Below are 57,198 nucleotides of genomic sequence, written 5' to 3' on the forward strand. Positions count from 1 at the left end.
GCCCCATCCTCGCCAACCCTGAAATCCGCCGCTTCCCCCGCATCCACCCAGCGCACCCGATCCCCGATCGGCTGGCCGCGCCACGCCGGCACCTCGTGCGTCAGCCGCTGGTAGGCCCAGCCGAACCTCGCGTCGCGCAGCAGGCGCAGTTCGCCCTCGTGGGTCGCCAGCGCCTGCGCCAGCGCCGGCTGGAACACGGCCTGCCGCTCGCCCACCGCGCGCACCTGCTGCTGCACCCGCGCGCCATGCCAGGTCACCAGCACCATCAGCGCCACGACCAGGGCGCGGGCCGGACGGCCCAGCCGCGGCCACGCCAGCGCCGTGCACGCCACCCACCACAGCGACAGGCCGTAGCCGTACTGGGTGGCGGCCTGCGGCAGCACCAGCACGGGCGCCACCGACAGCGCGGCGCCCAGCACCATCGCCAGGCCCAGCCGCGGCGACGCGCGCAGCACCGCGCCCACCAGCGCCAGCATCAGGACCGCGGCGGTGGCCAGCTGGCCGGGCGTGCGCAGCCACACGTTCTGCACCTCGAACGCGGGCGTCATCGGCAGATACAGCACATAGGCCGCGAAATTCGCCGGCGCCGCGGCCGGCGCCAGCGTGTAGCCGCTGGCCTCGGCCGGCGCCAGCAGCACGCCGGCGCGCAGCGCCAGGTAGCCCGCAGCGGCCACGCCGGCGCCCAGCGTGGCGGCGCCCAGCACGCGGCCGCCGCCGGCCAGCAGCCAGGCCAGGCCCAGCAGCGCCGGCATCACCAGCGCGGACTCCTTCGACATCAGCGCCACCGCCGCGAGCACGAAGGCCGCGGCGCCGGCGCGCGGCGCCAGCCGCCGGGCCTCGCGCCGTGAGTCGCCGGCGCGCCGGTGCAGCGCGTGCACGATCCCCGCCAGCGCCAGCGATGCGCCGACCCACAGCAGGTCGGCCAGCGTCGCCACCCAGCCGTGCACGTAGGCGGCGTAGGGATTGAGGGCGAACACCAGTCCTGCCAACACCGCGGTGCGCACGCCCAGCCCCAGTCGCAGCAGCAGCCAGGCCAGTCCGGCCGCGATCGCGCTGCCCATCAGCACCCACAGCGAATGCAGGGCCTGCGGCGATGCGAACAGCGCGTTCGACAGCAGCAGCCAGGCGTTGAAGGTCAGCGGCCGCCACTGCAGCATCGAGGCATCGGTCCACGGGAACCAGGGCAGCGCGGCGCCGTCGGCCACGTCGGCCGCGGCGCCCCACTGCAGCTCGTCGTGGCTGAAATAGCCGGGGTTGAGCGCCAGCGCCAGCTGCGCCAGGCCGGCCAGCACCAGTACCGCCCACGGGGCGAAGGACGGGGTCGGCGGGCGGGGGCGGCGGGGCGCGGTCACGCCGGCAGTGTCGCAGCCGGGGCGGCGGACCGACAATCGCCATACGGGCGCGTCGGCAGCGGCCACGGCGGCCCGCTACAATCGACCTCCCCACCAGGCCACGCCCTGGCGCCCGCCCGAGACCGCCCCGACCCATGTCCGAACACGAAGACTTCAAGCAAGCCGCCCTCGACTACCACCGGCAGGCACCGGCGGGAAAGATCAAGGTCTCGCCGACCAAGGCCATGGTCACCCAGCGCGACCTGGCCCTGGCCTATTCGCCGGGCGTGGCGGCGGCCTGCGAAGCCATCGTCGCCGACCCGGGCGAGGCCAGCGCGCTCACCGCGCGCGGCAACCTGGTGGGCGTGATCACCAACGGCACCGCGGTGCTGGGCCTGGGCAACATCGGCCCGCTGGCGGGCAAGCCGGTGATGGAAGGCAAGGGGGTGCTGTTCCAGAAGTTCGCCGGCATCGACGTGTTCGACCTCGAGATCAACGAGAACGACCCGGACCGGCTGGTCGACATCATCGCCAGCCTCGAGCCGACCTTCGGCGGCATCAACCTCGAGGACATCAAGGCGCCCGAGTGCTTCGTGGTCGAGAAGAAGCTGCGCGAGCGGCTCAAGATCCCCGTCTTCCACGACGACCAGCACGGCACGGCGATCATCGTCGGCGCGGCGGTGCTGAACGCGCTGCACGTGGTGGGCAAGGACATCGCCGACGTGAAGCTGGCGGTCAGCGGCGCCGGCGCCGCCGGCATCGCCTGCCTGGACATGCTGGTGGCGCTGGGCATGCAGCCCGGCAACATCCTGGTCACCGACCGCGACGGCGTGCTGCACGCCGGCCGCGCCGACCTGCAGCCCGGCGGCGCCAACCACGGCATCGTCCGCTACGCCCGCGACACCGCCGCGCGCACCCTGGCCGACATCATCGTCGGCGCCGACGTGTTCATCGGCGTCTCGGCCGGCAACGTGCTCACCGAAGCCATGGTGCGGCAGATGGCCGCGCGCCCGGTCATCTTCGCGCTGGCCAACCCCACGCCCGAGATCGATCCGGCGCTGGCCCGCCAGGCCCGCCCCGACGCCATCATCGCCACCGGCCGCAGCGACCACCCGAACCAGGTCAACAACGCGCTCTGCTTCCCCTACATCTTCCGCGGCGCGCTGGACGTCGGCGCCACCACCATCAACGAAGAGATGAAGCTGGCCTGCGTGCGCGCGATCGCCGACCTGGCCCGGCGCGAAGCCACCGACCTGGGCGCCGCCTACGCGGGCGAAACGCCGCGCTTCGGCCCCGAATACCTGATCCCGCGCCCGTTCGACCCGCGCCTGCTGGTGTCGCTGGCGCCGGCGGTGGCGCAGGCGGCGATGGACTCCGGCGTCGCCACCCGCCCGATCACCGACCTCGAGGCCTACCGCGACCGGCTCAGCAGCTGGGTCTTCCGCACCGGCCTGCTGATGAAGCCGGTGTTCGACCGCGCCCGCGCCGACCGCAAGCGCGTGGTCTACGCCGAGGGCGAAGAGGAAACCGTGCTGCGCGCCGTGCAGACCGTGGTCGACGAAGGCCTGGCCCGGCCGATCCTGGTCGGCCGCCCGGCGGTGATCGAGCGCCGCATCCAGCGCCTGGGCCTGCGCCTGCGCATCGGCATCGACGTCGACGTGACCAACATCGACGACGACCCGCGCTTCAACGACTACTGGCAGCTCTACCACGAGATCATGCAGCGCAAGGGCATCACGCCCTCGGCGGCCAAGGCCATCGTGCGCTCGCGCGACGTGGTCATCGCCGCGCTGATGGTGCGCCGGGGCGAGGCCGACGCGCTGCTGTGCGGCCTGGTCGGCCGCTTCGTGCGCAAGCTCAAGTACGTGCGCGAGATCCTGGGCCTGGAAAGCGAGTGCAAGGGGCCGTCGGCGCTGAGCGCGGTGCTCAACGACAAGGGCGTGTTCTTCTTCACCGACACCCACGTCAACGTCGACCCCAGCGCCGCCGAGATCGCCGAGTCGGTCATCCAGTCCGCGTTCCGGCTCAAGCTGTTCGGCATCACGCCCAAGGCCGCGCTGGTCAGCCACAGCAACTTCGGCTCGAGCGAAAGCGCCTCGTCGCAGAAGATGCGCGACGCGCTGGCGATCCTGCGCGAGCGCGCGCCCAAGCTCGAGGTCGAGGGCGAGATGCACGCCGACATCGCCCTGAACGAGGAAGCCCGCAGCCGCATCTTCCCCGAGTCCCGGCTGTCGGGCCGCGCCAACCTGCTGGCCTTCGCCAACCTCGATGCCGCCAACGCCAGCTACAACCTGGTGCGCAGCGTCACCGACGGCGTCGGCATCGGCCCGATCCTGATGGGGCTGGCCAGCGCCGCCCACGTGCTCACCCCTTCGGCGACGGTGCGGCGCGTGGTCAACATGACCGCGATCGCGGCGGTCGACGCCCAGATCCGCGCCGCCCGGGGCTGAGATGGCCACCCGGACCGCCGCCTCGATCCAGCCGTCGCTGTTCGAGGCCGGGGTCGTGGCCGATGCGCCGCCGGTGGCGACGATCCTGCTGGTCTCCTACCGGATGCAGGACACGCTGCTGGAGGCGCTGGACTCGGCGCTGGCGCAGACCGTACCCTGCGAGATCATCGTCAGCGACGACAGCTCCGGCGACCAGTCGCTGCAGCGGATCGCCGCGCGCGTGCGCGACTACCGCGGCCCGCATCGCCTGCGGGTGCGCAGCACCGACCGCAACCTCGGCCTGTGCGCGCACCTGACCGAGCTGGCGCCGCTGGCCGGCACCGACATCCTGGTGTTCCTGGCCGGCGACGACGTCGCCTATCCGCATCGCGTCGAGCGGCTGGTGGCGCACCTGCGCAAGCATCCGCAGGCGATGATCGTCGGCTCCACCGTCAACGACATCAATCCGCGCGGCGAGATCATCAAGCCGCGCAACCGCGGCCAGCAGGCCGTGCTGACCCAGCGCGACCTGCGCCGCGCCGGGCACCTGGTCACGGTGCTGGGCGCGTCGATGGCGGTGCGGCGCGAAGTCTTCACCACGCTGCCGCCGCTGCAGGGCCGGGTCGAGGACAACGCCCTGCAGCTGCGCGCGGTGCTGCTGGGCGAATGCCACTGCCTGCCCGAGCCGCTGCTGGGCTACCGCCGCCACGAGGGCAACCTGGGCAACTGGGTGTTCGACCGCAGCGGCAACGATGCCGACACCTGGACCCGGCGCCAGCAGCGCGTGGCGGCGATGTACCGCGAAGTCGCCGACGACCAGGACCGCTGCATCGACGCCCGCCCCGACCTGCCCGCCGAGCGCCGCGAACAGGGCCGCGGCCTGGCCCGCATGTACCGCCTGGAAGCGCGCATGCGCGAGGCCCTGCTCGAGCCCGATCGCCGCCGCTGGCTGCGGCCGCTCTGGGAGGGGCTGTGCTTCCCGGGCCTGCGCCGGAAGGCGTTCGAGCGCGCGCTCAAGCTGCTGGTCCCGCGCCGGCGCTTCGGTCGCCGGACCTAGCCGGCCGCGGCCCGCTTGCCGCCGCCCCGGTTCCCGGCGATCTTTGGCGCGGGGGAACCGACCATGAAGCTCAAATCAGACCTGACCATCAACGGCAAGGCCTTCCGCAAGGGAGAGTCGGCGCCGATGCTGTTCATCTATCCGTTCTTCCTCGTGCACATGGGCATGTTCGGCCTGTCGGGCTTCCTCATGGCCTATGCGGGGAGCGGCACGCCGCTCCTGTTCCTCTACCTGCACGGCGGCATCGCCATCTTCGTGTACCTCGTCTTCTACCTGGCCATCTTCGGTCGGGACGAGGTGAAGTGGATGCTGATCAACGCCGGGCTGGGCCTGATGGGCATCTGGCTCGAGATCGAGACCATCCTGGGGTGGTTCGGCAAGCAGCTGTCCGACTTCTCGCCCTGGGTGCACGTCACGCCCTTCCTGTACTACATCCTCTACACCTTCCTGCTGCGGCAGATGCTGCTGGACCTGGCCGGCGCGCGCGAGCGGCCCGGGCGCAAGCGGCTGGTGGAAACGCTGTACGTGCTGGGGTCGCTGCTGGTCTACGGGGCGCTGTGGCTGGCGAAATAGCCCGTCAATAGTCGTCGTCGCCGCGCAGCACCTTCTTCTGCATCGCGTCGAGGTAGGCGTCGGCCTCTTCCACCGACGAGAAGATCTCGTCCAGCGGCACCGCCTTCACCACGTCGAAGACCTTCTGGATCTGCGGCTTCGGGTTCACCACCACCACCTTGCCGCCGCGCGCGGCCAGCGCCTTGCGCGCCTTGAAGATCGAACGCACGCCGGCCGAGCTGATGTAGTCCAGCCCCGCCAGGTCCAGCACCAGCGAATGGATCGACGACCCCAGCACCGGCGCCAGCTGCTGGTCCAGGTCGCCGTAGGTGTGGGTGTCGAGGCGGCCGGCGAGCGCCACGCGCTGGTTGCCGTTGCCGGCGGGGGTGATCTCGATGCTCAGGCTCATGCAGTTCGCTCCGGGGCAGGGACGTGAAGGACGATGCGCAGGACGTTGTGGCCGTCGTCGCGCGCGTAGGCGACCTCCTCGGCCAGCTCGCGGATCAGGTGGACGCCCAGGCCGCCGATCGGGCGGTCGGCGATGTCGGCGTACAGGTCGGGCGTGGGCTGCGACAGCGGGTCGAAGGGCCGGCCGTCGTCGCGGAACTCCATCGCCAGCTGGTGGCCGTCGAGGGTGGCCACCAGCTCCAGGGTCGGCTCGCGGCCGTCCTCGGCGCCGTGGTCGATGACGTTGCAGGCCACTTCCTCCACCACCAGGTGCACGTCGTGCATCAGGGTGGCGGGCAGGCGATGGTCGCGCAGGCCGGCGTCGACCTGGGCCAGCAGCTGGCGCACCGCGTCGCCCGGCAGCGGCGGCTGCAGCGAGGCCTTCACCATGGTGCGCTCGCGCACGCGGGCATCGCGCCGGTAGCGGATGGCCAGCACGGTGATGTCGTCCGACTGCGGTGCGCCGTCGGTGAAGGCATGCACGGCTTCGACCAGGTGCTCGCACTGTTCCCGCGCATGCAGCGCGGGATCGAGGGTCGCCAGCAGGCGGTCGGTGCCGAAGGGCTGGTCGTCACGATCGAAGGCCTCGGTGATGCCGTCGGTATAGGTGAACAACGTGTCGCCCGGCATCAGCCGGCCACGCCATGCCGGATATTCCCGCGCCACGTCGACGCCCAGCGGACCTTCGGTGGGCACCGGTACGAACTCGCGGCGGCCGTCGGCGCGCAGGATCACCGGCGGCTCGTGGCCGGCGCTGGCCAGGGCCAGCGCGCCGGTGCGCAGCTCGATCACGCCGCACAGCACGGTGGCGAACATGCAGGTCTCGTTGCCCTCGACCAGGTGCTTGGCGGCTTCGCGCAGCGCCTTGCCGGGCGAACCGCCCAGCTGCGCCGCCACTTCCAGCACCGTCATCGTGCGCGCCATGAACAGCGCCGCCGGCACGCCCTTGTCCGACACGTCGCCGATCACGAACCACAGCGAATCGCCGTCGCGCTCGAACAGGTTGTAGAAGTCGCCGCCCACCGCCTTGGCCGGCTCGAGCAGGCCGTGGAATTCGATGTGCGCCTCGCCGGCGTCGAATTCGCTGCCGGCCGGCAGCATCGCCTGCTGGATGTCGGCGGCGATGTTGAGCTCGCCCTCCAGCCTCGCCCGCGCCGCGCCCATGTCGGCGATCTCGGTCATCTGTCGCTTGATCGAGCCGCGCGCGGTGTCGAACGCCCGCGCCAGCACGCCCACCTCGTCCTCGCGCTGGGTGTGCGCCAGCGGGTAGTCGAACTCGCCGTCGGCGAAGTGCCGCGCGGTGTTGGTGATGTCCTCGATCGGCCGCGCGATCATGCCCGAATAGCGCCGCACCGCCGCCACGCACAGCAGCACGCCCAGCAGGCCGCCCAGTACGCCCCACAGCGTGATGCGCTCGAGCTGCGCCAGCACCACCTTTTCGTCCACCGACAGGCTGAAGGACCAGCCGGTGCCGCCCACCGGCCCGCCGAAGGTGTAGCGCACCCGGCCCTGCGCCGGACCGCTGGCGACGCGGTGGCGGACCTCGAAGTCCTGGCGGCGCCGGATCTGGTCGGCCACCGGCGCGAGGTCGCTGCGGCCGCCGGTGGTGGCAAGGGTGTCGAGGTCGAGCTTCATGGCGATCGCCGGATCCGGGTGCAGCACCAGCCGGTGCTCGGGCGAGTACAGCACCGGGATCAGGTTGCTGCTGCCGGGCAGTTCGCCCAACTGTGCGCGCAGGCGCTGCAGCGGCACGTCCACGCTGACCATGCCGATCACGGCGCCCTGCGGCCCGTCGCCGATCCGACGCAGCGGCAGGTTGAAGGTGACGAAGGGCTCCATGGCGGTGGCGGCATTGGCATAGGGCTCGCCCCACCAGGCCCGGCCCAGGCCGGTGGTGCGGGTGTACCAGGGCATCACCCGGTAGTCGTAGCCCAGGTCTTCGACCGAGCTTTCGAAGAAGCCGCTGCCTTCGCGGCGGATGTACCAGGTGAAGCCCGGGTCGTCGGGCGAGAGCCGGCCGGGCTCGATGATCACCATGGCCCCGGCGATGTCGGGGTCGGACTGGATGGTGGCCATCAGCAGCGAACGCTGCTGGATCGGGTCCCGCACCGCCGAGGTGGCGTTGGCGGCCAAGGCCTGGCCGCTGACCTGCACCGATTCGAGGGTGGCGGCCAGGCCGCGGGCGGTCTGGCTGGCCAGGCCGTGGATCTCGGTCTTGGCGTTCTGGATCAGCACCCCGCGCAGCGCCGCATAGAACACCGCCGCCACGCCCAGCAGCAGCACGATGCTGGTCAGGCTGGACCAGACCATCAGCCGGGTGCGCAGGCTGCGGCGCCAGCCCAGGCGGCCGGCAGCCAGCAGTTCGGAGGCGCGGGGCAGGTTGGCGTCCATCGGTCCCCTCGGGGGCGGGTCACGACAGCATAGCCTCGCCGGGCGCGGTCCGCGTGCAGGCAGGCGAGCGCCGAGGCCGGTCGACGGGCGAGGCGGGTGGTATGCGTCCTTGCGGGCACCGAAGGCGGGGACTAGCCTGCGGCTTGGGAATCGGGGGACGTCATGAATCGCATCCTGCTGTCGTGCTGTCTGCTGGCTCTCTTCGCCCCGGTGCAGGCACAGCCGCCAACGCCACCCCGCCTCGTGCTCGAAACGGCCGTGGTCCCGGCGAGCGCGGCCGAGGTCGCCGCCACCTGCGATCGCCGCCTGGCACAGGCCGCCGCGCTGCGCCAGGCGCTCGAGGCGGACGAAGCCGCGGCCTCGCTCGACACGTTCCGGCAGTTCGACGACCTGTCGATGGTGCTGGGCTCGGCCAGTCGCGACGCCGGCATCGTGGCCGCGACGGCCCCCGACGCCGGGATCCGGACTGCCGCCCGCGCGTGCATGGAAAGGCTCTCCCGGGCCGAGGACGCGGTACAGCTCTCTCGCGCGGTCCATGATCGCCTGCGGTCCATCCCGATGTCCGACGCCGATGCCGACGCCGAGACCCGGCACGTGCTCAAGCGCGTGCTGGCCGGCTTCGACCGCGCCGGGGTGTCGCGCGACGAGGCGACCCGGGCACGACTCGCCGCGCTCAACGACCGGATCACCGTGCTGGTGATCAAGTTCGCCGAGAACTTCGCCAACAGCCGCAAGACCGTCACCGCCGAGCCGGCGGAACTCGATGGCCTGCCGGCCGACTTCATCGCCGCGCATCCCGCCGGCGCCGACGGCCGGGTGGTGATTTCCACCGACCAGCCGGACCTGCTGCCGGTGCTGACCTATGCCCGCAGCGACGCGCTGCGGGAGCGCCTGTACATGGCCAACAGCACCCGCGCCACGCCGGAGAACGACGCGGTGCTGCGCGAGCTGATCGCGCTGCGGCATGAGCTGGCCACGCTGCTGGGGCGCCCGGATTTCGCGACCCTGCAGCTCGAGGACGCGATGGTCGACTCGCCGGCGCGCGTGACCGCCCTGCTCGACGACCTGCTGCGGGCCGGTGACGCCCAGGCGCGCCGCGACAGCGGCCGCATGCTGGCCCGCCTGCGCCAGGACCAGCCCGACGCCACCCTAGTGCCGGCCTGGAGCCAGGCCTATGTCACGCAGCTGGTCAAGAAGGAGCAGTACGACCTGGATGCGCAGGAAGTGCGGCGCTACTTCGCCTACGACCAGGTCCGCGACGGCATCCTGCAGCTGACCCGCGACCTGATGGGCGTGGAGATCCGGCCCTGGCGCACCGCCGTGTGGCATCCGTCGGTGGAGGCCTACGAAATGCTCGACGGCGGCGAGGTGATCGGGCGCTTCTACTTCGACACCCATCCGCGTCCCGGGAAATTCAGCCATGCGGCGGTGTTCCCGATCCGCTTCGGGGTCGAGGGCGGGTCCCTGCCGGTCGCGGCCCTGGTCACCAACTTCCCCGCCGGCGGCCACGACACCGGGTTGATGGAGCATCGCGGCGTCGAGCTGTTCCTGCACGAGTACGGGCACCTGATCCACGCGATGTTGTCCGGGCGCAAGCGCTGGACGCTGTCCGGCATGAACGGCCTGGAGCCCGACTTCATCGAGGTGCCCTCGAAGATGCTGGAGAACTTCCTCTGGGACTACGACACCCTGGCCCGGTTCGCGGTGGACGCGCAGGGCCGCACGATCCCGCGCGAGCTGGTCGAGCGCATGAACCGCGCCCGCGCCTTCGGCGCGGCCCAGCTGGACCGGCGCCAGATCAGCCTTGCCAACGCGTCGCTGTCCTACTACCGCGGTCCGCCCGAAGCCGATCTCAGCGCCCAGTTCCTGCGCGAATACGGCCGCTACGCGCTGGAGCCGCTGCCGGCGGGCGTGAGTCCCCAGAACGCGTTCCCGCACCTGGCGCCGCAGTCGGCGGCCTACTACAAGTACATGTGGGCGCAGGTCCTGTCCCTGGACCTGTTCACGCGCTTCGCGTCCGAAGGGGTGCGCAACCCGGCCGTGGCGCGCGCCTACCGCGACCAGGTGCTGGCGCCCGGCGGGGCCAGGCCAGCGGCGCAGTTGGTGGAAGGTTTCCTGGGTCGGCCACCGTCGCTCGAGGCCTACCGGGCGCGGCTCGCCGAGAGCGAGTGACCGCCGGCCGTTTTCACGCCGCGCCCGCTGCCGGGCCGGCCTGATGTCCCGCGCGACCCCGGCATCCGCGGGTCGCGGGCGGGGTTTCGCCCCGGCACATACGGGGGCGTCGGGCCGGCGGCCTGCGGTAAACTCCGAGCCTTGACTCTAAAAACCATCCGGCCGCGCCCGACCGCCGGCCTCAGGAAGACGCGATGAACTGGCTGACCGACGTACTGGAAAACGACCTCGACCCCACCGAAACCCGCGAGTGGATCGAGTCCATGAAGGCCGTGCTCGACACCGACGGCCCCGAGCGCGCCCACCACCTGCTCGAGCGCATGGTCGAACTGACCCGCCGCGCCGGCGGCCAGCTGCCGTTCCAGCCGACCACCCAGTACATCAACACCATCCCGCCGCACCTGGAAGCCAAGCACGACGGCGACGCCACCCTGGAATGGCGCATCCGCAGCATCATCCGCTGGAACGCGATGGCGATGGTGGTCAAGGCCAACCGCAAGCCCGGCGACCTCGGCGGCCACATCGCCTCGTTCGCCTCCGGCGCCACGCTCTACGACGTCGGCTTCAACCACTTCTGGCGCGCGCCCTCGGCCGACCATCCGGGCGACATCCTCTACATCCAGGGCCACAGCTCGCCGGGCATCTATGCCCGCAGCTTCCTCGAGGGCCGCATCAGCGAGGACCAGCTCAACCACTTCCGCATGGAAGTCGACGGCAAGGGCATCTCCAGCTACCCGCACCCGTGGCTGATGCCGGATTACTGGCAGACCCCGACCGTGTCGATGGGCCTGGGCCCGATCAGCGCCATCTACCAGGCGCGCTTCCTGAAGTACCTCGAGCACCGCGGCCTGGTCGAACCGTCCGACCGCAAGGTCTGGTGCTTCCTGGGCGACGGCGAGACGGACGAGCCCGAGAGCCTGGGCGCGATCGGCGTGGCCGGCCGCGAGGGCCTGGACAACCTGGTCTTCGTCATCAATTGCAACCTGCAGCGCCTGGACGGCCCGGTGCGCGGCAACGGCAAGATCATCCAGGAGCTCGAGGGCAGCTTCCGCGGCGCCGGCTGGAACGTGCTCAAGCTGGTCTGGGGCAGCTACTGGGATCCGCTGCTGGCGCGCGACACCGACGGCTCGCTCAAGAAAGTGATGATGGACACCGTCGACGGCGAGTACCAGAACTGCAAGGCCTTCGGCGGCGCCTACACGCGCGAGAACTTCTTCGGCAAGACGCCACAGACCCTGCAGCTGGTGTCCAACCTCAGCGACCAGGACATCACCCGCCTCAACCGCGGCGGCCACGACCCGCACAAGGTGTACGCCGCCTACCACAGCGCCGTGCACCACAAGGGCCAGCCCACCGTGATCCTGGCCAAGACCGTGAAGGGCTACGGCATGGGCAGCTGGGGTGAGTCGCTCAACCCGACCCACCAGACCAAGAAGCTCGACGACAGCGCGGTGAAGGCCTTCCGCGACCGCTTCCAGATCCCGGTCAGCGACGACAAGCTGGCAGAGGTGCCCTTCTACCACCCGGGCGAGAAGTCGCCGGAAGTGGAGTACCTCAAGTCCCGACGCGAGAAGCTGGGCGGCTACCTTCCGCAGCGCCGCGCCAAGACCAGCAAGCAGCTCACCGCGCCCAAGCTCGAGGTGTTCGAGCGCCTGCTCAAGAGCACCGGCGAGCGCGAGAACTCGACCACCATGAGCTTCGTGCAGGCGCTCAACATCGTGCTGCGCGACAAGCAGGTCGGCCCGCTGTGCGTGCCGATCGTCGCCGACGAGGCGCGCACCTTCGGCATGGAGGGCCTGTTCCGCCAGATCGGCATCTATGCCCGCGACGGCCAGAAGTACAAGCCGGTCGACGCCGACCAGCTGATGTACTACCGCGAGGACAAGACCGGCCAGGTGCTGGAAGAGGGCATCACCGAAGCCGGCGCCTTCAGCTCCTGGATGGCCGCGGCGACCAGCTATTCCTCGTCCGACCAGCCGATGCTGCCGTTCTACATCTACTACTCGATGTTCGGCTTCCAGCGCATCGGCGACAGCGCCTGGCAGGCGGCCGACATGCGCTCGCGCGGCTTCCTGCTCGGCGCCACCGCCGGCCGCACGACCTTGAATGGCGAAGGCCTGCAGCACGAAGACGGCCACTCGCACCTGCTGGCCGGCGCGATCCCGAACTGCAAGGCGTATGACCCGACCTTCGGCTTCGAAGTGGCGGTGATCCTGCAGCACGGCATGAAGCAGATGCTCGAGGACCAGGTGGACGAGTACTACTACCTGACCCTGATGAACGAGAACTACCCGCACCCCGACATGCCGGAAGGCGCGGCCGAGGGCATCCTCAAGGGCATGTACCTGCTCAAGGACGCCGGCAAGCCCAAGAAGGGCGAGCTGCGCGTGCAGCTGCTGGGCAGCGGCACCATCCTGCGCGAAGCCATCGCCGCGGCCGAGCTGCTGGACAAGGACTTCGGCGTGTCAGCGGATATCTGGAGCTGCCCCAGCTTCACCGAGCTGCGCCGCGAAGGCTTCGACGCCGAGCGCTGGAACCGCTTCAACCCCGAGGCCAAGACCCCGCGCAAGGCCTACGTCACCCAGTGCCTGGAAGGCCGCCAGGGCCCGGCCATCGCCGCCACCGACTACGTGCGCGCCTTCGCCGACCAGATCCGCGCCTTCGTGCCGATGCATTACACCGTGCTGGGTACCGATGGCTTCGGCCGTTCCGACACGCGTGCCAACCTGCGTCGCTTCTTCGAGGTCGACCGGTACTACATCGCGCATGCCGCGATTGCGGCGCTGGCGGCGGAAGGGAAGATGAACGGCAAGGACGTGGCGCGGGCGATCAAGCAGTACAAGATCGATCCCGAGAAGGCGAATCCGACCGGGGTTTGACGTCCGGCGAGAGCGCTGCCTTCGGGTGGCTCTCCTCGCGTATCGGCTTGGATCACTTAGCGCAGGATTAGGTCCGCAATCGGCCACAACCAGACGTTCTCTGCGAGTTGCATCACCCATCCTGCCGGGCGCACGAAAGCCCTGACCACTCCCTTCAACAGGAATTGGAAATGGCAAGTCTCAACACATCTCAATCCCACGAGCCCCGGATCACGGGAAAGCTGATCGGCCAGAAGGCTTCACTCAAGCTCGAAGACATCTGGGCCATTCGGATCAGGCTTCAACTGGGCCACAAGGTCCGGCTGCTTGCACTTTACAACCCGACGATTGACTCCAAGCTCCGCGCTTGCGACCTAGTAAAAAACCGGGTACTCGACGTCTCCCATGGCAGGCAGATGGCGTCCCGCTCGATTCTGATGCAGCAAGAAAACGGACGCCCCGTCCAGACCGATATTGCCCAATCGACTCGCGAGGCCGTGGAGGCTTGAACTGCCAGTTCCGATCTCAAGCCCCTCGGTTTTCCTGTTCACAAGCCGAGTGTCGATCTCGCCTACCTGTCGACGAGTCAGTACGCCAGGATCGTCAATCGCTGGGTGGAGGAAGCTGGCCTCGAGTCTGGCTCCTACGGCGCCCACACTATGCGCAGGACCAAAGCTTCACTCATCTACCGTCGCACTCGGAATCTGCGAGCCGTCCAACTGCTTCTTGGCCAAACGAAGCCTGAGAGCACGGTGCGCTACTTGAGTATCGAAGTCGATGACGCCTCAGAGATCGCCGAGCAGGCTAATGTCTGAACCCATCGAGCTAGCTCCTCTACTCCCTTAGATCGAGGGGTGGCTAGAAGTCGCCACTTGCATCGTAGCCGTACGGTAGGCATCCAATGGAACCCCGTGCTGGCGCTAGTTCAGATGTTCTATCCCTCGAATTGCGGCCTCAGGGAACAAGTTCTGAGCAACGATCGCGGTGCGAGCAGCTTCGCTGTTTGGCACAAAGACTACAACCGCCAGGTCCTTAATTGCACGTGAGCAGCACACATAGAAGAGGCGGCGCGTTCGCTCAAGAACGGACTCTTCACCCGCTGCTATGTTTGCGTCGTCGTTGTCCGAGAGAGGGACGTACCCGAGATACTTCCCGTACGAGTATTGACGGAATCCTGCCTCCTCATCATCGATAACCACTAATACGCGCTCAAACTGGGCGCCCTTAACCCCATGATGGGTCGCGAACGGCGACTCCTCCGTAAAGTAGCGCCGGTAGGCCCAGAGTTCGTCGACACCGCACGCTAGATAGGCTTGGACGTTCTCGAAGCCATTGCTGCCATCATTCACGACCTCTGCAGCCAGATGCATGGCGAAGCGATCATCGAGGCGCAGCAACTCGCAATCTCGCACATGCGTCAAGACGTCCCGGATAGTCGCCTGCGATCCTGCTGCCAACAGATCGACAAGCCCGTCGAGCCCTTCCTGCAGGGCGGTAAGAACAGGGGCCGTCGCTTGCCCTCGAAGCCGCGCTGGTTCAAGCCTCGGGCATTCGCTGCGCAAAGTCGATATCACAGTAAATCGATCGCCCGCTTGCGCAGCGACAACGAGAGGAAGTATGTGCTGAACAATTGGACGAAGCGGCCAAGCTGTGCCATCGCTCAGCCCTTCACTCAGACTCATGGGGGCTCGATCATGGAGCGCAGCATACAGATTGGGGAACCCGAGCCGGTTGGCCGCCATGCGGTGCACCAGTACAAGCAGGCGGACATCGCCCTCTCGCACGTCGCTTAGCCAAAGATTGTCGCCAGTTTCGGCGGCCAGCCACTGCCTAACGGCCGCGAGGCGCGCACTCCGCTCCGTGTCCGCCGGCAGGATGAACAGATTGGAGGTGCCGGCAACTGGCTGCTCGATACCATCAACCGTTATCGTCCGACCACGCACCTGCTCAAGACCGTCGCCATGGGCTCGGATTGCATTGAGGACCCTGAGTACCGATGTCGGGCACCGGAAGTTCTCAGGCTTGCTGATCTCCGCCCAGTCGTCGTTCAGCGGGACAGCGCCTGCTCCGCTCATATAGATTTTCTGCATCGGGTCTCCGAAGAACCCGACACACAGGCCAGGATGTTCACCCGATATGTGCCGTAACGCTTCCACGACTTCCGGATTGGTGTCTTGGCTCTCATCGACAAAAATGTAGGGAAAGCGCTTAGCGACGAGTTGCCTCAGCAGCGGATGCGCTGCGACGCAGGCTGGGGTTAGCTTGAGGATATCGTCATGGCCAAGGATGCCTTCAGCGTAGCTGCTGCCGGTGCCGTAGACGAAAGTCTCTACTTCGCTGATCGCAGCCAGTTCGGCTTCGAGATCTCCAATCTCCTGTTCGAGGCGGGCCTTCGTTCTCGCCTGAGTCCGAGGCTTTTCGTAATGTGCGCGTCGCTCCGCGATCTTCTCGTCGATGCGGGTGGCAACCCAAGCCGCGATATCCGACTGGAATGGCCGGATGACTGACCACAGGAAACTGTGAATGGTCGAGATGTGGAATAGCGGCGAGGCACCCACATCAGCCAAAATCTCACCGACGGCGACTTCGGTATATGTAATGCAGGCAATTTGTTGCCCAGCGCGGCGCAGGGCAGGGCCGCGAGTTTCCGCTAGGTACGCGATAGCTTTGATAAGCGAGGTCGTTTTCCCCGACCCCGCACCGGCGACCATGACAAACGAGCGTGGAGGCATCCGATCGAGACACGCTCGGACATCTAGATCGGCTTGCGTATCAGGACTGCCGATCCGGCTTGTCATGCCACTACCTCGTCGCCGGCGTCGACTGGTGCCCCCTGGGGGGAGTTCTCTTGCGGCTGGTCCGCGTCCGGTTCCGGCGGCGCAATCTCGGATTCAAGCCAGCTCAGGCCCTCGGAGATATAGGTTGGGACCGACCAACTGCTCGGATCTTCGGCTAACAAAGCGAGCGCAAAGTCGGTCTTACTAAAGTTCTTAGCCTGCACGCGTTTGTGGATGAGTTCCGCAAGCGTGATCAAATTCTTCTCGTCGGCCTTGGCAACGCGGAGCTGAAGCGGCTTACGTTTCTTGTCCTGGCACCATTCAAGATTCTCAAGCGCGAATGCTTCCTCCAGCGTGCGCCCGGCTAGCGCCAAGGTCTCTCCGCCCCAAGTGACATCGGTCCGGCACTGATATGCAACGCGTACCAAAGCGTCATTGTTGTCCGTTCTCGCCTGGATTTTCTGCTCAGGCGTCGCCGCCCACAGGGCCGCGACCGTGTCGCATTTCGGTAGCCATTGGATCAGGGTCTGATTGGACGTCGCCGCGCCCGGATGACCTGCTATGCAGGTCTTCCCGGGCTTCTCCGCAGCCACAGGAGAATTCTCCTCGTCATCGTCATCCTCATCGTCAACTTCCTCAGCGGTAGCGTCGGCAGCTTGCGCGTTCTCGGAGGCTGGTTCCGCGGCTTTCGGTTGGCCAGCGAGTGCCGCACCCTCGGTATCCTTCTTTCTTGGACCGAACACGCTGTCTAGATCGGTGATGATGAGCGTTGTCAGTCCGAGAAACTCAATCAGCGCTTTGAATCGGTAGCCGAACGCTCCACCAATCTCTAGAGTAGTGAGATAGGTCGATTGCAGCCGCGGGGCAGCATTGGCGATCATCTGCGGCAATAGCAGCCTTTCGACATTGCCTTCGACCAACACTGTGCCATCGGCGAAGAAGAGATCGCAGTGCGCGAGTTTCAGATAACGCTCGAGAAAGCTTCGGATGTCCGGATCAGTGCTGTCGTAGAAAACCGAGAGGTTGAGTACATCGGTGGTCGACACATTCTGTGCACGGCTTCGACGAAAATAGCGAATCGGCCGGAAGCCTCGTTCGTAAAGGATATGAGTCGAATGGGTCGTGATGACGATCTGACTCGTGTAGTGCGTGCGGTCTTCGCCCTTGAGCGCTAGGATATCCATCACCTTGCGGATGAAGGCCTGTTGAAGCTGAGCATGGAGGTGCGCTTCGGGCTCCTCGATGAAGATCAGGTGGACCGGGGGACGATTTTCGTCGATCGCCAGCCATCGAGCGTGGAGGTCGAGCAACTCGACGACCATGAAGATAAGGTTCTTAAAGCCAAGTCCGTTATACCGATCGGGTAGAGTAGGCGGATCGGGCTTTCCGTCATCGGCTCCCAACGCATAGTGAACGATCGCGCCATCTCGACCGCTCATGATCTGGGCAGGGTCGAGGGCCGATCGGATTATCATCCGCGGGTTTGAGAGGCCTGGATAGCCCAGCTTCGACAAGCTCTTGAGCGTCGGTTCGAACACTCGTTCGAGATGTTCGTTAAGCGAGACTTCGGATGCTGCGAGGGCGCGCAACGCTTCGATGTCTTCGCCTTTCTGTTCGAGGTTTCGCCCGTAGAAGCGACTGAGGACACGGGAGAGATCCTCAGCCCGAGAGCCACCTGGGCTGTCAGAGAGATGGCGCTGCGCGTTCAAAAAGTCAATATGGAGAAGGCCGTTCAATATCTCACGGCCGCTCCGGTCGCGTCCGGTGAGGGTGGCTGGGTCATAGCCAGCCTCAGCGACCATGTTCGTATCGAATCGTGCTGGATCGAGTACGAAATAGCGCAGCTCATATTCGTCATGTAGCCTGTCGCGAAGGAACTCCCGCAGGTTGCGCGGCGAGGGATCGAAGGCGGGTGCCCCGTCTTCACCCTTAGCTACCGCATCGAGCACGCGCTGGCGCAGTTCCACATAGCGTGCATGCGTCGCCGTAGGATTGGTTGGCGCGTACGCAATACGCATGCCCACCAACTTTCCTTCCCAAGCAAGGCTGGGAAGTAGATCGATGACGCGGTGAACATCATCCGCACCGATTTCGAACCATACGTCGATTTCCATCGTGGGAAGGCTCGCCTGGCCATCCCCCTCACCAAACGCAACGATGTCGGCCCAAAGTTCGGCGCTAAAGTCGTGAATGTTGAAACGGCCGCTGCCAGTGAACAACTGGAGTGCGTGTCCGACCGATGTCTTGCCGCTGTTGTTGGCGCCGACAAAAATGGAGATGTCGGAAGCAAGGTCGACTACAACGTTTTTAAGCCGCCTGAAGTTGCGGACAGCCAGAACCTTTAAGTGCATATGGAACCCCTGCTCAGTCTGATTTCGGCTGAAACCTTAGTGCATCTCCAAAGGGCCGACGCTTCTGTTGGATGCTAGGCCCATCTCAAAGGATCTCTAGATTGATCCGTGAATATGAATCCGCTGGGGTTGACTGGATTTCCGCTCCGGCTCTGTGGCTGGATGACCGGAATGGGTCGATTGCGGAAGTGAGTCTCGCCAATCCTTCACTGCACGTTGCCCTACGCTGCCTCTGCTCTGCCGGGCAGCGTGCCAGACGCCTTCAGGTCCAACGTAGCAGATTTCGGCTTCCAGCCTCAGTCTCGTGGGGTTGGCAATAATAGATTTGAGAAATTCTCAGCACCGAAGGGTCAGCCGTCCGGTTGCGCTAGCATTCCCCCAATGCCCGCAGCCCGGATTGCCTGATGCGACGCTTTTTGTTTTCCAGCCTGTTCCTCGCCTGCACCCTGGTTCACGCCGATTGCGGCGACGCATCATTCGCCCGTCCGCTGGAGGGGATGCAGAAGGTCCCAACCTGCGAGACCAATGGCAAGGACTGCGTCAGCTCTGCCTACGCGGTGCACAAGTTCTCAGAGGCGATACCCGACGATCCGACGGTAATGACCGTGACCGCACAAGGTAGCCCGTGGCGGATTTATGGCCCCGGGAATCGCATCCTCCGAATCGATGAGCTGGCCGGCATCCTGCGCGATGCACGGAGTGAGGGTGAGTCGAAGGTCGTGCTGATGACGTCCTGGTCCGGCGTTTCGCCCTCGCCAGGCGTCGCTTCGCTGGCTGACCAGGTGTCCAGGGCGCTCGATGGCTTCCCGGTCGAAGGCCAGGACGGTTTCCTTTGGATTTCCTCCAAGGGCGAGACCCGTACCACGCATCAGGCGTTCACTGCCCGGGATGGCAACGGCAGCTACGGCGTGGCCGCCGACGGCGAGGTGTTCGTGCCGCTGGCGGCGGGTTGGGTGGCCCAGGTTGTCGACCAGGCTGTCGGCGATGTCGACCCGGAGTATCTGGTGGAAGCCGGCGTGGGCTGGGATGCGTTCATGCTCTGTCCGTCCAGCGCCCTGGCGATGTTCGAGCGGGCGGGGCGGTCGGGTTCGGCGGTGGGTTCTTACAATGCGGCGCAGATGCTGCTGGCCCGCGGCCAGGCGGGCGATCGTGACGCGGCGATACGTTGGCTGAGGCAGGCGGCCGTCGCTGGCGATAAGCCGGCCGCGGAACAGTTGGCGTCGCTCGCCGCGGAGGCTGACGCGCCGGCCCCAAAGGCCAATTGAAGGACATTCCGCGTTTCCTCACTGGCACGGGCGGCTACGTCTACGTCGAGAGTTGATTCCAAATTGGCCAGGGGAAAGCCAGCCGGGCTGGCGCAACACGAATGGGTTTTGTCCGCTGACGGCCACCCTCGCCGTTGCCCTGCGCAACCCCGGCCAATCGGGCAGACTGCTGCCAGATCCGCCGTCGCGGACCAACCGCCCATCGGGAGCAAGCATGATGTCCAGCAAGCTCGGCCCCGCCAGCGGGGTGGCGACACTGCTGCTCCTGACCGGCTGCCTGTGCGCCCCTTCCCGGCCCGTGCCGGCAGCCCAGGCGCCGGCCTTCAACTTCGACCGCTTCGTCTATCTCGAGGAGGTCGCCGAGAACACGGCCAACGCCAGCCTCGGCGACCTGGACGGCGATGGTGATCCGGATATCGTGCTGGCCAAGGGGCGCCATTGGCCGCAGCGCGACCTGGTGCTGTTGAACGACGGGCAGGGCGACTTCGGCGAACGGCACGCGCTGGGCACGCTGGCGGAGCGGACCTATACCGCCGCTCTGGCGGACCTGGATGGCGACAAAGACCTGGACCTCGTGGTGGGCAACGACCGGCCGGATGCCAAACGGGTCTACCTCAACGACGGGAAAGGCCAGTTCACGGTCGGCGGCACGTTCGGAAACCCGGAGTGGTCGACCCGCAACGTCACCGTGGCCGACCTGGATGGCGACGCGCGGCCCGACATCATCGTGGCCAACCGGGGCGGACCGGACAGGCTCTGCGAGAACGTCATCTGCGACAACGACGGCCAGGGCCGTTTCCCGTCCTGCCGCCCGCTCTCGCGCGACTCGGCCACCACCATTGCCGCCGCCGACATGGACGGCGACGGCAGCATCGACCTGATCGTCCCGCACCAGGACCCTGGCCAGAGCTACCTGTTCCTCAATGATGGCCACGGCCAATTCGCGGCGAAGCAAGCCATCGGCCCGGCCGATGCGGCCACCCGTGCCGTGGCGACGGGCGATCTCAATGGTGACGGCCGCCTCGACCTGGTCATGGGCGACGAGCTGCGGGGTGGCGCGCACGTTTATTTCAACGAGGGCGAGGGGCAGTTCTCCGCCCCCGTGTCGCTGGATGTCGACCAGCACAGTGTGTATTCGATCGCGGTGGCCGACCTCAACCGGGACGGCCGACTGGACGTGGTGCTTGGCAACGACAGCACCCCGAGTCTGGTGCTGATCAACGAGGGTGACGGCCGACGCTACACCGCCACGCCGCTCGCGGCAGTCGATGGCGCGGTCTACGGCCTGGCTGTTGGCGACCTCACCGGCGACGGCTGCGCCGATATCGTCGCCGCGCGTTCCAATGCCCGGAGCATTCTCTACATCAACGCCTGCGCGGGTCGGTGAACCGCGATCGAAGCGATTCAGAGCAGGCCAGGGACGTTGGCGGCTCTTCTCAGCGCAGGCTGGCGTGCAGTCCCCAAGTCGCGGCCAAGGCTGTTCCGACCAGGACGCCGGTGACAAACCACCCTGGGAAGTCGCCGCCCATGTTCCACGCAGCCCAGACGGACGCGGCAAACAAAAGGCCGCCCAAGGCCAGTGCAAGGCCGCGCGGCCAAAGCGGCGACCATCGCGCTACAGAAAAGACCGCAACCCATGCCGATAGCAGCAGCCAGCCAAGGTCCCAGGCCAGGCGCGGCGTGCCGCCAGGGGGCAGGCGCAGCGCGGCGGCCAGTTCGCCACCGATCCAGTTGATGGCCGGCACGCTGGCCAGCGCAGCCGCCACGAGCAGAAGCGAAAGTACTAGCCGCCGAAACGTCATGGCGCCACCCGCGCGCCGTCGCGGCTGAACACAGACGACATCCGCGCCAGGATCCGCCCGATATCCGATGCCACGGCATCGGCATCCACCACCTCCACGGCACGGTCGATCATCAGCACCTGGGCCAACAGGCCTTCCGGCGTCTCGGCGCCCATGCGCAGCAAACTGTGGGTGGTTGTCTCGGGTTCGATCACGCCGCACCAAAGCGGCAGCGCCGCCTGGAGCTCCTCGAGGCTGCCTTGAAGCCGCAGCGTGATGCGGCAGGCGAACGGCGCGTAGGCGATACCGCGCTCCAATCGCGCGGCCACGTCCGGCGGGACGGGCCGGGGCGCGAACAGGTCGCCGAGCTGCAGGCCGCCCTCGATGCGATCGATGCGGAAGCTGCGCCAGTCCTCGCGTTCGATATCCCAAGCGATCAGGTACCAGCGGCGGCCGTAGTTGGCCAGTCGCTGCGGCTGCACGTGGCGCGCCGTGGTCTCGCCCGCGTGCTTGCGATAGCTGAAGCGCAGCGCGCGGCCGTCGCGGCAGGCGGTGGCCAGTTCGCTGAGCAGGCCGGCGTCCACCAGCGGCGTGCCGGTGCGCAGCGACAGCGTGACCGCATGCAGGGCGGTGGCGCGACGGCGCAGCCTTTGCGGCATCAGCTGGTCGAGTTTGCCCATCAGCTGCAGCGACGTCGCCTCGATGCCGCCGACGCTGGCGCTGGCGGCGCGCAGGGCGATGGCCAGCGCCACGGCTTCGTCGTCGTCGAGCATCAGCGGCGGCAGCGCCGCGCCGCGGCCCAGGGCGTAGCCGCCGCCGACGCCGGACGAGGCTTCGACCGGATAGCCGAGTTCACGCAGGCGCTCGACGTCGCGGCGCAGCGTGCGCGCCTCCACGTCCAGCGCGTCGGCCAGGGCTGCGCCGGGCCAGTGCCGCCGCGACTGCAGCAGGCTGGCCAGGCGAAGCAGGCGGGCGGAGGTGGATAGCATGGGCCGAGCCTATCGAGGACAGTAACTGTCCGCAATCTCGGATACCTTGCCCGAACCTGCCGCCCACCGAGGACCCGCCATGATCACGCTCTACCACAACCCCCAGTCCCGCTCCTCCGGCTCACGCGTCCTGCTCGAGGCGCTGGGCGTGGACTATGCCGTGGTGCCGCTGTCGTTCAAGGCAGGCGAAACCCGCACGCCCGAATTCCTTGCCATCAACCCGCTGGGCAAGCTGCCGACCCTGGTGCACGACGGGGCGGTGGTCACCGAACAGGTCGCGATCACGATCTACCTCGCCGATCGTTTCCCCGCCGCCGGCCTGGCGCCGGCCTTCGACCACCCGCTGCGCGGACCCTACCTGCGCTGGCTGGCCTTCTACGGCGCCTGCTTCGAGCCCGCACTGGTGGACCACGCCTACAAGCGCGCGCCGCTGGAATCGAGCGGCTCCCCGTACGGCGATTACGACACCGTGATCCAGGTACTGGTGGACCAGCTCTCGCGCGGCGACTACCTGCTGGGCGACACCCTGACCGCCGCCGACCTGCTCTGGGGCACCGCGTTGAAGTGGACCACCGAGTTCGGCATCGTGCCCAGGCTGCCGGCCATCACCGCGTACATGGCGCGCGTGGCCGCGCATCCGGCGGTGGTCCGCGCCGGCGCGCTGGATGCGGCGCTGGCGGCCGAGATGGCGACGGCCTCGGACTGACGCGGGTCCCGTTGCGGCCGGCAGCACGCGGGCGCATCCTGCGGCAGGCGGGCGGTCTGACGATCTTGATTCGCGTGCCGCCCCGGGGCGCCGTCGCCGCCTGGATTCGAAAGGAGTCGCCATGAACCTCGGCAATTTTTCCGTCAGCCTCGCCGTGAAGGACCTCGCGGCCTCGCGCGCCTTCTACGAAGCGCTGGGCTTCACGGCCTTCCACGACCAGTCGCAGCACGGCTGGATGATCCTCAAGAACGGCGACACCGTGATCGGGCTGTTCCAGGGCATGTTCGAAAAGAACATGCTCTGCTTCAACCCGGGCTGGGACAACAACGGCCATGACGTCGATCCTTTCACCGACGTGCGCGAGATCCAGCGCCAGCTCAAGGCGCGTGGCATCACGCCCGTCACCGAGGTCGACGAGTCCACCACCGGCCGCGGCCACTGCATCGTCGTCGACCCCGACGGCAATCCGGTCCTGCTCGACCAGCATCGCTGAGTCCGGCCTCCGGCGCGGGGCGCCGGGGCGGGCCGGCCCCGCATGTCACACTTCCCGCGCCCACTCGTTGTATCGGGTAACACCCACCCGAGCACCGCCATGACCCCCGACCTCCTCGACAGCCTGATCGCCCGCGACCTGCCCGCCGCCCAGCGCGGCGACGCGGTGGCCTATGGCCGGCTGGTCAGCGCCACCCAGCGGATGGTCGCCAGCGTGGCGCTGGCGGTCACCCGCGACGTGCATACCAGCGAAGACATCGCGCAGGAGACCTTCCTCACGGCCTGGCAGCGCATCGGCCAGCTGGGCCACCCGGGCAGCTTCCTGCCCTGGTTGCGGCAGGTCGCGCGCAACCGGGCCATCGACCACGTGCGGGCGCAGCGCTATCGCGAGACGCCGGTCGATCCGGTCGAAACCCTGGCCACCGTCGCCGCGGCGCCGCAGCACGGACCGGCCGAGCAATTCGTCAGCGACCAAGACGCGCGCCATCTCGCCCAGGCCCTGGACGAGATCCCCGAGACCAGTCGCGACGTGCTGCTGCTGTACTACCGCGAAGGCGAGGACACGCGCGAAGTCGCGGCCCTGCTGGGCCTGACCGAGGCGGCGGTGCGCAAGCGGCTGCAGCGCGGCCGGGACGCGCTGCGCGCCGAATGGCTGCGGCGCTTCGCCGACGCCGCCCGCGGCAGCGCCCCGGGCATGGCGTTCGCCGCCACGGTGGGCGCGGCGGTGGCGGCGATGGCGCCCGCGCAGGCGACCGCCGCCGGACTGGGCCTGGGCGCCGGCGCCGGCAAGCTGGGCCTGGGCGGAAAATCGCTGCTGGCGGTCTTGGGCGCGCTGGCGGCGGCCATCGGCGTGGTCGTGGGCGCGGTGTGGCTCGAGACCCGCTACTACCTGCGCCGCGCCCGCTCCGCCGCCGTGCGCCGCGCGATCGTGCACAACGGCGTCCTCTACGCCGCGCTGCTCGCCAGCTACATCGGCCTGCTGGCCTGGGTGCGGCACGCGCACTGGAGCCCGAACCAGATCCTGGCGCTGGCGGTCGTCTATGTCGTGCTGATCTCGCTGGTCACGGTCGAGCGCCGCAAGCACATGCGCAAGACCCGGCGCGACCACGAAGACTGAGGTCCGGCGCGCCGCAGCGCGTCGCTTCAGTGCGCGCCCGGAGTATGGCGCGCCACCACACGGCCGAGCACGTCGCGCGACGGTCGCGGACCCGATGCCGGGCGACTGCCCAGCCCTGACTTGAGCTCGTGCAGCTCGTCGCGGGCCTCCTCGATCTCGGGCAGGTGGGTCGCGGCCAGTTCGCGCAGGGTCGTCGGCTGGTCCTTGCCGATGGCGTCGCGGAAGGCGCGCAGCAGGCGCAGCTCCTGGGCGTCGAGGGCGGTGAGCATTGCGCGGTCGGGGCCGTGGGCGAGGGTGGCCGGCAGCCCGAGGCAGGCGTGGCGCCACGCCGCCAGCCAACTGCCGTCTTCCGGCACCGGATGCGGAGGGCCGACAACGCCGCTTGCAAGGTCAGCCGCGATGTCGGCCTTGAGCCGGCGGATGCGGTGGAACAGCTGCACCCGCGACGGGTGGTGGCTGCGTTCGGCGGCCAGGTACAGGTAGTCCATGCCGTCATGCAGGGCTTCGACCAGTTCGGACAGGGTGGCGGTGGGCGTGCGCATCGGCGGTCTCCTCGGGGGCGGTGGGTGGTGGGTGTCGGGCAAGGACGGTGCCAACGACGGGGGGCGGGGGAAGAAATTTCACTCCGGTGTAATCCGGGAAGTCCCCGGGAAAATCGGTGAACGGAACGCCATCCCAGCGGTTAGTCTTGGCAAGGACTGCCACTCGGGGGGGTGGACATCATGGTTGACCGTACTGCTTTGCTGATCGTCGACGACGACGTGGGATTCGTGAGGGCCGCCGCCGAAATCGCACGCGCGCTGGACTTCGACGTCGTCATCGCCGGGTCCGTCGCACAGGCCCTGGCCCGCATCCGCGAAACCGCCTTCGACGTCGCCCTGGTCGACCTCTCGCTGCCCGACGGCTCCGGCCTCGAGCTGCTCGAACACGTCGATCTCGGCGGCCGCACGCAGGTGATCCTGATCACCGGCAATCCCACGGTGGAATCGGCGCTCAAGGCCATGCACCTGCCGATCGTCGACTACGTGGTGAAGCCGCTGCAGGTGGCGCGCTTCCGCCAGCTGCTGCAGACCGCCGCGCCGCGCCTGCCGGCGCCGGAGCCGGCGCTGGGCGATCCCTGGCACGGCATCGCCGGTTCGTCGGCGGCCATGGAAGCCGTGCGCCAGCAGGTGCGACGGGTCGCGCCCACCGACGCCTCGGTGTTCATCGAGGGCGAAAGCGGCGTCGGCAAGGAGCTGGTGGCCGCCGCCATCCATGCCGAGAGCGGTCGCCACGGCGCGTTCGTCGCCATCAACTGCGGCGCGGTGCCGGCCGACCTGCTCACCAGCCAGCTGTTCGGCCACGAGCGCGGCAGCTTCACCGGCGCGGCCTCGCGCCACGTCGGCCTGTTCGAGCAGGCCGAGGGCGGCACCCTTTTCCTCGACGAGCTCAGCGAGATGCCCGTGCACCTGCAGGTGCACCTGCTGCGCGCGCTCGAAACCCGGCAGATCCGCCGGGTCGGCGGCAGCGAGGACATCGACGTGGACGTGCGCATCGTCTCGGCCACCAACCGCCCGCACGCCGACGCCATCGACTCCGGCCGGCTGCGCGAGGACCTCTACTACCGGCTCGCCGAGTTCCCGATGTCCCTGCCGCCGCTGCGCGACCGCCCGGCCGACATCCTCCCCATCGCCACGCTGTTCCTGAAGCGCCTCAACGATCGCTACGGCAGCCGCCGCACCCTCACCCGCGAAGGCGCCGACCTGCTGCAGCGCTACCGCTGGCCCGGCAACATCCGCGAGCTCAAGAACATCATCCAGCGCGCCTACATCCTGGCCGAGTCGGACCGGGTCACGCCCAGCCTGCCGCTGGACGACGTGCGCCCGGTGGCCGAGACCGCCAGCACCATCACCTTCGTGGTCGGCACGCCGATGCACGAGATCGAGCGGCGCATGCTGTTCAAGACCCTGGCCTATTTCGACAACAACAAGGCCAAGGCGGCGCAGGTGCTGGGCATCACCACCAAGACCATCTACAACCGGCTGAGCAGCTACAAGGCGGCGTCCGCGCCGCCCGACGAGGCGCTGGGCGCCGACGACGCCGACGTGGAGGCCTCCGATGGAAACCACGCCTGAGATGGGCTTCCTGTTCCCGCCGCCGATGCTGGCCTGGCTCGAGGCCAAGGGCTGCGAGGACATCGAGCTGGTCGCGCCCTCGGCCGCCGCGGCGGGGGGCGTGCAGTGCGTGGAATTCGACCTGGACATGGGCTCTGCTCCCGGGGCTTCCGCCGTGCTGTGCCTGCGCATGCGTGATCCGGCGGCGCTGTCGCTGCACGACCGGCTGGTGCTGGCCGACTACCTGGCCGCCTTGCGCCCCTTCCTGGAGCAGGCGCCGCCGAAAGGCGCCCGGGCCTGGGTGACGCTGCCGGGATCGACCGTGGTCGAGGTCGAACACCAGCTGCGCAACCACCTCAATTCCCTGTTCATGAATGCCGGCGTGCTGGGCCTGCGCTGCGAGGACCGGACCGACATCGAACCCATCCTCGACCAGATGGAGTCCGACGCCGTCGGCTGCCTGGACCAGATGCGGCGGCTGTTCCCGCCGCCGCCCTGACCCGGCGGCCGTGGCGCCGCGGCTCAGTGGCTGCGGCGACGGCGGTCCATGTCCAGCGGCAGGGCGTCCATGCGCTGCAGCAGCCCGAAGTCGGGGTGGGCCGGGTTCGCCAGCAGGTTGAATTCCCCCGGGCACAGTGCGCTGGGCACGCGCAGCAGGGCCGAGTGCTGTTCCTCGCGCCAGCGCTCGATGCGCTCGCGCAGGTCGCGGTCCAGCGCGCGCCGCGTCTTGGTGCCGGTGTCGAGCGTGCGCAGCAGGTTGGGCGGGAAGGCCAGCCGCAGCAGCAGGCGGTCTTCCTCGTCCACGAAGCTGTACAGGCTCACGGCATCGAGCACCGCCAGCGCCGGGCTCATCGCCAGCGACAGCACCGGCGAATCCCCCGACACCCAGCGCGCCTGGCCGCGCGTGCGCCACTCCTCGGGGCGCTTGCCGGCCATCGACTCGCGCAGCACCACGTAGGCGGGCACCAGCTCGAGGTCGACGCGCAGGCTGTCCTCGTCCTCCTCGACGTAGGCATCGGCGTCGCCGGCCGCGGCGGTGTGCGCCGCGATTGCTTCGTCCAGGCCTTCCGGCATCAGCTTGTCGCCGGACAGGAAGGTCCAGGCATCCATGATCAGCCGGCGCGCGCTGCTCCAATCGAGCCGGGACAGGCTGCGCAGGTCGCTCCACTGCAGCTCCAGCTCCCATTCCAGGCTCGGGTCCATGGCGGTGCCGTAGGCGGCGTGCGACAGGCAGGCGAGCGCATAGGCCGGGGCCACGTCGCGCCAGGCCAGGCTGTCGTCGTGCAGCCGCCGGAAATGCCAGCGGGCGAACTCGGCGTAGCCGGGCGGCACCCGGGTCATGGCCTGGTAGGGCAGGAACTTGGCGACGAAGGCCGATTCGAGCGACAGCACGTCCTGCATGGCGCGCTCGAGGCACTCGGACGACGGCGGCGGGGGCACGGCGGACGGGGCGTGCTGGGCTTGCGGCGAGGTCAACATGGCGGTGGGCTCCGGGGCGCGAGGGAGTTCGCGATTCCCGGTAAGCGCTGCACGAAGCTTGCCAAGCCGAAAACCCTTGTTTTTCGCGGGTTCCGAGGCGCCGGGGCGGGAAACGGCTTCCGCCGGCGGTGAAAAACTACACGGTGCCGGCCCCGCTTGTATCGCCCGCCCGCATGACCGACAGTGGCCCCACCCTGGGGAAAAGGATGCACGCCATGCGTTTGTTCGCCGCTGTCGCCGGACTCTGCCTGCTGTCGAACGCGGCCTTCGCCGCCGACGGCCAGGAGCACTTCACCGTGGTCACCGGCGGCAACGCGGTGGGCCACCTGGTCGCCACCACGCAGGGCGACCGCGTCGCCATCGACTACGACGTCAAGAACAACGGCCGCGGCCCGACCATCGCCGAGACCCTCACCCTGGGCGAGGACGGCCTGCCGGTCGCCTGGACGGTCACCGGCAGCACCACCTTCGGCAGCAAGGTCGACGAGACCTTCGCGCTGGCCGACGGCGAGGCCACCTGGAAGGACGCGGTGGGCCCGGGCCGCCAGGCGCTGTCGGCGCCCGCGCTCTACATCGGCCAGTCCGCCAGCCCGTGGTCGCTGGGGCTGTACGCGCGCGTGCTGCTGGCGGACGCCGATCGCAGCATCGCCGCGCTGCCGGCCGGCGAAGTCCGCCTGGCGCCGGGCGAGCCGCTGCAGGTGGGCATCGGCAAGGACCGCATCACGGTGCGGACCTACACGGTGTCGGGCCTGGATCTGAATCCCGAATACGTGCAGTTGGACGAGACCGGCGCGCTGTTCGCCGTGATCTCGTCGGGCTCGGTGGTCGTGCGCAAGGGCTACGAGGCCGAGGAGGCGCGGCTGCGCAAGCTGGCCGCCGAGCTCGGCGAGGCCCGGCTGGAAGCGCTGCAGGCGCGCACCGCGCATCGCTACGGGGCGCCGGTGCGCTTCCACGACGTGCGCGTGTTCGACCCGGCCACGCTGTCGCTGTCCGAGCGCGTCAGCGTCGTCATCAACGGCCGCCATATCGCCAGCGTGCAGCCGCTCGACGCCAAGCCCTCGCCGGGCGAGGTCCGCATCGACGGCGAGGGCGGCACCCTGGTCGCCGGCCTGCACGAGATGCACTCGCACACGGGGCAGGGCGGCGCCATCCTCAACGTCGCCGCCGGCGTCACCACCGTGCGCGACATGGGCAACAACAACGCCGTGCTCGACGACCTGGTGGCCAGCATCGAGTCCGGCCGCATCGCCGGGCCGCGCGTGCACCGCAGCGGCTTCATCGAGGGGCGCAGCCCGTACAACTCCAACAACGGCATGCTGGTCGGCAGCCAGGCCGAGGCGCTGGACGCGGTGCGCTGGTACGCCGCGCGCGGCTTCCACCAGGTCAAGCTCTACAACAGCATGAAGCCCGAATGGTCCGCGGCCGCCGCCGCCGAGGCGCACCGGCTGGGCCTGCGCGTCGCCGGCCACGTGCCGGCGTTCTCCAACGCCGACGCCATGGTCGACGCCGGCTACGACGAGCTCACCCACATCAACCAGATCATGCTGGGCTGGGTGCTGGCGCCCGAGGAAGACACCCGCACCCTGCTGCGCCTGACCGCGCTCAAGCGCCTGGCCACGCTGGACCTGGATTCGGCGCCGGTGCAGGCGACCCTGGACCACATCGCCGCCAAGGGCGTGGCGGTCGAGCCCACCATCGCCATCCACGAGAACCTGCTGCTCAACCAGGACGGCGAGGTGCCGGCCGGCATGGCGGACGTGATCGACCACCTGCCGGTGGGCGCACAGCGCGACGCCAAGCGCGCCTGGGCCGACATGTCGGCGCCCGGCGACGCCGAGGCCTACCGGCTGGCCTACGGCAAGCTGATGGACACCCTGCGCCGGATGAAGGCGCGCGGCATCCTGCTGATCCCGGGCACCGACCTCGGCGGTTCGTTCAACTTCCACCGCGAGCTCGAACTGTTTGGCCAGCTCGGCTACACCCCGGCCGAAGTGCTGAAGCTGGCGACGCTGGACATGGCCGCCTACCTCGGCCAGGACCAGTCCACCGGCTCGATCGCGCGCGGCAAGCTGGCCGACTTCTTCCTGGTGCCCGGCGACCCGACCCGCGACCTGCGCGAGATCAAGCGCATCCGCGCGGTGGTGAAGGACGGCGTGGTCTATTTCCCGGCCGAGATCTACCCCGAGTTCGGCATCAAGCCCTTCGTCGAGGCGCCCAAGGTGAGCGGGGCCGCCAAGCCCTGACCCCGTGGGCGGGTGGCGCCGTGCTTCGGCCCCGCCCGCCCGGCGGCACGCCTCGGCGACGGCAAGCCGCGTAAGCTGCGCGGCATGGACCTGCAGCACAGCTACGCCGCCCTGCCGCCGCACTTCTGGTCGGCCGTCGAACCCACGCCGGTGGCCGCCCCGCGGCTGCTGGCCTGGAACGCGGCGCTGGCCGACGCCCTGGGCCTGGACCCCGCGCTCGAGGCGCGGGCCGCGGCGATCTTCTCGGGCAATGCGCCGCCCGCCCAGGCGCGCCCGATCGCGATGGCTTATGCCGGCCAGCAGTTCGGCCACTTCGTGCCCCAGCTCGGCGACGGCCGCGCGATCCTGCTGGGTGAGGTGACCGACCCGCACGGACGGCGCTTCGACGTGCAGCTCAAGGGCGCCGGCCCCACGCCGTACTCGCGCAACGGCGACGGCCGCGCGGCGATCGGCCCGGTGCTGCGCGAATACCTGGTCAGCGAAGCAATGCATGCGCTGGGCGTGCCCACCACGCGTGCGCTGGCGGCGGTGGCGACCGGCGAGGCGGTGTTCCGCGACGGCGCGCTGCCGGGCGCCGTGCTCACCCGCATCGCGGCCAGCCACGTGCGGGTCGGCACCTTCCAGTTCTTCGCCGCGCGCGAGGACCACGCCGCGCTGCGGCAGCTGGTGTCGTTCGTCATCGATCGCCACTACCCGACGCTGGCCGGGCACGCCAACCCGGCGCTGGCCCTGCTCGAAGCGGTGGTGGGCGCGCAGGCGCGGCTGGTGGCCGCGTGGATGCAGGTCGGCTTCGTGCACGGGGTGATGAACACAGACAACATGGCCGTCTCCGGCGAGACCATCGACTACGGCCCCTGCGCCTTCCTCGACGAATACCACCCGGCCAAGACCTTCAGCTCGATCGACCGCCGCGGCCGCTACGCCTACGGCAACCAGCCGGGCATCGCGCAGTGGAACCTGGCCCGCCTGGCCGAATGCCTGCTGCCGCTGATCGACGACGATGGCGAAGCCGCGGTGGCCTTCGCGCGCGCCGCGATCGAAGGCTTCGCGCCGGCGTATCGGGAACACTGGCTGTCCGGCCAGCGGCGCAAGCTCGGGCTGGCCACCGAAGCCGCGGACGACGAGGCCCTGGCCCGGGATTTCCTCGAAGCGCTGCAGGCGGTGGAGGCGGACTTCACGCTGTCGTACCGCGCGTTGTCCGGGGCCACGCGCGGCGACGAAGGGGGCCTGCCGAAAACCCCGGCGATGGACGCCTGGCTGGCGCGCTGGCGCGAGCGGTTGGCGAGGGAGCCGGGCGAGGCCGCTTCCCGCGCCGCCGCGCTCGATGCCGCCAACCCCGCCGTGATCCCGCGCAACCACCGGGTCGAAGCCGCGCTGGCCGCGGCCGCCGAAGGCGACCTGGCGCCGTTCGAGGCGCTGCTGGCGGCGGTGCGACGGCCGTTCGACGACGGTCCCCCGCAGCGGCCCTTCATGGCTGCGCCGGTGCCCGAAGAGCGTGTCACCCACACCTTCTGCGGCACCTGATCCGGGCGCCGCGGCGGCTCAGCTCTTGAGCCGCCACCCGGTGCGGAAGATCCACCACACCGCCACCAGGCAGGCCACCAGGAAGCCGCAGATCGCCGCGAAGCTCACCACCACGTCCACGTCCGACTGCCCGAAGAAGCTCCAGCGGAAGCCGCTGATCAGGTACACCACCGGATTGAACAGCGCGACCTTCTGCCACACCGGCGGCAGCATGTCGATCGAGTAGAAGGCGCCGCCCAGGAAGGTCAGCGGCGTCATCACCATCAGCGGGATCACCTGCAGCTTCTGGAAGTCGGTGGCCCACAGCCCGATGATGAAGCCGAACAGGCTGAAGCTCAGCGCCGTCAGCAGCAGGAACAGCATCATCGCCAGCGGATGCGCGATCTCGTAGTCGACGAAGAAGCGCGCCGTCACCAGGATCAGCAGCCCCAGCATCACCGACTTGCTGGCCGCGGCGCCGACGTAGCCCAGCACCGCCTCGACCCAGCCCACCGGCGCCGACAGCAGCTCGAAGATGGTGCCGGCCCACTTGGGCATGTAGATGCCGAAGGCCGCGTTCGAGATCGACTCGTTGAGCAGCGACAGCATGATCAGGCCGGGGATGATGAAGGCGCCGTAGCTCACTCCGCCCACTTCGCCCATGCGCGAGCCGATCGCGGCGCCGAACACGATGAAATACAGCGACGTCGTGAGCACCGGCGAGACGATCGATTCGCCCAGGGTGCGGAAGGTGCGCGCCATTTCGAAGCGGTAGATCGCGCGCACCGCGTGCCAGTTCAGTCCGGTGTTCATGCCTGGCCTCCCTTGCCGCGGCTGGACACCAGGTTGACGAAGATCTCCTCGAGCGAACTTTCGCTCGAATGCAGGTCGCGGAAGTCGATGCCGTGGTCGGCCAGCCGGCGCAGCAGGGTGGCGATGCCGGTGCGCTCGCCCTGCACGTCGAAGGTGTAGGTCAGCGTCAGGCCGTCCGCGGACAGCTCCAGCGGCAGCGTGGCGAGCTCGGCCGGGATCCCTGCCAGCGGCTGCTGCAGCTGCAGCGCCAGCTGCTTCTTGCCCAGCTTGCGCATCAGTACGTGCTTGTCCTCCACCACCACCAGTTCGCCGTGGTTGATCACGCCGATGCGGTCGGCCATCTCCTCGGCCTCCTCGATGTAGTGCGTGGTCAGGATGATGGTGGTGCCCTGGTCGCGCAGCTCGCGCACCAGGGTCCACATGTCGCGGCGCAGCTCGACGTCGACGCCGGCGGTGGGTTCGTCCAGGAACAGGATGCGCGGCTCGTGCGCCAGCGCCTTGGCGATCAGCACGCGCCGCTTCATGCCGCCCGAGAGCGCCATGATCTTGCTGTCGCGCTTGTCCCACAGGCTGAGCGCGCGCAGCACCTTCTCCAGGTGCGCGTCGTCGCGCGGCTTGCCGAACAGGCCGCGGCTGAGCCGCACGGTCGCCCACACGGTCTCGAAGGCGTCGGTGCTCAGCTCCTGCGGCACCAGCCCGATCCGGGCGCGGGCCTGGCGGAACTCGCCGACGATGTCGAAGCCATCGGCCAGCACGCTGCCCCGGCTGGCGTTGACGATGCCGCAGATGATGCTGATCAGGGTGGTCTTGCCGGCCCCGTTGGGGCCCAGCAGGGCGAAGATCTCGCCCCGGTGGATGTCCAGGTCGACCGACTTTAGGGCGACGTGGCCCGAGGCGTAGGTCTTGCCGATGCCGCGGATCGAAAGGATCGGGTCCATGCGCGTTCGTTTGGCCTGCAGGGGCGGGCGGCCATCGTACCGCGACCGCCGGGGCCGGCGCGGTCAGCGCGTCGGCAGGCGGGCCACCAGCTGCAGGCGGCGCTCGCCGGGCGGCGGCACCGGATCGTCGAAGCGGACCTGGTCGCGGCCGCTGCGCTTGGCCAGGTAGAGCGCCTGGTCGGCGCGGGCCAGCCAGGCCGGCCAGTCATCACCGGGCGCCAGCATCGCCACGCCGATCGACACCGTCACCGCGCCGTCCGGGCCCACCAGGTGCTCGCGCAGCTCGCGCTGCACCTTGTCCACCGCCGCCCGGGCGCCGTCCCGGTCGGTGGCCGGGAACAGCAGCACGAACTCCTCGCCGCCGAACCGGAACAGGCGGTCGCGCTTGCGGATGCAGTGCTCGACCAGGGGCGCGAAGGCCTGCAGCACCCGGTCGCCGGCGTCGTGGCCGTGCAGGTCGTTGACGCGCTTGAAGTGGTCCAGGTCGATCACCGCCATCGCCGCCGGCTCCCCGGCGTCGTGGTGCGAGCGCAGCACGTCCGCCAGCTCGACCTCCATGCTGCGGCGGTTGGCCACGCCGGTCAGCGGGTCGCGCGTGGCCAGGCCGACCAGGCGCTGGCGCTGGTACTCGGTCAGCGAGGCGAAGATGAGGGCGTAGAGCATCACCAGTGCGGCGCTGACCACGAAGGCCGTGGCCGACATCGCGCTGGCGAAGGGCGCCGTCAGCAGGCCGCCGCCGATGATGGCCAGGCCGCAGCACAGCGCCAGCCAGCGCGGCGCCAGCATGAAGTTGGCCACCAGCACCGTGTAGGCCCAGAACAGCCCCGAGGTGCCCAGCACGCCGCCCAGCACCGCGCAGGTGGCCGAGACCATCACCGCATTGACCGAGCCCGCCAGCAGGGTGCGGCCGGTGATCCAGGCGAAGGTGGCGTTGCCGACCATGGTCACCACCATCAGCGTGTCCACCGTCGCGGCGATCCAGTCGCCCTGCAGCGCCCGGAAGATGGCGAAGGGGATGACGGACATCACCGTGAGGCTGGCGAACAGCAGGATCATGGCGAGCCGGATGTCGGCGCCGATGCGGACGATGAGCTGCGGAACCAGGCGCATGCGGGGCCTCCGGCCGGGGCCTTGCCTGGTGCCCGCCGCGGCCGCTGCCGTGGCGGGGGGCGCTGCGCCCCGGTGTCCCCGTGGTGCCACGATGCGCCCGGAAAACAGCGGTTTCCGAGACGCAATGCCGGATTCCGCGCACCGGCCGGCCGGCGTCAGCCGCGCATGCGCGGGAGCGTGCGGCGGGTCACTGTTCCTGGTCGAGGTACCAGACTTCCACTTCGCCGCTGGTCTTGATGGTCATGGCGTTGCCGTGGCGGTCGAGCGACTTGCCGACCGGCAGCCGCACCCAGCCCTCGCTGATGCAGTACTCCTCGACGTTGTTGCGCTCGACGCCCTTGAAGCGGACGCCGATGCCGCGCGACAGCACGGCTTCGTCGAAGTGGGGGCTGCGCGGGTTGACGCTGAGGCGGTCGGGAGGCGTGTCGCTCATGGCGGGGTCCTTGGAAAACGGGCGCGACATCATAACGGCTCGGCGGGCGCCAGGTCGCCGGGGCCGGTGCCCCGGCCGCGCAGGGCGCCACGCAACACCGCCCCCGGACCGGACGCCGGTATCCCGGGGGACCGGGCAGCCCGTAAAAAAAGCGGTTTTTTGCGATTTTGCACTTGGCGTGGCGCCGGACTTGCCCTACATTCGCGGTGCCGGAGGGATTTCCAGGCACCCCAATCACCCAAGAACCACGGGAACAACTAAAAATGGCTACCAAGAAAGCTGCAAAGAAGAAGGCTGCCCCGAAGGCCGCTGCCAAGCCGTCCGCCCCGAAGCCGATCAAGGAAGCCCTGACCAAGTCGGGCCTGGTTTCGCACATTGCCGAGTCCACCGGCGTCGCCGCCAAGGACGTCCGCGCCGTGATGGGCGCGCTGGAAGGCGCGGTGCACGGTTCGGTCAGCAAGAAGGGCGCGGGTTCGTTCACCCTGCCGGGCCTGCTGAAGATCACCGTCGTCAACGTGCCGGCCAAGGCCAAGCGCAAGGGCATCAACCCGTTCACCAAGGAAGAGCAGTGGTTCGCCGCCAAGCCGGCCTCGGTGAAGGTCAAGGTCCGTCCGCTCAAGAAGCTCAAGGACGCCGCGGCCTGATCGCCGCGTCATCGCGGCGCCGCAAGGCCGCCGCGAAGGCTTCCAGCACGGGGCGGGTCGCGCAAGCGACCCGCCCCGTTCTCATTCATGGCCGGGTGCGGCCAGGGTGAACACCCGCAGCATCTTGCCGTCGAATTCGCGCAGCCCCCATTCGCGCATGCCCAGCTTCTGCAGCACGCGCACCGAGCCGGCGTTGTCGGGGCTGACGATCGCCAGCACCTGCGCCAGCCGCAGCACGCCGAAGGCGTGGCCCAGTACCGCCGCGCCGGCCTCGCTGGCCAGGCCCTGGCCGGCATGGGCGGGCAGGAAGGCATAGCCCAGGTCGGGCTTGGGCAGGCTCTCGCGCCGCACCAGCCCGCTCATGCCGACCGTGGCGCCGTCCGATTTCCGGGTCACCTTCCACAGGCCGAAACCGTTCGCGGCGTAGCTGGCGCAGGGGCCCTCGCGCAGGAAGCGGCGGGCGTCGTCCAGGCTGCGCACGCCGCGGTCGCCAATGTGCTGCAGGAAGCCCTCGGTATTGAGCAGTTCCAGGGCGAAGGCGGCATCGCCCTCGTCGAGTTCGGACAGTCGGAGCCGCGGGGTGTCGATCAGGGTCGGGGCCATGGCGGGAGCCGTGCGGGGACGGCCCATTCAAGCCGGTGCCGGGGGCGCGCTGCAAGCGCGGCCGGCGCCGCCGGAGGCGAAGCGCTCAGGGCCGCGCGAGGGTGACGACTTCGCGGCCATCCTCGACGCTGACCGTGCGCACCATCGGCGGCGTGTCCAGGCGCGCCTTCTGCTGCTGGCCGAAGGACAGGGTCTCGCGGATGACGATGCGGAAGTTCACCGAGGCGCTGGCGCTGACGGGCGCGGTGCTGCCGCTGGCGGGCTGCGCCACCCGCTCCGAGTTGGCCTGGACCTGGCCGGCGGTGCCGGCGAGCAGGGCGATGATCAGCAGGGCGATGGACTTGCGCATGGGGGCGTTCCCTTGTCCGGACCATCCGCGGGGGCTGCGGTGGATCCTTGGAACGCAGTCTAGGAAGGCGCGGCAGGCGTGGATGCGCGCTGTCTCACACTTGCAATCAGTGGGAAATAGCGCACGTTTCAAGGGGTTTTCCGCGCTTGCGCACACTCCATGCAGCGACTGCTTCACAGTTCGCGGGCAATCCGTGCGCTCGATCACGCGACGGGAATGAATGCGGGCTGCATGGCATCGAACGCCACGGCCCGGGACGCGCGGACAGGCGCGGGCGCGCAGGCAGGTAAGAATTTCTCTTGGCCGCTGCCGCTGGTCAGGTCGTGGCGTGCGACACCGCGTCGGCCAGTGCGGACGGCACGTGCACGCAGACGCGGTCGCGGCCCTCGCGCTTGGCCCGGTAAAGCGCATCGTCGGCGCGGGCCAGCAGCTGGTCGAAATCATGGCCGCAGGCATGGCTGCCGGCGACGCCGAAGCTGGCGGTGACGCTGAAGTCGTGACCGGCGCCGCGGCTGTCGATGGCCGCGATCCGCTGCCGGCAGTCGCGCGCCAGGGCCACGGTCGACGCCAGGTCCCGGCCCGCCACGAGCAGCGCGAATTCCTCGCCGCCCAGGCGGCCGACCAGGCCGCCGGCCGGGCAGGCCGCCAGGCAGGCCTCGGCGGCCTGGCGCAGCGTCCAGTCGCCGGCGGCGTGGCCGAAGCGGTCGTTGATCGACTTGAAGTGGTCCAGGTCCAGCATCACCAGCCCGGCCTCGGTGCCGCTGCGCCGGCACTGCTCGAGCAGCGCTTCGGCGCGCAGGGTGAAGTAGTGGCGATTGCTGGCCCCGGTCAGGGCATCGGTCTGCGCCATCGTCCGCAGCGACACCTGCATGCGCTTGACCTTGTAGGCCCAGTAGGCGACCGAGGCGACGGTGAGCGCGAGCAGGCCGATCAGCAGGCGGTTGGCCTCGGCGGTCTTGCGCGCCACCTGGCGCTCGAGCTGCAGCACCTCGTTCTGGCCGTTGAGCAGGGCGATGGTCTGGGTCTTTTGCAGCGACTCGTGGCGCGCCATCTGGTAGGCCAGCTCGCGCGCCTTGACCTGGTCGAGGTAGGCGCGGTCGGCCTCGGCGTACCGGCGGTAGTGTTCGAGCATGGCGGCCTGGTCGCCGCGGAATTCGGCGTTCCGATAGAGCACGTCGTGCGCCTGCACCAGCAGCGGCGACTGGCCGATGCCGCCCGAGTATTCGATGGCGCGCCGGGCGTGGGCGTCGGCGGCCTCGCGCCAGCCCAGCGACTGCTTCAGCCGCGCCAGCGTGGCGTGAACCTCGCCGATCAGCCGCGGGTAGCCGGTGGCTTCGATTTCGGCCAGCCGCTCCTCCAGCAGCGATACGGCCAGCGTCGGCTGCTGGTCGGCGGCCAGCTTGTTGGCCAGCTGCAGGCGGGCGAAGTTGGCCAGCATCACTTCCTTCTGCGACAGGCAGAAGTCGACCACGGACTGGATGTCGGCGACATCGGCGGGCAGCGCGTCCATGAAGTTCAGTGACTCCAGCCGCAGCACGCCGGTGAAGCAGCGCGTGCGGCCCTGCACGCCATCGGCCATCAGCAGGTCGACGTAGTGCACGGCCTGCGGGTACTGGCCCACCTGGTTGTGGATCACGCCGGCCGCGGCCCAGGCGTGGTGGCGCGCATCGCGGTCGTCGGTGGCGTCCACCAGCGGCAGGATCCGGTCCAGGAACACCAGGCCTTCGACGAACTCGCGGGTGGCGGCGCGGCTGCTGACCACCAGGCCGCCCGCGCGCAGCCGGACGGCCGGGTCGCGGGACTGTTCGAACAGGTCGGTGGCGGCGGCGATGGCCAGGTCGAAGCGGCCGGTGTAGCCCAGCCGGTAGGCCTTGAGGTAGGCCAGCTGTTCGCGCTGGGCCGGCGTGGCCTCCTGCACGCGGCCGGTCAGCTCGCCCAGCAGCTGGTCGAAGCGGGCGGGATCGGCGCTGCGCAGCGCCTCGGCCTCGGCCAGGCGCTGGCCGAAGGCGGGCGCGGCGGTGGCCGCGGGGTGGGTCGCGGCGGGGGCGGTCGCAGCGGCGGCGGCCAGCGGCAGGGCCGCCAGCGCCAGCACCAGCAGGCCGGTGGTGCGCCAGGACGCGACGCCGCGCAGGGGCTGCCGTCGGAAGGCGGTGGGGGCGGGCAGGGAACCGGCGGATCGCAAGTCGCACAAGGCCAGGGCGGGACGTGGGGCCGAGCCTAGCCCAGCGACGGCCCGTTGTCGCGGCCGGGGGCCGCGCCGCCGCCCGACCGCGCGACATCGCCGCCGCCGCCCGCGCCGGAGATTGCACGGTGGCGCCTTTGGGGTCATTTTGTCGCCGACGTCCCCCGCCAGCGCCGCCATGACCCGCGAAGAGCAGATCCTCAGCCGCCTCGAGACCCTCAACGCCATCGGCGCCGCGCTGTCGAACGAACGCGACCTGCCCAGCCTGCTCGAGCGCATCCTCGAGGCCGCGCGCGAGTTCGCCCACGCCGACGGCGGCACGCTCTACCGCGTCGACGGCGACCACCTGGTGTTCGAGGTGCTGCGCAACCACACCCTCGGCTACGTGATGGGCGGCAAGCACGGGCAGCCGATCGATTTCCCGCCGCTGCCGATGCACGACGCGCAGGGCCGGCCCAACCATTCGATGGTGGTCGCGCACGCCGCGCTGACCGGCCGCACCGTCAACGTCCCCGACGCCTACGCGGCCGAGGGCTACGACTTCAGCGGCACCCGCGCCTTCGACGCCAAGACCGGCTACCGCTCGCGGTCCTTCCTCACCGTGCCGATGAAGGACCACGACGGCCGCGTGATCGGCGTGCTGCAGCTGATCAACTCGCGCAATCCCGCCGGCGAGGTCGACGCCTTCAGCCAGGCCGAGCAGCAGCTGGTGGAATCGCTGGCCTCCCAGGCCGCGATCGCGCTCAACAACCGCATCCTGGTCGACCAGCTCGAGGCGCTGTTCGAATCGCTGATCAACCTGATCAACACCGCCATCGACGAGAAGTCGCCCTACACCGGCGGCCACTGCGAACGCGTGCCCGTGCTCACCAACCTGCTGGCCGACGCGGTGGCGCGCACGCGGGTGGGGCCGCTGGCCGACTTCGACATGAGCGAGGCCGATCGCTACGAACTCAAGATCGCCGGCCTGCTGCACGACTGCGGCAAGATCACCACGCCGGTGCACGTGGTCGACAAGGCCACCAAGCTGCAGACCCTGTTCGACCGGATCGAGCTGATCGACACGCGCTTCGAGGTGCTCAAGCGCGACGCCCAGATCGCCCACCTCAACGGCGAGCTCGACACGCCCACCTACACCGAGCGCCTGGCCCAGCTCGACGCCGACCGCGCCGTGGTGCGCCAGGCCAACACCGGCGGCGAGTTCATGGACGAGGCCCGGGTCGAGGCGATCCGGCGCATCGCCGGGCACCGCTGGCGCGGCCCCGACGGCGGCGAGCAGCCCTTCCTGAGCGAGGACGAGGTCGAGAACCTCACCATCCGCCGCGGCACGCTCACCGCCGCCGAGCGCGAGGTCATCAACCACCACATCACCATGACCATCCGCCTGCTCGAGGCGCTGCCCTGGCCCGCGCACCTGCGCAACGTGCCCGAGTACGCCGGCGGCCACCACGAGCGCATGGACGGCAAGGGCTACCCGCGCGGCCTGACCCGCGAGCAGATGAGCGTGCAGGCGCGGGTGATGGGCATCGCCGACATCTTCGAGGCGCTCACGGCCAGCGACCGGCCCTACAAGCCGGGCAAGACGCTGTCGGAATCGCTGGCGATCCTGGGGCGCATGAAGCTCGACCACCACGTCGACCCCGATCTGTTCGACGTGTTCCTGCGCGAGCGGGTGTACCTGGACTACGCGCGGCGCTTCCTGGCGCCCGAGCAGGTCGACGCGATCGACTGGACCCGCATCCCGGGCGTGTCGCCCGCACTGGCCGCCGAACTGGCGGCCGATCCGCGCCGCTAGCCGCGGCCGCGGCGCGAGCGCTCCAGCCACCACAGGCCGCCGGCCAGCAGCAGCCAGGCCAGGGCCCACGGCCAGCGCGGCCCGGGGACGGGCTGCGGCGTGGCCTGGGCGTCGGCCGGCGCGGCCTCCACCAGCGCCCGGGTGGCGTCCTGGCGATCCGCGGCGTGCAGGCCCGGCGCCTCGGCCGGATCCCGGACCAGGAAGGCGTGCTCGCGCTCGCCGTCGCGACGCAGGTGCCAGCCGGCCCGGGTCGGCCAGAACGCGGCGCAGGCGCGCTCACCGGTGGCGGGATCGCGGACCAGCGCGAGAGGATCGCCCGCCGGGTCCAGCAGCACGGTGTCTTCGCCCAGGCCGCACAGCGCACTGCGCTCGCCGACCCAGGCGCGCGCGGGCACGGGCAGCGCGGCCTCGGCCCGGGCGCGCGCGAGTTCGCCCACGGTCGCCGACCACAGGCTGCCGTAGGCGGCCTGGCGCCCGGCCAGGGCCAGTTGGAAGCTGTCCGACAGCGTCCACAGCGCCACGCGGCCGCGGCCTTCCGGGCGCCAGAGCGCGAGCGCATCGCCGGCCTCGGACGTCAGCAGCGGGCGCCCGTCGGCGGCGGCGAGCGCGAGCGGTCGCCGGGACAGCAGCGGCGCCGCATCGGTGGCGCGCACTTCGGCATCGTCGGCGCCCGGCAGGGTCGGGTCGGCGCGCTCGGTGCCGGGCAGGCGCAGGCTGCGCGGCACGTCCACCGGCGTGACCGTGAAGCCCCAGTCCGCGAGTTCGCGGCGCTCCGCGTCGGTGGGGTCGGCGGTGAGGCGCAGCAGCAGGCCGAGGCCGTCGCGCACCGCCTCGCGCAGCGTCGCCTGGCCGGCGCGGCCCAGCGTGCGCCAGGCGCGCTCGTCCAGCACCACCAGGTCGAACTCGGCCAGGCGCGCCAGGGTCAGCGGCTGGCGGTCGTCGCCGAGCAGCACGCCGCCGCCCAGGCGCAGCTGCGTCGACAGCGCCAGGCCGGCGTCGAGCGCCCAGCGGCGCAGGTACTTCAGCTCCGGGTTGGCGCCGCCGGCGATGACCAGTACGCGCAGCGGCGCCCCTTCGATCACGCGCAGCGGCAGCGCCAGGCTTTCGGCCACCGGCGGCGAGGCGTCGGCCGGGGTTGAGGCGGCGTCCATGCCGGGCTCGGCGCGACGCCACTGCAGGCGGTAGTCGGCGCGGCCGGCGGGGCCGGCCACGCCGGCCAGCACGAAGGCGCCGGCGTCGTCGAGTGCGGCGCGGTCGATCCGCACGCCGGCCGGGTCCAGCAGGTCGACCGTGCCGCCGGCGTGGCCGATGATGCGGCCGTGCACGCTGAAGCGGCGGCCGCGCACCGCGGCGTCCGGCAGCGACAGCGCCACCAGCGTCGCCGGCAGCGGCGCCGGCGCGAACGCCAGCGGCACGCACTGCGCCGCATCGCGATCGCGCGCGGCCAGGCCGAGGCCGTGCACGCGCACCAACGCGGCGCCCGGGTGGCGGCGCAGCGCGGTGCCCAGGTCGGGCACCGGCATCGCGCCGTCGACGTCGGGCGCGCCCGGCAAGGCCAGCAGCACGGTGTCGGGCGAGGATTCCACGGCGGCGGCCTCTGCGCCCTCGGTCAGCAGCACCAGGGTCACCGGGCGGCCGGGCTGCGCCGGTGGCGCCAGCACGCCCCACAGCAGCGCGGCGAGCGCCGCCTGGCCCGCCACCAGCAGCCCCCGTCGCCACGACCGGTCGCCGCGGCGCGTCGCGGTGAGGGCCATGCGCACCATGGCGACGGCGGCGATCGCGCCGAGGGCGAGTGCGAACAGCAGCGGCGGGTTCACGGCGGGGTCTCCGTCATCAGGGCCTCGAGATAGGCCTGGCCGCGGGCGTCGGGCGTGGTGCGCGGCGGCGCCATCGCCGCCTCGCGCGGCAGCAGCGGCCACAGCCGGGCGCGCAGGGTCGCGCGGCACTCGGCGCAGCCGGGGTCGCGGCGCAGCGCGTCGATCGCCGCCAGCAGCGACAGCGGATCGGCCACGCGGGCTTCGTTCTCCGCCAGCCAGGCCGCGAACGCGTCCAGCGCCTCGCCGCCGCCGGAGGGCTCCGCCAGCGCCTGCCACAGCGGCAGCGCCGGCGACTCGCCCGGCGTCCGGGTCGCGAGGCCGGTGGGGCGCGAGGCGATGCCCTTGCGGTCGCCGGTCATGCGTCGCGCGGCGTCGATCGCCGGCAGCTCCAGGCCCACCCGCGCCAGGTAGATGCGCGAGGCCTGCTGCACCTGCTTGATGAAGCCCAGCGCGCGATAGGCGTGCGGCAGCGCCGCCGCCGGATCGCCCTGGCGCAGGCCGCCTTCCGACAGCCACATCGCGTCCAGCGCCTGCTTGAGCAGGGCCCGCGTCTCGGGATCGAGCAAGGTGGCGGCTTCGGCTTCGTCGTGGGTGTGGCCGTACAGCTCGAGCACGCTGTCGCCGCCTGGTGGCCCCGGCGCGGCGGGCGGTTCGCTGCCGTGGTCGTGGCCGTCGTCGTCGCTGTGTTCGCCGTCCTCGTAGCCGGGCGGCGGCTCGGGCTCGCCCTCGCTTTCCTCGCCCAGGAACTGGCCGTAGCGCAGGCGCAGCAAGCGCTGGTCGACGCCCAGGTTGTTCGAGCGCAGCATGAACTCATCGGCCGACAGCTGCGGCCGGTCGGCCAGCAGCGCTTCGGCGTCGATGATGATCTGGCGCTGGCTGCGGAAGTAGGCCGGCAGCGCCTTCTTCACCAGCCCCTCCATGCCGGTCGACTCGGTGCTGGGCGGCAGCGGCCAGCGCAGGATGAAGCTGGCGCTTCGGCTTTGCTGCGGCGTCGGCGTGCGGTTGTCGGCCACCACCAGGCGCACGATCAGGTCGTCGCCCTCGGCCAGGCCCAGGCTGGCGAGGTCCAGCGAGCGTGCGTACCGACGCAGCGTCGCGCTGCCTTCGCCGCGAAGCGCCAGCGCCTGCTGCTTCACCGTGACCTGCTCGCCGCTGCCCTGGGCCAGCGTGATCTCGAGTCGCGCGGCGCCGAGGCCGTGGTCGTCGCTGGCCTCGAAGTCCAGGTCCCAGCGGCGCTGGCCCGGCGTTGCCAGGGTCAGGCTGCGCTCGGGCGCGACCGCGCGGATCCGCGGCGGCTGGTCGGGGATGACGTCGAGGCGGTACAGCGGGTCCTCGCGCAGCGGCAGCGGGCCGGCGGGGACGATGCGGTAGAGCGTCGAGCTGGCCAGCGTGCGGCTCGCGGTCCAGTCTTCGCCCTCGCGCCGGAGCGGCAGCCGCTGGCCGTCGTGGAAGACCAACGCCACCGCCGCGGGCTGCGGCGTGAAGCGCAAGCGCCATTGCAGGCGCGCGTCCTGCGGCACCTTGCCCGAGAGTTCGGGTTGGCTGCTGGCGTCGAGGCCGGTGTAGGCCGGCGGTTCGATCCTCAGCTCGCTGCGGGCCAGCACGAGGTCGGTGGCGACGTCGACCGGCGCGGCCCCGGACGCGGGCGTGCCCGCCGGCCGCGGCGCGGTGGACGCAAGCGGCGGCAGCCACACGATCGCCGCGATCAGCCCGGCGGACACGATCCAGGCCGCCGCCAGCCACACCTTGGGCCAGGCCGACCGCAGGTCCGCGGGGCGCGTGGCCAGTCGCGCTTCCAGGCGACGGCGCTGCATCTGCTGCAGCGGCCCGAGCGTGGCCTCGTCGGCGAACAGCAGGTCGGCGCTGTCCTCGAGATCGGCGCGGGCGTCGAGCCGGCGGGCCAGGGAGCGCGGGTCGCGGCCGGGCCGCTTGAGCCAGGCCAGCAAAGGCACCAGCGCCGCGATTACCGCCAGCACCAGCAGGTACGGCAGCGACGCGTCCTTCGACAGCGCGAAGGCCAGGCCTGCGACGACCGGCACGGCGAACGCGGCCACGATCGCGGCATGGCGCCGTCGCGCCGCCGCCAGCGCCTCGCGCACGGAGGCGGCCGGCGTCATGCCGTCGCCTCGCGCCGGCCGGTGGCCAGCCAGCGCTCCAGCGCGAACAGCGCCAGCAGCAGCCACAGCAGCGGGGTCGTCAGCGCGCGCGGCGTTTCCGGGAAGCCGGCGCCGCCGGGCTGCGGCGAATAGGTCGACGCCAGCGCTCGCCCCGGGGCCGGTGCAGGCGCCTGCAGCAGGTCGCGCAGCTGCTCCGGGAAGTCGGGCTCAAGCAGTGCCGGCAGCTTCGAGGGGGACAGCGGCTGCGCGAGCTGCAGCACGCGACCCTGGCCCAGGGTCGCGGCGCGCGCACGCGGCTCACCGCGGGCATCGGGCCAGGCCGGTTCGCCGGCCCCGGGCAGCGGCCAGTCGGTATCGCTGGCGATCAGCGCGCGGCCGCCGGCGTCGATCCATGCGCGGATGGCCGGCGGCAGCGGTCCCGGCGCCAGCCAGGCGAGGTGGCGGGACTCGGCGGCGAGCGCCGAGTCGGCGTCGGCGACATCGGGCGCCGCGTCCGCCCCGGGCTGCCAGGCGATCGCCGCGGCGCGCAGGAAGCGCAGGCCCGGCGTATCCGGACCGTCGTGGCGCACCGCCAGCGTGAACGGCGGCGTCGGCGCGCGCTTGGCCTCGGCCGGCTCGCCGTCGACCACCCGCCAGTCGATCCGTCGCGACAGGCGCGGTGGCTCGCCGTCGGCACCGTCGAACCGGGCCGTCGCCAGCACCGTCACCGGCGTGCCGGCGGGAAGCTCGGCGTCGAGCTGGCGCAGCAGGCTGGCGCTGGCGATCGGCGGTGCCGGCGGCGCACTGTCCAGCGGCGGGAAGCCGGGCGCCAGCCAGCGGCGTTCGGCGTCCGGCGCCAGCGCGGGGGCCTGCGTCGGGTCGGCGCCCGGCATCACCATCAGCCAGGGCCGGTCGCCGCCGCCGCCGTGCAGCACCGGCTGCGCCAGCAGCAGCACCAGCGCGGCGACCAGCAGCAGGCGCACGGCCAGCAGCAGGCGCTCTTCCAGCCGCAGCTTCTGCCGCGGCTTGACCCGCGCCGACAGCCAGCGCAGGGCGGCGAAGAGCGTGGGCTTTTGTTCCTCGCGCCGCGCCAGGTGCAGCAGCAGCGGCAGCGCCAGCGCCGCCAGCGCCCACAGGGCGGCCGGTGCCAGCAGGCCCAGGCTCACGTGCGCTCCGACGCCAGCGGCGCGAACAGCCGGCGCAGCGGCTGGTCCAGCGGCTGGTCCAGGAAATACTCGACCCGGCGCACGCCGGCCGCGGCCAGCCGGGCGCCCAAGGCGTCGCGCGCCGCGGCGAAGCGCCGCAGGAAATCGTCGCGGGCGGCGGCGCCATCGCTCAACAGCTCCTCGTCCGACTCGGGATCGCGGAAGCGATGGCCACCGCGGAACGGGAAGTCGCGCTCCTCTGCGGTCAGCAGCTGCACGTTCAGCACCTCGCGGCGCGCGGCCGCCAGCCGCTCGCACAGCGCCACCTCGTCCTCGTCGAAGTCATCGCTGAGCACGATCACCAGCTGGCCGGCCAGTGTGCGCTCCCACAGGGGTCGCAGCCGCGCCGCGTCCGGCCAGGGGCCGCCGGCTTTGGCCGCCTGCAGCTCCAGCAGGCAGCGGTCGCGCTGGCGGGGGCCGGCCCCGGCCGGCACCAGCCGCAGGCCGTCGCCGCCAATGATGGCCAGCCCGAAGTAATCACCCTGCCGCAGCGCCAGTTCGAACACGCAGGCGGCCAGCGCCCGCGCCGCGTCCAGGCGCGACCAGCCCGGGCGGGCCGCGTCGCCCTGGCCCATCGAGGCGCTGGCGTCGATGACCACCCAGGCGGTCAGCGGGCTGTCGCGCTCGGCCTCGCGCACGAAGAACTTGTCCGAGCGGGCATACAGCTTCCAGTCGATCTGGCGCAGTTCGTCGCCCGGCTCGTAGGCGCGGTACTGCGCGAATTCCAGCCCGGCGCCGCGGCTGCGGCTGGGATGCTGCCCGAAGCCATGCCCGCCCACGGCCCGGCGCCCGGCCAGGCGCAGGTCCTTGAGCCGCGCGCGCACCGCGGCGGGGATGAAGTCGGGGCCGGACACGCCGTGGCTCAGCCGCCGAGCGGCACGCTGCGCAGCAGCGAGGCGACGACGTCGTCCGCCGTCTTCTGTTCGGCCTCGGCCGCGAACGACAGCAGCAGGCGATGGCGCAGCACCGGCGCCGCCAGCGCCACCACGTCCTCGCGGGTGGCAGCGAAGCGGCCGTGCAGCAGCGCCCGCGCCTTGGCGGCTAGCACCAGCGACTGCCCGGCGCGCGGGCCGGCGCCCCACTTCACCCAGTTCATGACGTCGGCGGAGGCGCCCGGCAGCGGCCGGCTGGCGCGCACCAGGCGCGTGATCCAGTCCAGCAGGTCGGCGCCCAGGTGCACTTCGCGCACCCGCGCCTGCAGCGCCAGCACGTCCTCGCCGTGCATCACCTGCGGCACCTTGGCGCTCTTGCTGCCGGTGGTCTGCTCGATGATGTCGCGCTCCTCCGATTCGCTCGGGTAGTCCACCCGCACGTGCAGCAGGAAGCGGTCGAGCTGGGCCTCGGGCAGCGGGTAGGTGCCGGCCTGCTCGAGCGGATTCTGCGTGGCCAGCACGAAGAACGGTGCCGGCAGCACGTGGGTGACGCCGGCGTAGCTCACGGTCTTTTCCTGCATCGCCTCGAGCAGGGCGGCCTGGGTCTTGGGCGGCGTGCGGTTGAGCTCGTCGGCCAGCAGCAGGTTGGTGAACACCGGGCCCGGCTGGAACTTGAAGCTGCGGTGGCCGGTGCCGTGGTCTTCCTCCAGGATCTCGGTGCCCAGGATGTCGCTGGGCATCAGGTCGGGCGTGAACTGCACGCGCCGGAACCGAAGCTCCAGCGCCTGGCCCAGCGTGCGCACCAGCAGGGTCTTGCCCAGGCCGGGCACGCCCTCGAGCAGGCAGTGGCCGCCGGCCAGCAGGCCGATCAGCAGCTGCTCCACCACGTCTTCCTGGCCGACGATGGCCTGGCCGATGGCGGCGCGCAGCGGGGCGATGCGGGCCAGCTGGGCCTGCAGCTCGGTGTCCTGGGTTGCCTGGTTCATTCGATATCCCGTGTGTGGATCAGGCCGTCAGCGCGTACATCACGATGTTGACGGCGAACTTGGTGTTGTCCTCGGCCAGCCAGCGCTTGTTGCGCCAGTCGTAGTCCCACTCGCAGCCGTAGTCCTTGTTGCTGTAGAGCACGCCGAGCCGGCCGTCGATGCTGATGCCCTTGAGGTAGTCGTGCACGATGTCGTCGCCCCAGCCGTTGAGCTCGAAGCTGGTGGTGGGCGGGCCGTCGAAGCGGAAGAAGCTGGTGTAGACCGGGTGCCGCGGCGGCAGCTTCTGCAGCGCGCGCGGGCCGAAGATCGACGCCATCTCGTCCTCGAACGACTTCGCGAACAGCCCGTCGATGTCGTGGTTGCAGTCGTCGACGAACACGAAGCCGCCGCTGCGCACGTAGCGCTCGAAGTTGCGGCGCTCGTCCGGGTTGAACTCCACCAGCTTGTGGCCCGCCAGGTAGCAGAACGGCGCCGTGAGCATGCGCGGGTCCGACAGCGCCAGCACGTGCTCCTTGGGGTCGACCCGCAGCGTCGTGTACTCGATCAGCGAGGTGATGAGGTTGGCCGGCATGCGCTGGTCGACGTCCCAGTCGCCCGAGTCGTACATCAGCCGCGTGAACCAGAAATCGAAGTCGGCGCCGTCCTGCGCCATCAGCTTGCGGGAAAGCAGGGGCTGGGCGGCGAGGGCGGCGGCGAGGGTGGCCAGGAAGTGGCGGCGGTTCATGGGGCAGGGCGGCCCCCTCTCCCCAACCCCTCTCCCGCAAGGGGAGAGGGGCTTTGTGCTCCCTCTCCCCTTGCGGGAGAGGGCCGGGGAGAGGGGGGCTTTTCCCTCAAATCAAACCGCGTCGGACAGCGACGTGAACGTGAAGTCCCGCAGCTTCATCGGCGGGATCATCATCACGAACGGCGACTCGTCCGCGCCCAGGCGCTCGGGCTTGCCGAGCTCCTCGATGTTGTTGAGCATGATCACCGGCGACTCGTTGAAGCGGAAGTTCTTCACCGGGTGCTTGATCTCGCCGTTCTCGATGTAGAAGGTGCCGTCGCGGGTCAGACCGGTCAGCAGCACGGTCTGTGGATCGACCATGCGGATGTACCAGGTGCGGGTGACCAGGATGCCCTTCTGGGTGCCCTTCACCAGCTCGGCGGTCGACTTGTCGCCGCCCGCCATCAGCAGGTTGCCGGGCGTGGCGATGGCCTTCTTGCCCTGCTTCTGCGCCCAGTAGCGCGAGTACTGCAGGTTGGCGATCTTGCCGTCCTTGATGATGTCCATGGCCTCGCGCGGCAGGCCCTGGTCGTCCCAGGGCATGACCGGCGCGTTGGCGTCCCAGGGATCGGCGCGCAGGTTCACGCGCGGATCGTAGACCTGCTCGCCGAGCTTGGTGCCGCCGCCCTTCTTGGACAGGAAGCTGCGGCCCTCGTCGGCCTGGCGGGCGTCGAAGAAGAACATCATGAAGCTGATCAGGCCCGCGGCCGCGGCCGGCTCCAGGATGACGGTGTACTTGCCGGGCTCGAGGGCCTTGGCCTCGGCCGAGTCACGCGCCTTCTGGATAGCGACCTGGATGTCGTCGCTGGCCTTGAACTGGCCGACGTCGCCCAGGTTGCGCGAGACCCAGCCCGAGCCGCGGCCGTCCTCGGTGCGCACCGTGCAGGTGTAGTTGAGGTTGGTCGCCTGCTGGTAGCCGAAATTGCCCTTGGAGTTGGCGAAAGCGAAGAAGCTCTGGCCGTCGCTGAGGAAGCCGGCCGCGATCAGCTTGTTCTCCTTGCACGGCGAGATCGAGTCGGCGGCGACCTGGGCGCGCATTTCCGGCGTGATCGCGGCGGTGGCGGCGTTGAAGGTCGGGCTGGCCTTGTAGACCTGCTTTTCCAGCGCCGGCATGTACTCGTCGTTCTCGGGGGCCAGGCGCGCCAGCTCCTCGGCCCGGCGCACCACCCGCTCGAGCGCGGCGTCGTCGAACTCGTTGATGGTGGCGATGCCCTCGCGCTTGCCGAACGCGCACTGCACCGCCAGCTGGATGTCGCTGACGATGCCGCTGGTGGAGACGTTGTTCAGGGCGAAGCGGATGTTGCCGTTGATGGCGCCGGTCAGCGTGGCGGTGCAGTCGTCGGCGACCGACAGCTTGATGACCTTGTCCAGGATGGCCTTGGCCTGTTCTTCGGTGAAGATGCTCATGTCTTGGGCTCCTGGCCGGTCAGCCGATGTTGCGGGCGGTGTTGATGACGTTGATGCCGTCGAAGCGGGCCGTGCTGGAACCATGCGACACCGCCGAGACCTGGCCGGGCTGGCCCTTGCCGTCGAAGAAGCTGCCGCCCAGGCGGTAGTCGGATTCGTCGCAGATGGCCGAGCAGGCGTTCCAGAATTCCGGCGTGCGGATCTGGTAGGCCACGTCCTCGACCATGCCGGCGATGGCGCCGTCCTTGATCTCGTAGAACAGCTGGCCGCCGAACTGGGCGTTGTAGCGCTGCTGGTCGATCGAGAACGAGCCGTCGCCGATGATGTAGATGCCCTTCTCGACGTCCTTGATCATGTCGGCCACCGACAGCTTGTCCTTGCCCGCGGCCAGCGACACGTTGGCCATGCGCTGGAACTGCACGCTGGACCAGGAGTCGGCATAGCAGCAGCCGTCGGACTCGGTCTTGCCCAGGATGTGGGCCTGGTCGCGGATGGTCTGGTAGTCCACCAGCTTGCCCTGGTCGATCAGGTTCCAGCGCTTGGTCTTGACGCCCTCGTCGTCGTAGGCGACCGCGCCCAGGCTGCCTTCCTGCACCTTGTCGGCGAAGATGGTGACCTTGTCGCTGCCGTACTGGAACCGGGCCTCGCGCTTGTCCAGCGTGGCGAAGCTGGTGCCGGCGTAGTTGGCCTCGTAGCCCAGCACGCGGTCGAGCTCGAGCGGATGGCCGACCGATTCGTGGATCGTGAGCCAGGTGTGCGAGGGATCGAGCACCAGGTCGTACTTGCCCGGCTTGATGGACGGGGCGGTGAGCTTCGCGCGCGCCTGCTTGGCGGCGGCCACGGCGTCCTCGACCATGTCGTAGGACTTGCCGTAGTTCACCACGCCGTTGGGCGAGACGTACTTCTGCGAGGCGTCGCCGTCGAGGTATTCGTAGCCCATGCCCATCGGCGCCGACAGGCCTTCGCGGGTGCGGAACTTGCCGCTGGCCTTGTCGATGGCGGTGACCGTGAACGGCGCCCAGATGCGGTGCACGTCCTGGTCGATGTAGCTGCCGTCGGTGGACGCGAAGTACTTCTGCTCGTTCACCAGGAACAGGGTGGAGTTGACGAAGTCGGCGCCGGCGCCGATGGCCGCGGCGTTCACGCTCAGCAGCAGGTCGACCTTGTCCTTGAGCGGCACGGCCATGGCGTTCTTCTTCACCGGGGCCTTCCAGCTGACTTCGCCCACGCCCTGCACCTTGGCCAGCTGCACCGGTGCGGTCTGGAAGCGGGAGTTGGCCTTGGCGATCGCGACGGCCTGGCGGGCGGCCGCGGCGACCGCGGCGACGCCGAGGTCGCGGGTGGCGGCGAAGCCCCAGGCGCCGTTGGCGATCACGCGGATGCCGACGCCGGTGGATTCGGTGTTCACCACGTTCTGGACCTTGTCCTCGCGGGTGATCACGAACTGCTGCAGGTAGCGGCCGACGCGGACGTCGCAGTAGCTGGCGCCGGCGGCGGTGGCGGCCTCCAGCGCGGCGTCGGCGATGGCCTTCTTCAGCGCCACGTCAAGGCCGGAAACCAGCTCCTGCGCGGCGATCGAGCGGCTGTAGGGAAGCATCAGGCCGGCAAGGCCGACGCCCGAAATCGTCAGGAAGTCGCGTCTGTCCATCGTGTCACTCCAGCGAATGGGCCGAGCCGCGCGCGGAGGATGCCGGGCGCGGCTGCGAGAGGAATTGCCCACCGACTGTGGCGAATGCCGTCCGGGCCGGTCAAGTGACCAATGGCCTAGGGCCGGTCGCGGCCGGGAATCGTTTCGCGGTGGCGCCGGGGCGCGTGAAGATAGCGGTCCGGCATCGGCACCACCGCCTCGCTGCAGGCGCTGGTGTCGGCGCTGCAGACGCGCCACGCGGTGCCGGGCGGGCGCGGCTTGGCCTGGTACTGGCCCGTGTTGTCGACCGTGGCCACGAATTCGGTGCCGGCGTGGATGTCCACCCGCGCGTCGCCGCCCTGCCAGGCCAGGAAGGTCATCTCGCGGCGGCTGGGCGGCACCCGCCGGGTGCGGGCGGCCAAGGCATGGGGGTCGACCGGCTCGGCGTTGCGCACGCAGTCGTAGGTCTCGACGATGCGCGGCCCGGTGTCGAGCACCTGGAAGTCCTGCGCCCGCACCGGCGCCGCCGGCACGGCCTGGTCGAAGACCCGCGACGTGATGCCCAGCGAGGCCCAGGTGTGGTCCGTGAAACGGTCGCTCTCGGCGGTCAGGGCGACGTTGCCGCCGTCCGACAGCACGATGCCGTAGCGCTGCATCGTGCGCAGCACCACCCGCGCGGCGGGCGGGTAGAGCGCCACCGGGAAGTCGGCGCGCAGGCGCAGCCGGGCGCCGTAGGGAATCGTCCCGTCCGGCCCGCTGGGCCCGCCGGCGTGGCTGCCGGGCCGCACGTACACCGGCCGCCGCACGCCGCCGTCGAGCGTGGTGGCCATGCGCGCGTTGGGCAGGATGAAGCGGATGGCATGGCCCAGGTCGCCGTCCGCGGCCTGCATCGCCGCATGCACTTCGTCGGCGTTGAACAGCAGCGGCGCGATCGGGAAGCCGGCGGCGTCGGCGCTGGTGCAGTGTTCGCCGCGGTTGCTGGCGGGATAGCTGCGGTCCAGCCGCCACACCGCCAGGCACTGCGCCTGCAGCCCGTCGGCGCCGCTGGCGTTGGCGCGGTAGGCCTCGTACAGGCGCTGGCCCTGGACCACCAGCAGGTGGCAGTCGCCGTTGGCGTTGTCGCAGGCCAGGCCGGCCTGGCCCTCGATGGCCGCGTCCGCCGGCACCGGCATCGCCGTGCCCGGCGCTTCGCAGTCGGGCGCGTAATAGCTCCCGGCCGACGGGTAGGCCAGGATCGTCCGCAGCGGCGCGTCGTCGCCGGCGCGCACGACGTGGAAACTGAAGTCGATCTGCATCCGACCGAAGCCGAAGCCGCCCAGGCCGGCCCAGGTCGCCACCATGGCCGCGGAGTCCGGGTGCAGCGGGGCGTCGCGGATGTCCAGGTGCCAGACCGCGTCCGGCGGGAAGCGGGGCGGCGGCTCGGCGTGCGCGCTGGCGGCCAGCAGCACGATCAGCACGACGGGCAGGCGGTGGCGGCGGGTCATCGCGGTCGTTCCCGGGGGGCGGGACGCCCAGCATACGCCGGCCCGTTCCGGGGAACTTCAGGCCGGAGTGGCCACTCTCAGGCCTGTCCGCAGCGTCCGGAGTCCGGCATGTCACAGCGTTTCCACTACGGCCCCTGGCTGGCCGCCGCCCTCGTCGTCGCCAGCGGCCTGCTGGCCTGGAAGTTCTACCCGCGCGAGGCCGGCCCGGCCGCGCCGGCCGCCGTCGCCGGCGCCCCGGCCGCGGCGCCGGGGCTCGATCCGGCGCCGACCACGCCGCCCGAGGCCTACCCGATCGAGGACGTGCCGGTGCTGCCCGCCGCGGCCGCCGCGCCGCTGCCGCCGCTGGACCAGAGCGATGCCGAGGCGCTGGCCGCCCTGTCCGCGGCCGCCGGTGGTGCCGATCTGTCCAGCCTGCTGCGGGTCGAGTTCCTGGTGCCGCGCCTGGTCGCCACCATCGATGCCCTGCCGCGCGCGTCGCTCACCCAGAACATCTACGCCGCGCGCCCGGTCGCCGGCCGCCTGGCGGTGACCGAGGGCGCCGACGGCGCCCGGCTCGACCCCGGCAACGCCAGCCGCTACGCGCCCGCCGTCGCGCTGTTCGAAGCGGTGGACTCGCGCCAGCTGGTGTCGGCCTACGTCCGCTTCTACCCGCTGCTGCAGCAGGCCTACCGCGACCTCGGGGCCGCCGACCGGTCGTTCAACGACCGCCTGGTCGAGGTGATCGACCACCTGCTGGCCGCGCCCGCGCCGGAAGGCCCGCTGGCGCTGGTGCCGGTGCCCGACAAGCCGCGCTGGGCCTTCGCCGATCCGCGCCTCGAGGGCGCTTCGGTCGGCCACAAGGCCATGATCCGCCTGGGTCCGGAGCAATCCGCGCGGGTGAAGGCCAAGCTGCGCGAACTGCGCGCCCTGCTCGCCGGCCAGTCCCCGGCCGGCTGAGGCCGCCGCGCCGCGGCGCTTGCGCTAGGCTGTCGGCCGGAATTCCCGGTCGGAGCCGGCATGTCGCCCCTGCACTACCTTGGCCGCCGCCTGGCGGCCTTCCTGGCCAAGCCGCGCGAGCGCTACAGCCACATTCCCACCAGCCCGACGAACCTGCTGGCCGCCACCCTGCGCAAGGGCGACGTGGTGCTGGTGGAGGGCAGCAGCCGCTTCGCCACGGCCATCAAGTACCTCACCCAGTCGACCTGGTCGCACGCCGCGCTCTGCATCGGCGACGCCCTGGGCCCGCCGCCCGAGGGCGAGGAGCCGCGGGTGCTGGTGGACGTGGACGTGGTCGAGGGCGTGCGGACCATCCCGCTGAGCACGTTCTCGGGCCTGCACACCCGGATCTGCCGGCCGGTGGGGCTGGAGGCCGCCGAAATCGACGCCCTGGTCGAGTTCATGCTGTCGCGCAAGGGCATCACCTACGACCTGAAGAACATCTTCGACCTGGCGCGGTACTTCATCCGCACCCCGCCGGTGCCGGGCTCGATGAAGCGGCGGATGCTGTCGCTGGGCAGCGGCGAGCCGACCAAGGCGATCTGCTCGACCCTGCTGGCCCAGGCCTTCGCGTCGATCCGCTACCCGATCCTGCCCGAGGTGGAGCTGGTGGATGCGGACGCCGCCGGGGCCCGCCGGGCCCGGCGCGAGATCCTTCACATCCGACACCACAGCCTCTACGCGCCCCGGGACTTCGACGTCTCCCCGTTCTTCCAGATCGTGAAGCCGCGGATCGCCCATGGCTTCGACTTCCGGAGCCTTGACCTCCGCCCGCCCGGGCCGGGCGGCGAGGCCGCCTGACGCTGGGCGCGCCGCAGTGGAATTTGTTACGGTGAGCGCGTCGATGGATTCGGCGGTTTCCAGTGCTTCTGGCCAGACTCGATGCCCCCGGGCATCCTCAACCAAAAGGGTGAAGGAAATGATTCGATTGATGCGATTCGCGGCCGTGGTCGCCTTGGCGACGATCTTCGTGGGCATGCCGGCGCAGGCCCAGGATCAGGCGGCGGCGCCCGACCTGCAGATGGCGCGCTGCGTTGATTTCACCAACGCAAGCGACGACTCCCCCTACGTGTCCTACATCGAGGGCTTCGCCACCGCCCGCGGCAGCGCCGAAACCGCCGGTGACCACGTCGCCGCCGTCCGCCAGGCCTGCCAGGGCCAGCCGGATGTCGGCTTCCTGTCGATGGTCGAAGTGACCGCGCCGGCGCCCATGGCCGTGGCCGCCGCACCCGTCGGCCCGACCTCGTGCTCGGCGCCGCCGACCACCACCTGCGGCGGCTGCTCGGTGAGCTGCGATGCCGGCCAGCAGGCGGTCTGCAAGGCCGGCCGCGACTTCGGCTCGGTCCGCTGCGCCACCCGCGCCCGCTGCATCTGCGAATAAGATCGTGTTGACCCGGCCCGCCACGGGCCGGGGTTGCCCAGGCCGGGCGGCCGCCGCCGCCCCGGCCTGAACCGGGGCGCCGCCCCGCAAAGGCCCGGTCGCCCGTGAACACCCCCGCTTCGCCCAACGAAGCCCAACCCCCGCCCCGGCGCCTGGCCGGCTGGCGGCTGCGCCAGGTCGTCGCCGACACCTACCAGCTGTCGAAGGTGGGCGGCTTCCTCTACGTCTTCGGCTGGGCCGTGATCGGATGGATCGGCGGGGTGCACGCCTTCGCGCCGGTCACCGCGCTGGTGGTGGCCCTCGGATTCCTGGTGCTGGCGGTGCTGCGGGTGGCCATGCGGCCGCCCACGGCGGGCGGGGACGCCGCCGACCGGCGCTGGCTGCTGCGCTTCGCGCTGGTGCTGCCGCTGGCTTCGGTGCTGTGGGCGGGCGTGCAGGCCTGGGTGCTGCTGGACCCCCGCTTCGACCAGGACACGCGCATGGTGTCGCTGATCGCCACCATCGGTTATGCCACCGTGTTCGCCAACATCTACTCGACGGTGCGGCACCTGGCCGCGGTCGGCGTGTGCGTGCTGTTCGTGCCGATGCTGGTGGTGCTGTGGAGCAACGGCGAGGCGCGGGCGCTGGCGGTGGCGATGTCGTTCTACGCGCTGTACCTGGCCGGTGCGCTGGTGCGCAGCCACGCCGAATATCGCCGGCGGCTGCGGCTGGACGAAGCGCTGCGCGAGCAGCGCGACCAGTTCGAGCACCTCAGCCGCACCGATTCGCTGACCGGCCTGGCCAATCGCCGGCACTTCACCGACCGCCTGGCCCATGCCGCCGATCGCGCGCTGCGCGGCGGCCCCGGGTTCACGTTGCTGATCCTGGACATCGACCACTTCAAGCGCGTCAACGACCGCCATGGCCATGCCGTTGGTGACGCCTGCCTGCAGGCCCTGGCCGAGCGGCTGCAGCGGGCCTTTCCGGCGCCGGGCTGCCTGCTCGCGCGGCTGGGCGGCGAGGAGTTCGGCGTGCTGCTCGAGCATGACCACGCGCAGGCGCTGGCGCTGGCCGAAGCGCTGCGCCACGCGCTGGTGCAGCGTCCGCTGGACTGCGGCCCCGGGGTGCAGCTGCCGATCACGGTGAGCATGGGCATCGGCGGCTTCGAACCGTCGCGCCACGGGGATGCCGACGGCCTTTACCGCGCCGTCGACATGGCGCTGTACCTGGCCAAGGACCAGGGCCGCAATCGTGTCCAGGCGCTGGAAGCGGCGGGCGCCTGATCCGCGGCTCCGGCTAGAATCGCAGGGTTCCCACGGCGGAGACCGCCCTTGGCCCTGGCCGCCGATCCTGCACTCGATACCCTGTTCCTGCCGATGACCTCGGGGGCGCTTGCCTGGCCCGCGCCGGGCGGCACGCTGTTCCTGCGGGCCCGCGCCGGCGTCGCCCTGAATGCCGCGCGCCGGCACAAGCCGGTGTGCGAGCAAAGCTTCCGCCCCTGGGCCGATGCGCTCGAGCGCGACGGGCTGGCGGTGTCCGAGGCCAACAGCGGCCGCTTCGAGCGGGTGCTGGTGCTGGCGCCGCGCCAGCGCGAGGAGTCGCGCGCGCTGCTGGCGCGCGCCCTGGCGCAGCTGTCCCCGGGCGGCGTGCTGGTGGCCTGCGCGGCCAACAAGGAAGGCGCGCGTTCCCTGCAGGACGACCTGGCC

48 protein-coding genes (1 of these 48 only partly in view) are annotated in these 57,198 nt (G+C 70.3%); 23 read left to right on the top strand and 25 right to left on the bottom strand.

The genetic code is table 11. The annotated features are described in order from the left end of the window. Positions 1 to 1,352: hypothetical protein (locus tag VFQ84_RS02545; RefSeq protein WP_325128905.1), on the bottom strand; the 1,352-nt coding region annotated here is incomplete at its 3' end. Between the two features lie 134 nt (positions 1,353 to 1,486). Here VFQ84_RS02545 and VFQ84_RS02550 point away from each other — a divergent pair. From VFQ84_RS02550 to VFQ84_RS02560, 3 genes are all read left to right on the top strand, one after another. Then, positions 1,487 to 3,781 (top strand): NADP-dependent malic enzyme, encoded by a 2,295-nt coding sequence (locus VFQ84_RS02550; protein ID WP_325128907.1) that lies wholly within the window; start codon positions 1,487 to 1,489, stop codon positions 3,779 to 3,781. Between the two features lies 1 nt (position 3,782). After that, complete coding sequence (locus VFQ84_RS02555; RefSeq protein WP_325128910.1) at positions 3,783 to 4,817, top strand: glycosyltransferase; 1,035 nt, start codon at positions 3,783 to 3,785, stop codon at positions 4,815 to 4,817. A 63-nt stretch (positions 4,818 to 4,880) separates the two neighbouring features. Then, positions 4,881 to 5,390 carry a hypothetical protein gene (locus VFQ84_RS02560; RefSeq protein WP_325128912.1) on the top strand — a complete coding sequence of 170 codons (510 nt, stop codon included), beginning with the start codon at positions 4,881 to 4,883 and terminating at the stop codon, positions 5,388 to 5,390. A gap of 4 nt (positions 5,391 to 5,394) precedes the next feature. Here VFQ84_RS02560 and VFQ84_RS02565 read toward each other — a convergent pair whose 3' ends face one another. After that, positions 5,395 to 5,778, bottom strand: coding sequence for an STAS domain-containing protein (locus tag VFQ84_RS02565; protein ID WP_325128914.1), 384 nt, complete (start codon positions 5,776 to 5,778; stop codon positions 5,395 to 5,397). Continuing rightward, entirely contained in the window at positions 5,775 to 8,207 is a 2,433-nt protein-coding gene (locus VFQ84_RS02570) for a SpoIIE family protein phosphatase (RefSeq protein WP_325128916.1), read from the bottom strand. The genes VFQ84_RS02565 and VFQ84_RS02570 overlap by 4 nt, the downstream gene beginning before the upstream one ends. A 162-nt stretch (positions 8,208 to 8,369) precedes the next feature. Here VFQ84_RS02570 and VFQ84_RS02575 point away from each other — a divergent pair, with 162 nt between their 5' ends. The 4 genes from VFQ84_RS02575 to VFQ84_RS02590 all read left to right on the top strand — a co-directional run bounded on the left by VFQ84_RS02575 (position 8,370) and on the right by VFQ84_RS02590 (position 14,052). After that, positions 8,370 to 10,379 (top strand): M3 family metallopeptidase, encoded by a 2,010-nt coding sequence (locus VFQ84_RS02575; RefSeq protein WP_325128918.1) that lies wholly within the window; start codon positions 8,370 to 8,372, stop codon positions 10,377 to 10,379. A gap of 194 nt (positions 10,380 to 10,573) precedes the next feature. Next, positions 10,574 to 13,258, top strand: a complete 2,685-nt coding sequence (aceE, locus tag VFQ84_RS02580) for a pyruvate dehydrogenase (acetyl-transferring), homodimeric type (protein WP_325128920.1) — start codon at positions 10,574 to 10,576, stop codon at positions 13,256 to 13,258. Positions 13,259 to 13,428: 170 nt separating this feature from the next. Continuing rightward, positions 13,429 to 13,746, top strand: a complete 318-nt coding sequence (locus VFQ84_RS02585) for a hypothetical protein (RefSeq protein ID WP_325128922.1) — start codon at positions 13,429 to 13,431, stop codon at positions 13,744 to 13,746. 66 nt (positions 13,747 to 13,812) lie between these two features. After that, a complete protein-coding gene (locus VFQ84_RS02590; RefSeq protein WP_325129084.1) occupies positions 13,813 to 14,052 on the top strand; it encodes a tyrosine-type recombinase/integrase in 240 nt (79 codons plus the stop codon). 105 nt (positions 14,053 to 14,157) lie between these two features. Here the strand turns inward: VFQ84_RS02590 and VFQ84_RS02595 are convergent, their stop codons facing one another. After that, positions 14,158 to 16,035, bottom strand: a complete 1,878-nt coding sequence (locus VFQ84_RS02595; RefSeq protein WP_325128924.1) for an ATP-dependent helicase — start codon at positions 16,033 to 16,035, stop codon at positions 14,158 to 14,160. Next, positions 16,032 to 18,365 (bottom strand): ATP-dependent endonuclease, encoded by a 2,334-nt coding sequence (locus tag VFQ84_RS02600; protein WP_325128926.1) that lies wholly within the window; start codon positions 18,363 to 18,365, stop codon positions 16,032 to 16,034. Before VFQ84_RS02600 ends, VFQ84_RS02595 begins: the two co-directional genes overlap by 4 nt. 404 nt (positions 18,366 to 18,769) lie before the next feature. Between VFQ84_RS02600 and VFQ84_RS02605 the strand changes: the two genes are divergently transcribed. Together VFQ84_RS02605 and VFQ84_RS02610 are read left to right on the top strand one after the other, a co-directional pair. Then, a complete protein-coding gene (locus VFQ84_RS02605) occupies positions 18,770 to 19,630 on the top strand; it encodes a hypothetical protein (RefSeq protein ID WP_325128928.1) in 861 nt (286 codons plus the stop codon). A gap of 217 nt (positions 19,631 to 19,847) precedes the next feature. Further along, positions 19,848 to 21,017, top strand: a complete 1,170-nt coding sequence (locus tag VFQ84_RS02610; protein ID WP_325128930.1) for a VCBS repeat-containing protein — start codon at positions 19,848 to 19,850, stop codon at positions 21,015 to 21,017. Positions 21,018 to 21,066: 49 nt separating this feature from the next. Here VFQ84_RS02610 and VFQ84_RS02615 read toward each other — a convergent pair whose 3' ends face one another. Both VFQ84_RS02615 and VFQ84_RS02620 read right to left on the bottom strand, forming a co-directional pair. Next, a complete protein-coding gene (locus VFQ84_RS02615) occupies positions 21,067 to 21,432 on the bottom strand; it encodes a hypothetical protein (protein ID WP_325128932.1) in 366 nt (121 codons plus the stop codon). Further along, entirely contained in the window at positions 21,429 to 22,400 is a 972-nt protein-coding gene (locus tag VFQ84_RS02620; protein WP_325128934.1) for a helix-turn-helix transcriptional regulator, read from the bottom strand. The genes VFQ84_RS02615 and VFQ84_RS02620 overlap by 4 nt, the downstream gene beginning before the upstream one ends. 79 nt (positions 22,401 to 22,479) lie before the next feature. Here VFQ84_RS02620 and VFQ84_RS02625 point away from each other — a divergent pair, with 79 nt between their 5' ends. The 3 genes from VFQ84_RS02625 (at position 22,480) to VFQ84_RS02635 (ending at position 24,715) form a co-directional block, all read left to right on the top strand. Further along, positions 22,480 to 23,106, top strand: a complete 627-nt coding sequence (locus tag VFQ84_RS02625) for a glutathione S-transferase (RefSeq protein WP_325128935.1) — start codon at positions 22,480 to 22,482, stop codon at positions 23,104 to 23,106. A 121-nt stretch (positions 23,107 to 23,227) separates the two neighbouring features. Then, positions 23,228 to 23,599, top strand: a complete 372-nt coding sequence (locus tag VFQ84_RS02630; protein ID WP_325128937.1) for a VOC family protein — start codon at positions 23,228 to 23,230, stop codon at positions 23,597 to 23,599. A 99-nt stretch (positions 23,600 to 23,698) separates the two neighbouring features. Further along, the gene (locus tag VFQ84_RS02635; RefSeq protein ID WP_325128939.1) at positions 23,699 to 24,715 is read left to right on the top strand and encodes a sigma-70 family RNA polymerase sigma factor; all 1,017 of its coding nucleotides are present in this window, start codon (positions 23,699 to 23,701) and stop codon (positions 24,713 to 24,715) included. A gap of 26 nt (positions 24,716 to 24,741) precedes the next feature. On the opposite strand, the gene VFQ84_RS02640 is transcribed toward VFQ84_RS02635, so the two are convergent. Then, entirely contained in the window at positions 24,742 to 25,257 is a 516-nt protein-coding gene (locus tag VFQ84_RS02640) for a hypothetical protein (protein ID WP_325128941.1), read from the bottom strand. 180 nt (positions 25,258 to 25,437) lie between these two features. On the opposite strand from VFQ84_RS02640, the gene VFQ84_RS02645 reads away from it, so the two are divergent. After that, the gene (locus VFQ84_RS02645; protein ID WP_325128944.1) at positions 25,438 to 26,829 is read left to right on the top strand and encodes a sigma-54 dependent transcriptional regulator; all 1,392 of its coding nucleotides are present in this window, start codon (positions 25,438 to 25,440) and stop codon (positions 26,827 to 26,829) included. Next, complete coding sequence (locus VFQ84_RS02650; protein WP_325128946.1) at positions 26,813 to 27,307, top strand: hypothetical protein; 495 nt, start codon at positions 26,813 to 26,815, stop codon at positions 27,305 to 27,307. Before VFQ84_RS02645 ends, VFQ84_RS02650 begins: the two co-directional genes overlap by 17 nt. Before the next feature lie 23 nt (positions 27,308 to 27,330). Here the strand turns inward: VFQ84_RS02650 and VFQ84_RS02655 are convergent, their stop codons facing one another. Then, positions 27,331 to 28,287, bottom strand: a complete 957-nt coding sequence (locus VFQ84_RS02655; RefSeq protein WP_325128948.1) for an RES family NAD+ phosphorylase — start codon at positions 28,285 to 28,287, stop codon at positions 27,331 to 27,333. 215 nt (positions 28,288 to 28,502) lie between these two features. Here VFQ84_RS02655 and VFQ84_RS02660 point away from each other — a divergent pair, with 215 nt between their 5' ends. Together VFQ84_RS02660 and VFQ84_RS02665 are read left to right on the top strand one after the other, a co-directional pair. Beyond that, on the top strand, positions 28,503 to 30,530 hold the full coding sequence (locus tag VFQ84_RS02660) for an amidohydrolase family protein (RefSeq protein WP_325128950.1): 2,028 nt from the start codon (positions 28,503 to 28,505) through the stop codon (positions 30,528 to 30,530). An 84-nt stretch (positions 30,531 to 30,614) separates the two neighbouring features. Continuing rightward, complete coding sequence (locus VFQ84_RS02665) at positions 30,615 to 32,054, top strand: protein adenylyltransferase SelO (RefSeq protein WP_325128952.1); 1,440 nt, start codon at positions 30,615 to 30,617, stop codon at positions 32,052 to 32,054. An 18-nt stretch (positions 32,055 to 32,072) separates the two neighbouring features. On the opposite strand, the gene VFQ84_RS02670 is transcribed toward VFQ84_RS02665, so the two are convergent. The 4 genes from VFQ84_RS02670 to VFQ84_RS02685 form a co-directional block, all read right to left on the bottom strand. After that, positions 32,073 to 32,834: an ABC transporter permease gene (locus tag VFQ84_RS02670; RefSeq protein ID WP_325129086.1), complete on the bottom strand. Its 762-nt coding sequence runs from the start codon at positions 32,832 to 32,834 to the stop codon at positions 32,073 to 32,075. Between the two features lie 8 nt (positions 32,835 to 32,842). Beyond that, complete coding sequence (locus VFQ84_RS02675; RefSeq protein WP_325128954.1) at positions 32,843 to 33,784, bottom strand: ABC transporter ATP-binding protein; 942 nt, start codon at positions 33,782 to 33,784, stop codon at positions 32,843 to 32,845. 63 nt (positions 33,785 to 33,847) lie between these two features. After that, positions 33,848 to 34,894 (bottom strand): GGDEF domain-containing protein, encoded by a 1,047-nt coding sequence (locus VFQ84_RS02680; RefSeq protein WP_325128956.1) that lies wholly within the window; start codon positions 34,892 to 34,894, stop codon positions 33,848 to 33,850. A 187-nt stretch (positions 34,895 to 35,081) separates the two neighbouring features. After that, positions 35,082 to 35,327 (bottom strand): DUF3297 family protein, encoded by a 246-nt coding sequence (locus VFQ84_RS02685; RefSeq protein WP_325128958.1) that lies wholly within the window; start codon positions 35,325 to 35,327, stop codon positions 35,082 to 35,084. A 263-nt stretch (positions 35,328 to 35,590) separates the two neighbouring features. On the opposite strand from VFQ84_RS02685, the gene VFQ84_RS02690 reads away from it, so the two are divergent. Beyond that, positions 35,591 to 35,971, top strand: coding sequence for an HU family DNA-binding protein (locus tag VFQ84_RS02690; RefSeq protein WP_325128960.1), 381 nt, complete (start codon positions 35,591 to 35,593; stop codon positions 35,969 to 35,971). Positions 35,972 to 36,052: 81 nt separating this feature from the next. On the opposite strand, the gene VFQ84_RS02695 is transcribed toward VFQ84_RS02690, so the two are convergent. From VFQ84_RS02695 to VFQ84_RS02705, 3 genes are all read right to left on the bottom strand, one after another. Then, the gene (locus tag VFQ84_RS02695) at positions 36,053 to 36,574 is read right to left on the bottom strand and encodes a GNAT family N-acetyltransferase (RefSeq protein ID WP_325128962.1); all 522 of its coding nucleotides are present in this window, start codon (positions 36,572 to 36,574) and stop codon (positions 36,053 to 36,055) included. Positions 36,575 to 36,659: 85 nt separating this feature from the next. Further along, the gene (locus tag VFQ84_RS02700) at positions 36,660 to 36,923 is read right to left on the bottom strand and encodes a hypothetical protein (RefSeq protein ID WP_325128964.1); all 264 of its coding nucleotides are present in this window, start codon (positions 36,921 to 36,923) and stop codon (positions 36,660 to 36,662) included. 316 nt (positions 36,924 to 37,239) lie between these two features. Beyond that, positions 37,240 to 39,105, bottom strand: a complete 1,866-nt coding sequence (locus tag VFQ84_RS02705; RefSeq protein ID WP_325128966.1) for a GGDEF domain-containing protein — start codon at positions 39,103 to 39,105, stop codon at positions 37,240 to 37,242. 178 nt (positions 39,106 to 39,283) lie between these two features. Between VFQ84_RS02705 and VFQ84_RS02710 the strand changes: the two genes are divergently transcribed. Continuing rightward, entirely contained in the window at positions 39,284 to 40,900 is a 1,617-nt protein-coding gene (locus VFQ84_RS02710; protein ID WP_325128968.1) for an HD domain-containing phosphohydrolase, read from the top strand. Here VFQ84_RS02710 and VFQ84_RS02715 read toward each other — a convergent pair. From VFQ84_RS02715 to VFQ84_RS02755, 9 genes are all read right to left on the bottom strand, one after another. Next, positions 40,897 to 42,717: a carboxypeptidase regulatory-like domain-containing protein gene (locus tag VFQ84_RS02715; protein ID WP_325128970.1), complete on the bottom strand. Its 1,821-nt coding sequence runs from the start codon at positions 42,715 to 42,717 to the stop codon at positions 40,897 to 40,899. The genes VFQ84_RS02710 and VFQ84_RS02715 overlap by 4 nt on opposite strands. Next, positions 42,714 to 44,834, bottom strand: coding sequence for a hypothetical protein (locus VFQ84_RS02720; protein ID WP_325128974.1), 2,121 nt, complete (start codon positions 44,832 to 44,834; stop codon positions 42,714 to 42,716). The genes VFQ84_RS02715 and VFQ84_RS02720 overlap by 4 nt, the downstream gene beginning before the upstream one ends. Then, entirely contained in the window at positions 44,831 to 45,979 is a 1,149-nt protein-coding gene (locus VFQ84_RS02725; RefSeq protein ID WP_325128976.1) for a BatA domain-containing protein, read from the bottom strand. The genes VFQ84_RS02720 and VFQ84_RS02725 overlap by 4 nt, the downstream gene beginning before the upstream one ends. After that, positions 45,976 to 46,872, bottom strand: a complete 897-nt coding sequence (locus tag VFQ84_RS02730) for a DUF58 domain-containing protein (RefSeq protein ID WP_325128978.1) — start codon at positions 46,870 to 46,872, stop codon at positions 45,976 to 45,978. Before VFQ84_RS02730 ends, VFQ84_RS02725 begins: the two co-directional genes overlap by 4 nt. Positions 46,873 to 46,880: 8 nt before the next feature. Continuing rightward, positions 46,881 to 47,876 (bottom strand): MoxR family ATPase, encoded by a 996-nt coding sequence (locus VFQ84_RS02735; RefSeq protein WP_325128980.1) that lies wholly within the window; start codon positions 47,874 to 47,876, stop codon positions 46,881 to 46,883. A 19-nt stretch (positions 47,877 to 47,895) separates the two neighbouring features. Further along, entirely contained in the window at positions 47,896 to 48,600 is a 705-nt protein-coding gene (locus tag VFQ84_RS02740) for a DUF4159 domain-containing protein (protein WP_414636989.1), read from the bottom strand. Positions 48,601 to 48,711: 111 nt separating this feature from the next. Continuing rightward, a complete protein-coding gene (locus VFQ84_RS02745; protein WP_325128982.1) occupies positions 48,712 to 50,046 on the bottom strand; it encodes a TldD/PmbA family protein in 1,335 nt (444 codons plus the stop codon). Positions 50,047 to 50,065: 19 nt separating this feature from the next. Beyond that, positions 50,066 to 51,694, bottom strand: a complete 1,629-nt coding sequence (locus tag VFQ84_RS02750; protein WP_325128983.1) for a TldD/PmbA family protein — start codon at positions 51,692 to 51,694, stop codon at positions 50,066 to 50,068. A 116-nt stretch (positions 51,695 to 51,810) separates the two neighbouring features. Then, a complete protein-coding gene (locus VFQ84_RS02755) occupies positions 51,811 to 53,157 on the bottom strand; it encodes a hypothetical protein (protein ID WP_325128985.1) in 1,347 nt (448 codons plus the stop codon). A gap of 108 nt (positions 53,158 to 53,265) precedes the next feature. On the opposite strand from VFQ84_RS02755, the gene VFQ84_RS02760 reads away from it, so the two are divergent. From VFQ84_RS02760 to VFQ84_RS02780, 5 genes are all read left to right on the top strand, one after another. Further along, the gene (locus VFQ84_RS02760) at positions 53,266 to 54,093 is read left to right on the top strand and encodes a DUF3014 domain-containing protein (RefSeq protein WP_325128987.1); all 828 of its coding nucleotides are present in this window, start codon (positions 53,266 to 53,268) and stop codon (positions 54,091 to 54,093) included. A 60-nt stretch (positions 54,094 to 54,153) separates the two neighbouring features. Next, a complete protein-coding gene (locus VFQ84_RS02765; RefSeq protein ID WP_325128989.1) occupies positions 54,154 to 54,933 on the top strand; it encodes a YiiX/YebB-like N1pC/P60 family cysteine hydrolase in 780 nt (259 codons plus the stop codon). Between the two features lie 130 nt (positions 54,934 to 55,063). Continuing rightward, complete coding sequence (locus tag VFQ84_RS02770; protein WP_325128991.1) at positions 55,064 to 55,513, top strand: hypothetical protein; 450 nt, start codon at positions 55,064 to 55,066, stop codon at positions 55,511 to 55,513. A gap of 104 nt (positions 55,514 to 55,617) precedes the next feature. Continuing rightward, on the top strand, positions 55,618 to 56,775 hold the full coding sequence (locus tag VFQ84_RS02775; RefSeq protein ID WP_325128993.1) for a GGDEF domain-containing protein: 1,158 nt from the start codon (positions 55,618 to 55,620) through the stop codon (positions 56,773 to 56,775). 93 nt (positions 56,776 to 56,868) lie between these two features. Beyond that, positions 56,869 to 57,198: the beginning of a class I SAM-dependent methyltransferase gene (locus VFQ84_RS02780; protein WP_325129089.1), read on the top strand. It continues 663 nt past the right edge of the window; 330 of the gene's 993 nt are visible here — the first part of the coding sequence; its start codon is at positions 56,869 to 56,871; its stop codon lies off the right edge, out of view.

Source organism: Arenimonas sp. (assembly GCF_035721105.1).
Classification (GTDB): domain Bacteria; phylum Pseudomonadota; class Gammaproteobacteria; order Xanthomonadales; family Xanthomonadaceae; genus Arenimonas.

Coding starts and splice junctions, on each gene's coding strand:
- VFQ84_RS02655 (WP_325128948.1), bottom strand. CDS start 28,287: ATGTTGACCTCGCCGCAAGCCCAGCACGCCCCGTCCGCCGTGCCCCCG.
- VFQ84_RS02690 (WP_325128960.1), top strand. CDS start 35,591: ATGGCTACCAAGAAAGCTGCAAAGAAGAAGGCTGCCCCGAAGGCCGCT.
- VFQ84_RS02745 (WP_325128982.1), bottom strand. CDS start 50,046: ATGAGCATCTTCACCGAAGAACAGGCCAAGGCCATCCTGGACAAGGTC.
- VFQ84_RS02565 (WP_325128914.1), bottom strand. CDS start 5,778: ATGAGCCTGAGCATCGAGATCACCCCCGCCGGCAACGGCAACCAGCGC.
- VFQ84_RS02660 (WP_325128950.1), top strand. CDS start 28,503: ATGCGTTTGTTCGCCGCTGTCGCCGGACTCTGCCTGCTGTCGAACGCG.
- VFQ84_RS02585 (WP_325128922.1), top strand. CDS start 13,429: ATGGCAAGTCTCAACACATCTCAATCCCACGAGCCCCGGATCACGGGA.
- VFQ84_RS02600 (WP_325128926.1), bottom strand. CDS start 18,365: ATGCACTTAAAGGTTCTGGCTGTCCGCAACTTCAGGCGGCTTAAAAAC.
- VFQ84_RS02680 (WP_325128956.1), bottom strand. CDS start 34,894: ATGCGCCTGGTTCCGCAGCTCATCGTCCGCATCGGCGCCGACATCCGG.
- VFQ84_RS02560 (WP_325128912.1), top strand. CDS start 4,881: ATGAAGCTCAAATCAGACCTGACCATCAACGGCAAGGCCTTCCGCAAG.
- VFQ84_RS02760 (WP_325128987.1), top strand. CDS start 53,266: ATGTCACAGCGTTTCCACTACGGCCCCTGGCTGGCCGCCGCCCTCGTC.
- VFQ84_RS02555 (WP_325128910.1), top strand. CDS start 3,783: ATGGCCACCCGGACCGCCGCCTCGATCCAGCCGTCGCTGTTCGAGGCC.
- VFQ84_RS02735 (WP_325128980.1), bottom strand. CDS start 47,876: ATGAACCAGGCAACCCAGGACACCGAGCTGCAGGCCCAGCTGGCCCGC.
- VFQ84_RS02610 (WP_325128930.1), top strand. CDS start 19,848: ATGTCCAGCAAGCTCGGCCCCGCCAGCGGGGTGGCGACACTGCTGCTC.
- VFQ84_RS02665 (WP_325128952.1), top strand. CDS start 30,615: ATGGACCTGCAGCACAGCTACGCCGCCCTGCCGCCGCACTTCTGGTCG.
- VFQ84_RS02755 (WP_325128985.1), bottom strand. CDS start 53,157: ATGACCCGCCGCCACCGCCTGCCCGTCGTGCTGATCGTGCTGCTGGCC.
- aceE (WP_325128920.1), top strand. CDS start 10,574: ATGAACTGGCTGACCGACGTACTGGAAAACGACCTCGACCCCACCGAA.
- VFQ84_RS02770 (WP_325128991.1), top strand. CDS start 55,064: ATGCGATTCGCGGCCGTGGTCGCCTTGGCGACGATCTTCGTGGGCATG.
- VFQ84_RS02550 (WP_325128907.1), top strand. CDS start 1,487: ATGTCCGAACACGAAGACTTCAAGCAAGCCGCCCTCGACTACCACCGG.
- VFQ84_RS02700 (WP_325128964.1), bottom strand. CDS start 36,923: ATGCGCAAGTCCATCGCCCTGCTGATCATCGCCCTGCTCGCCGGCACC.
- VFQ84_RS02640 (WP_325128941.1), bottom strand. CDS start 25,257: ATGCGCACGCCCACCGCCACCCTGTCCGAACTGGTCGAAGCCCTGCAT.
- VFQ84_RS02685 (WP_325128958.1), bottom strand. CDS start 35,327: ATGAGCGACACGCCTCCCGACCGCCTCAGCGTCAACCCGCGCAGCCCC.
- VFQ84_RS02710 (WP_325128968.1), top strand. CDS start 39,284: ATGACCCGCGAAGAGCAGATCCTCAGCCGCCTCGAGACCCTCAACGCC.
- VFQ84_RS02620 (WP_325128934.1), bottom strand. CDS start 22,400: ATGCTATCCACCTCCGCCCGCCTGCTTCGCCTGGCCAGCCTGCTGCAG.
- VFQ84_RS02750 (WP_325128983.1), bottom strand. CDS start 51,694: ATGGACAGACGCGACTTCCTGACGATTTCGGGCGTCGGCCTTGCCGGC.
- VFQ84_RS02595 (WP_325128924.1), bottom strand. CDS start 16,035: ATGACAAGCCGGATCGGCAGTCCTGATACGCAAGCCGATCTAGATGTC.
- VFQ84_RS02635 (WP_325128939.1), top strand. CDS start 23,699: ATGACCCCCGACCTCCTCGACAGCCTGATCGCCCGCGACCTGCCCGCC.
- VFQ84_RS02575 (WP_325128918.1), top strand. CDS start 8,370: ATGAATCGCATCCTGCTGTCGTGCTGTCTGCTGGCTCTCTTCGCCCCG.
- VFQ84_RS02625 (WP_325128935.1), top strand. CDS start 22,480: ATGATCACGCTCTACCACAACCCCCAGTCCCGCTCCTCCGGCTCACGC.
- VFQ84_RS02695 (WP_325128962.1), bottom strand. CDS start 36,574: ATGGCCCCGACCCTGATCGACACCCCGCGGCTCCGACTGTCCGAACTC.
- VFQ84_RS02765 (WP_325128989.1), top strand. CDS start 54,154: ATGTCGCCCCTGCACTACCTTGGCCGCCGCCTGGCGGCCTTCCTGGCC.
- VFQ84_RS02615 (WP_325128932.1), bottom strand. CDS start 21,432: ATGACGTTTCGGCGGCTAGTACTTTCGCTTCTGCTCGTGGCGGCTGCG.
- VFQ84_RS02740 (WP_414636989.1), bottom strand. CDS start 48,600: ATGAACCGCCGCCACTTCCTGGCCACCCTCGCCGCCGCCCTCGCCGCC.
- VFQ84_RS02650 (WP_325128946.1), top strand. CDS start 26,813: ATGGAAACCACGCCTGAGATGGGCTTCCTGTTCCCGCCGCCGATGCTG.
- VFQ84_RS02675 (WP_325128954.1), bottom strand. CDS start 33,784: ATGGACCCGATCCTTTCGATCCGCGGCATCGGCAAGACCTACGCCTCG.
- VFQ84_RS02605 (WP_325128928.1), top strand. CDS start 18,770: ATGCGACGCTTTTTGTTTTCCAGCCTGTTCCTCGCCTGCACCCTGGTT.
- VFQ84_RS02570 (WP_325128916.1), bottom strand. CDS start 8,207: ATGGACGCCAACCTGCCCCGCGCCTCCGAACTGCTGGCTGCCGGCCGC.
- VFQ84_RS02720 (WP_325128974.1), bottom strand. CDS start 44,834: ATGACGCCGGCCGCCTCCGTGCGCGAGGCGCTGGCGGCGGCGCGACGG.
- VFQ84_RS02630 (WP_325128937.1), top strand. CDS start 23,228: ATGAACCTCGGCAATTTTTCCGTCAGCCTCGCCGTGAAGGACCTCGCG.
- VFQ84_RS02645 (WP_325128944.1), top strand. CDS start 25,438: ATGGTTGACCGTACTGCTTTGCTGATCGTCGACGACGACGTGGGATTC.